At 65.7% G+C, this 56,724-nt stretch carries 52 protein-coding genes and 1 pseudogene (2 of these 53 running past the window's edge); 35 read left to right on the plus strand and 18 right to left on the minus strand.

The genetic code is table 11. The features are described from left to right. Positions 1-2,296 carry the 5' portion of a beta strand repeat-containing protein gene (locus AC07PT_RS14870; protein WP_494657110.1) on the minus strand. 1,781 nt of this gene lie to the left of the window's left edge, so the window shows 2,296 of its 4,077 coding nt (coding positions 1-2,296); its start codon is at positions 2,294-2,296; the stop codon falls past the left edge of the window. 187 nt (positions 2,297-2,483) lie between these two features. Between AC07PT_RS14870 and AC07PT_RS14875 the strand changes: the two genes are divergently transcribed. Further along, positions 2,484-2,816, plus strand: a complete 333-nt coding sequence (locus tag AC07PT_RS14875) for a hypothetical protein (RefSeq protein ID WP_492346053.1) — start codon at positions 2,484-2,486, stop codon at positions 2,814-2,816. Between the two features lie 20 nt (positions 2,817-2,836). On the opposite strand, the gene AC07PT_RS14880 is transcribed toward AC07PT_RS14875, so the two are convergent. Then, positions 2,837-3,487 carry a DsbA family protein gene (locus AC07PT_RS14880; RefSeq protein WP_494657111.1) on the minus strand — a complete coding sequence of 217 codons (651 nt, stop codon included), beginning with the start codon at positions 3,485-3,487 and terminating at the stop codon, positions 2,837-2,839. Positions 3,488-3,533: 46 nt separating this feature from the next. After that, a complete protein-coding gene (locus tag AC07PT_RS14885) occupies positions 3,534-4,397 on the minus strand; it encodes an MBL fold metallo-hydrolase (RefSeq protein WP_494657112.1) in 864 nt (287 codons plus the stop codon). A 106-nt stretch (positions 4,398-4,503) separates the two neighbouring features. Here AC07PT_RS14885 and AC07PT_RS14890 point away from each other — a divergent pair, with 106 nt between their 5' ends. Next, positions 4,504-5,409, plus strand: a complete 906-nt coding sequence (locus tag AC07PT_RS14890) for a LysR family transcriptional regulator (RefSeq protein ID WP_492346056.1) — start codon at positions 4,504-4,506, stop codon at positions 5,407-5,409. Positions 5,410-5,499: 90 nt separating this feature from the next. Here the strand turns inward: AC07PT_RS14890 and AC07PT_RS14895 are convergent, their stop codons facing one another. From AC07PT_RS14895 to AC07PT_RS14915, 5 genes are read right to left on the minus strand one after another with little or no spacing between them, the layout of a single operon-like run. After that, entirely contained in the window at positions 5,500-5,937 is a 438-nt protein-coding gene (locus AC07PT_RS14895) for a PaaI family thioesterase (protein WP_492346057.1), read from the minus strand. Continuing rightward, positions 5,915-6,766, minus strand: a complete 852-nt coding sequence (locus AC07PT_RS14900; RefSeq protein WP_492346058.1) for a fumarylacetoacetate hydrolase family protein — start codon at positions 6,764-6,766, stop codon at positions 5,915-5,917. The genes AC07PT_RS14895 and AC07PT_RS14900 overlap by 23 nt, the downstream gene beginning before the upstream one ends. Before the next feature lie 19 nt (positions 6,767-6,785). Then, complete coding sequence (locus tag AC07PT_RS14905) at positions 6,786-7,538, minus strand: IclR family transcriptional regulator (RefSeq protein WP_494657113.1); 753 nt, start codon at positions 7,536-7,538, stop codon at positions 6,786-6,788. Positions 7,539-7,548: 10 nt separating this feature from the next. Next, complete coding sequence (gene mhpA / locus AC07PT_RS14910) at positions 7,549-9,051, minus strand: bifunctional 3-(3-hydroxy-phenyl)propionate/3-hydroxycinnamic acid hydroxylase MhpA (protein WP_494657114.1); 1,503 nt, start codon at positions 9,049-9,051, stop codon at positions 7,549-7,551. Beyond that, positions 9,048-9,629: a VOC family protein gene (locus AC07PT_RS14915; RefSeq protein WP_492346061.1), complete on the minus strand. Its 582-nt coding sequence runs from the start codon at positions 9,627-9,629 to the stop codon at positions 9,048-9,050. Before AC07PT_RS14915 ends, mhpA begins: the two co-directional genes overlap by 4 nt. 154 nt (positions 9,630-9,783) lie before the next feature. On the opposite strand from AC07PT_RS14915, the gene AC07PT_RS14920 reads away from it, so the two are divergent. The 9 genes and pseudogenes from AC07PT_RS14920 to AC07PT_RS14960 all read left to right on the plus strand — a co-directional run bounded on the left by AC07PT_RS14920 (position 9,784) and on the right by AC07PT_RS14960 (position 18,636). Beyond that, positions 9,784-10,761 carry a Bug family tripartite tricarboxylate transporter substrate binding protein gene (locus AC07PT_RS14920; protein ID WP_492346062.1) on the plus strand — a complete coding sequence of 326 codons (978 nt, stop codon included), beginning with the start codon at positions 9,784-9,786 and terminating at the stop codon, positions 10,759-10,761. 5 nt (positions 10,762-10,766) lie between these two features. After that, entirely contained in the window at positions 10,767-11,165 is a 399-nt protein-coding gene (locus tag AC07PT_RS14925) for a nuclear transport factor 2 family protein (RefSeq protein WP_494657115.1), read from the plus strand. 49 nt (positions 11,166-11,214) lie between these two features. Continuing rightward, complete coding sequence (locus tag AC07PT_RS14930; RefSeq protein WP_494657116.1) at positions 11,215-11,943, plus strand: 3-oxoacid CoA-transferase subunit A; 729 nt, start codon at positions 11,215-11,217, stop codon at positions 11,941-11,943. After that, positions 11,944-12,588 carry a 3-oxoacid CoA-transferase subunit B gene (locus tag AC07PT_RS14935; RefSeq protein ID WP_494657117.1) on the plus strand — a complete coding sequence of 215 codons (645 nt, stop codon included), beginning with the start codon at positions 11,944-11,946 and terminating at the stop codon, positions 12,586-12,588. 34 nt (positions 12,589-12,622) lie between these two features. Next, positions 12,623-13,426, plus strand: coding sequence for an IclR family transcriptional regulator (locus tag AC07PT_RS14940; protein ID WP_494657118.1), 804 nt, complete (start codon positions 12,623-12,625; stop codon positions 13,424-13,426). 209 nt (positions 13,427-13,635) lie between these two features. After that, a pseudogene (locus tag AC07PT_RS14945) lies at positions 13,636-14,808 on the plus strand (porin). A 296-nt stretch (positions 14,809-15,104) separates the two neighbouring features. Continuing rightward, a complete protein-coding gene (garD, locus tag AC07PT_RS14950) occupies positions 15,105-16,682 on the plus strand; it encodes a galactarate dehydratase (RefSeq protein WP_494657119.1) in 1,578 nt (525 codons plus the stop codon). Between the two features lie 44 nt (positions 16,683-16,726). Then, entirely contained in the window at positions 16,727-17,785 is a 1,059-nt protein-coding gene (locus AC07PT_RS14955) for an SMP-30/gluconolactonase/LRE family protein (protein ID WP_494657121.1), read from the plus strand. A 113-nt stretch (positions 17,786-17,898) separates the two neighbouring features. Continuing rightward, entirely contained in the window at positions 17,899-18,636 is a 738-nt protein-coding gene (locus AC07PT_RS14960) for a FadR/GntR family transcriptional regulator (RefSeq protein ID WP_494657122.1), read from the plus strand. A 33-nt stretch (positions 18,637-18,669) separates the two neighbouring features. Here AC07PT_RS14960 and AC07PT_RS14965 read toward each other — a convergent pair whose 3' ends face one another. The 4 genes from AC07PT_RS14965 to arsA all read right to left on the minus strand — a co-directional run bounded on the left by AC07PT_RS14965 (position 18,670) and on the right by arsA (position 22,795). Further along, complete coding sequence (locus AC07PT_RS14965; RefSeq protein WP_494657123.1) at positions 18,670-19,617, minus strand: 2-hydroxyacid dehydrogenase; 948 nt, start codon at positions 19,615-19,617, stop codon at positions 18,670-18,672. Positions 19,618-19,648: 31 nt separating this feature from the next. Further along, positions 19,649-20,647 (minus strand): Bug family tripartite tricarboxylate transporter substrate binding protein, encoded by a 999-nt coding sequence (locus tag AC07PT_RS14970; RefSeq protein WP_492346072.1) that lies wholly within the window; start codon positions 20,645-20,647, stop codon positions 19,649-19,651. A 28-nt stretch (positions 20,648-20,675) separates the two neighbouring features. Next, complete coding sequence (locus AC07PT_RS14975) at positions 20,676-20,813, minus strand: hypothetical protein (protein WP_492346073.1); 138 nt, start codon at positions 20,811-20,813, stop codon at positions 20,676-20,678. Between the two features lie 221 nt (positions 20,814-21,034). After that, positions 21,035-22,795, minus strand: coding sequence for an arsenical pump-driving ATPase (gene arsA, locus AC07PT_RS14980; RefSeq protein ID WP_494657124.1), 1,761 nt, complete (start codon positions 22,793-22,795; stop codon positions 21,035-21,037). 113 nt (positions 22,796-22,908) lie between these two features. Between arsA and AC07PT_RS14985 the strand changes: the two genes are divergently transcribed. Genes AC07PT_RS14985 through arsB form a run of 4 tightly spaced genes read left to right on the plus strand, consistent with a single transcriptional unit; the run spans position 22,909 to position 25,424 of the window. Next, the gene (locus tag AC07PT_RS14985; protein ID WP_494657125.1) at positions 22,909-23,232 is read left to right on the plus strand and encodes an ArsR/SmtB family transcription factor; all 324 of its coding nucleotides are present in this window, start codon (positions 22,909-22,911) and stop codon (positions 23,230-23,232) included. Between the two features lie 21 nt (positions 23,233-23,253). Then, positions 23,254-23,826 carry an ArsI/CadI family heavy metal resistance metalloenzyme gene (locus tag AC07PT_RS14990; RefSeq protein ID WP_494657126.1) on the plus strand — a complete coding sequence of 191 codons (573 nt, stop codon included), beginning with the start codon at positions 23,254-23,256 and terminating at the stop codon, positions 23,824-23,826. 7 nt (positions 23,827-23,833) lie between these two features. Next, positions 23,834-24,340 carry an arsenate reductase ArsC gene (locus AC07PT_RS14995; RefSeq protein ID WP_494657127.1) on the plus strand — a complete coding sequence of 169 codons (507 nt, stop codon included), beginning with the start codon at positions 23,834-23,836 and terminating at the stop codon, positions 24,338-24,340. A 1-nt stretch (position 24,341) separates the two neighbouring features. Beyond that, positions 24,342-25,424: an ACR3 family arsenite efflux transporter gene (arsB, locus tag AC07PT_RS15000; protein WP_494657129.1), complete on the plus strand. Its 1,083-nt coding sequence runs from the start codon at positions 24,342-24,344 to the stop codon at positions 25,422-25,424. A 118-nt stretch (positions 25,425-25,542) separates the two neighbouring features. On the opposite strand, the gene AC07PT_RS15005 is transcribed toward arsB, so the two are convergent. Continuing rightward, the gene (locus AC07PT_RS15005; protein ID WP_494657131.1) at positions 25,543-26,793 is read right to left on the minus strand and encodes a D-alanyl-D-alanine carboxypeptidase family protein; all 1,251 of its coding nucleotides are present in this window, start codon (positions 26,791-26,793) and stop codon (positions 25,543-25,545) included. Between the two features lie 322 nt (positions 26,794-27,115). On the opposite strand from AC07PT_RS15005, the gene AC07PT_RS15010 reads away from it, so the two are divergent. The 4 genes from AC07PT_RS15010 (at position 27,116) to AC07PT_RS15025 (ending at position 30,383) form a co-directional block, all read left to right on the plus strand. Then, positions 27,116-27,247 carry an LPXTG cell wall anchor domain-containing protein gene (locus tag AC07PT_RS15010; protein WP_492346080.1) on the plus strand — a complete coding sequence of 44 codons (132 nt, stop codon included), beginning with the start codon at positions 27,116-27,118 and terminating at the stop codon, positions 27,245-27,247. 160 nt (positions 27,248-27,407) lie between these two features. Next, positions 27,408-28,109, plus strand: coding sequence for an enoyl-CoA hydratase/isomerase family protein (locus AC07PT_RS15015; RefSeq protein ID WP_494657132.1), 702 nt, complete (start codon positions 27,408-27,410; stop codon positions 28,107-28,109). Positions 28,110-28,270: 161 nt separating this feature from the next. Further along, positions 28,271-29,302 (plus strand): biotin synthase BioB, encoded by a 1,032-nt coding sequence (bioB, locus tag AC07PT_RS15020; RefSeq protein ID WP_492346082.1) that lies wholly within the window; start codon positions 28,271-28,273, stop codon positions 29,300-29,302. Between the two features lie 73 nt (positions 29,303-29,375). Then, entirely contained in the window at positions 29,376-30,383 is a 1,008-nt protein-coding gene (locus AC07PT_RS15025) for a LacI family DNA-binding transcriptional regulator (protein ID WP_494657133.1), read from the plus strand. Positions 30,384-30,434: 51 nt separating this feature from the next. Here AC07PT_RS15025 and AC07PT_RS15030 read toward each other — a convergent pair whose 3' ends face one another. After that, a complete protein-coding gene (locus tag AC07PT_RS15030) occupies positions 30,435-31,532 on the minus strand; it encodes an NAD(P)-dependent alcohol dehydrogenase (RefSeq protein ID WP_494657134.1) in 1,098 nt (365 codons plus the stop codon). 290 nt (positions 31,533-31,822) lie between these two features. Between AC07PT_RS15030 and AC07PT_RS15035 the strand changes: the two genes are divergently transcribed. From AC07PT_RS15035 to AC07PT_RS15070, 8 genes are all read left to right on the plus strand, one after another. Then, on the plus strand, positions 31,823-32,038 hold the full coding sequence (locus tag AC07PT_RS15035; protein WP_019572347.1) for a hypothetical protein: 216 nt from the start codon (positions 31,823-31,825) through the stop codon (positions 32,036-32,038). 10 nt (positions 32,039-32,048) lie between these two features. Beyond that, complete coding sequence (locus tag AC07PT_RS15040) at positions 32,049-33,032, plus strand: DUF6976 family protein (protein WP_494657135.1); 984 nt, start codon at positions 32,049-32,051, stop codon at positions 33,030-33,032. A gap of 319 nt (positions 33,033-33,351) precedes the next feature. Continuing rightward, positions 33,352-35,658: an AMP-binding protein gene (locus AC07PT_RS15045; protein WP_494657136.1), complete on the plus strand. Its 2,307-nt coding sequence runs from the start codon at positions 33,352-33,354 to the stop codon at positions 35,656-35,658. Positions 35,659-35,673: 15 nt separating this feature from the next. Beyond that, positions 35,674-36,651 carry an ABC transporter permease gene (locus AC07PT_RS15050; RefSeq protein WP_492346087.1) on the plus strand — a complete coding sequence of 326 codons (978 nt, stop codon included), beginning with the start codon at positions 35,674-35,676 and terminating at the stop codon, positions 36,649-36,651. Between the two features lie 84 nt (positions 36,652-36,735). Next, positions 36,736-37,758: a sugar ABC transporter substrate-binding protein gene (locus tag AC07PT_RS15055; protein ID WP_494657137.1), complete on the plus strand. Its 1,023-nt coding sequence runs from the start codon at positions 36,736-36,738 to the stop codon at positions 37,756-37,758. A 128-nt stretch (positions 37,759-37,886) separates the two neighbouring features. Further along, complete coding sequence (locus tag AC07PT_RS15060) at positions 37,887-40,082, plus strand: ABC transporter permease (protein WP_494657138.1); 2,196 nt, start codon at positions 37,887-37,889, stop codon at positions 40,080-40,082. After that, positions 40,082-41,200 (plus strand): SMP-30/gluconolactonase/LRE family protein, encoded by a 1,119-nt coding sequence (locus AC07PT_RS15065; RefSeq protein WP_494657139.1) that lies wholly within the window; start codon positions 40,082-40,084, stop codon positions 41,198-41,200. Before AC07PT_RS15060 ends, AC07PT_RS15065 begins: the two co-directional genes overlap by 1 nt. Continuing rightward, positions 41,197-42,744: a sugar ABC transporter ATP-binding protein gene (locus AC07PT_RS15070; protein WP_492346091.1), complete on the plus strand. Its 1,548-nt coding sequence runs from the start codon at positions 41,197-41,199 to the stop codon at positions 42,742-42,744. Before AC07PT_RS15065 ends, AC07PT_RS15070 begins: the two co-directional genes overlap by 4 nt. A 96-nt stretch (positions 42,745-42,840) precedes the next feature. Here the strand turns inward: AC07PT_RS15070 and AC07PT_RS15075 are convergent, their stop codons facing one another. Continuing rightward, the gene (locus AC07PT_RS15075) at positions 42,841-43,980 is read right to left on the minus strand and encodes an aminotransferase class V-fold PLP-dependent enzyme (protein ID WP_494657140.1); all 1,140 of its coding nucleotides are present in this window, start codon (positions 43,978-43,980) and stop codon (positions 42,841-42,843) included. 152 nt (positions 43,981-44,132) lie between these two features. On the opposite strand from AC07PT_RS15075, the gene AC07PT_RS15080 reads away from it, so the two are divergent. After that, positions 44,133-44,810 (plus strand): Crp/Fnr family transcriptional regulator, encoded by a 678-nt coding sequence (locus AC07PT_RS15080; RefSeq protein WP_492346093.1) that lies wholly within the window; start codon positions 44,133-44,135, stop codon positions 44,808-44,810. Positions 44,811-44,830: 20 nt separating this feature from the next. Here the strand turns inward: AC07PT_RS15080 and AC07PT_RS15085 are convergent, their stop codons facing one another. Next, entirely contained in the window at positions 44,831-45,745 is a 915-nt protein-coding gene (locus AC07PT_RS15085; RefSeq protein ID WP_492346094.1) for a LysR family transcriptional regulator, read from the minus strand. A 137-nt stretch (positions 45,746-45,882) separates the two neighbouring features. Between AC07PT_RS15085 and AC07PT_RS15090 the strand changes: the two genes are divergently transcribed. The 4 genes from AC07PT_RS15090 to AC07PT_RS15105 all read left to right on the plus strand — a co-directional run bounded on the left by AC07PT_RS15090 (position 45,883) and on the right by AC07PT_RS15105 (position 50,844). Continuing rightward, positions 45,883-47,361 carry a M20 family metallopeptidase gene (locus AC07PT_RS15090; protein WP_492346095.1) on the plus strand — a complete coding sequence of 493 codons (1,479 nt, stop codon included), beginning with the start codon at positions 45,883-45,885 and terminating at the stop codon, positions 47,359-47,361. Positions 47,362-47,443: 82 nt separating this feature from the next. Then, complete coding sequence (locus AC07PT_RS15095) at positions 47,444-48,571, plus strand: porin (RefSeq protein WP_492346096.1); 1,128 nt, start codon at positions 47,444-47,446, stop codon at positions 48,569-48,571. Between the two features lie 47 nt (positions 48,572-48,618). Next, complete coding sequence (locus AC07PT_RS15100; protein ID WP_492346097.1) at positions 48,619-49,614, plus strand: Bug family tripartite tricarboxylate transporter substrate binding protein; 996 nt, start codon at positions 48,619-48,621, stop codon at positions 49,612-49,614. A 42-nt stretch (positions 49,615-49,656) separates the two neighbouring features. Continuing rightward, positions 49,657-50,844, plus strand: a complete 1,188-nt coding sequence (locus AC07PT_RS15105; RefSeq protein ID WP_494657142.1) for a cupin domain-containing protein — start codon at positions 49,657-49,659, stop codon at positions 50,842-50,844. An 82-nt stretch (positions 50,845-50,926) separates the two neighbouring features. Here the strand turns inward: AC07PT_RS15105 and AC07PT_RS15110 are convergent, their stop codons facing one another. Beyond that, positions 50,927-51,283 (minus strand): RidA family protein, encoded by a 357-nt coding sequence (locus AC07PT_RS15110; protein ID WP_492346099.1) that lies wholly within the window; start codon positions 51,281-51,283, stop codon positions 50,927-50,929. A gap of 141 nt (positions 51,284-51,424) precedes the next feature. Continuing rightward, a complete protein-coding gene (locus tag AC07PT_RS15115) occupies positions 51,425-52,423 on the minus strand; it encodes a LacI family DNA-binding transcriptional regulator (protein ID WP_494657143.1) in 999 nt (332 codons plus the stop codon). Between the two features lie 242 nt (positions 52,424-52,665). Between AC07PT_RS15115 and ptsP the strand changes: the two genes are divergently transcribed. The 3 genes in view from ptsP to AC07PT_RS15130 are tightly spaced (at most 42 nt apart) and all read left to right on the plus strand, a layout consistent with a single transcriptional unit that may run on beyond the window. Continuing rightward, positions 52,666-55,212 carry a phosphoenolpyruvate--protein phosphotransferase gene (gene ptsP, locus AC07PT_RS15120; RefSeq protein ID WP_494657144.1) on the plus strand — a complete coding sequence of 849 codons (2,547 nt, stop codon included), beginning with the start codon at positions 52,666-52,668 and terminating at the stop codon, positions 55,210-55,212. After that, entirely contained in the window at positions 55,209-56,192 is a 984-nt protein-coding gene (locus AC07PT_RS15125; protein ID WP_494657145.1) for a 1-phosphofructokinase family hexose kinase, read from the plus strand. Before ptsP ends, AC07PT_RS15125 begins: the two co-directional genes overlap by 4 nt. 42 nt (positions 56,193-56,234) lie before the next feature. Then, positions 56,235-56,724, plus strand: partial view of a fructose-specific PTS transporter subunit EIIC gene (locus tag AC07PT_RS15130; RefSeq protein WP_494657146.1) — the 5' portion only. It continues 1,307 nt past the right edge of the window; only the first 490 of its 1,797 coding nucleotides appear in the window; it begins with the start codon at positions 56,235-56,237; its stop codon lies off the right edge, out of view.

A 56,724-nucleotide genomic window follows, 5' to 3' on the forward strand; every position in this document is an offset into this window, starting at 1 on the left:
AGCCGAAATAATCGCCCCCCAGACCATGCATGTTGCCACGGTCCCAGTTGATCAAATCAGGACGCAGGTACTTGTAGTAGCCCACGAAGGTCAAGCTCGGGTCGGATGGAGTACTGTCGTCCAGGGTATAGGCAAAGTAGCGCCAACGGGCTGGGCGGATCTGGCCGGAGCTGCTGTTGCTGTGGGAGCCAGACCAGTAGGTGACATTGCCAACCCGGGTCGCGGCCTCCATGTCGGACTCCAGGTTGGTGTTGCATTCATTGGCGCCATAGCTGGCGATGGTGGCAGCAAAGGTGCAATCGACACCTGTCTTGCCCGTGTTCACCTGAAGATCGGCAGAGATATCAAATACCTTGATCGGCTGCCCCGACCGCGTTCGGTCCCAGAGGTTGATGACGTTGCCTGGTTCATCGTCGGCCACCAGCACATAGGGGCTGCCAGCACTGCCGCTCACGATGGCATCGGATGAATCTGAGCGCCCGGCCATCCAGCGTGGATTGGTGCCTCCAGCGAGGTCGGCAGCGCTGCGCGCTGACACGGCGAAATGACGAGTTGCCGTCGTGACCGCCTGGTTCTGTCCCTGGGCATCGCCCCCATCGGTGACCGACACGGTCACATCGACATAACCTGCCCCGGTCAACGCCGCCGGGCTGATGGTCAGGGTGCAGGCTCCGGTACTGCAGCCGCTCAAACCCAGCCCCGAATCGGGCAACAAGGCTGTGTTGCTACTGTGCGCTGTGACCGTCAAGTTGGCTGTCGGCGTCTCGGCGTCCGACACGGTGAAGCTCAATCCCGTGCTGGCGACTGGATCGTGGGTGTCGCCTGCCGTGATCGGATAGCCGACGGTGTCAGTGCCGTCGGTGACCGAGGCAAAGGTCAGCAACGGTGCCGTATTGGGAGCCGCAATGGCGGCAGAAACCAGATCCGTGCTGGAACCCAGGCTGTTCACCGCACGAACCCTGAAATAGTGGGTTGCACCACTGAGTCCGGAGACCGTGACCGATGTCTGGGTGCCGGGCACGATCAGGGTCTGGGACGGCGCGGTGGCAAAGTTGTCGCTCGACACTTCTACCACGTAGTAGGCCACATCCCCGCCGGAACTCGGCGCATGCCATTGCGCAACAAAGCTGGTGGCAGTGACAGTGCCTGCATCAGCCTGGCTGGCACTGCCAGGGGCTTCAACAGGCAGACTCGCTTCAGGAGCTAACGCCACACCATAGAAGAAGGTGTTGGTCGAGGTGGTCGTGGCATCGCCCGTTGCCGTGGCAATGATGGCCGGTGTGCTGGCCGCCATGCTTGCCGTCGGACCCGCACCATCCACACTGCGGTACAGATTGCCGGTGTTGGAATCGGTGTAGAACAGCGCCACACGCCCATCGCCAAGATTCAGTGCCGCCAGCCCCTGCAGGTTGCCGACGCCCGTAGCAGTCAGGCTGCCCCGGCTGGTCCAGAGGGTGCCATCGTAGGAGTACTTGTCAATGCTGCCTGCACTGTTGTTGGCCAAATACAGGGTGTCACTGCCCGAGACGCCAGTTTGCAGATCCAGCAAGGCCATACCGCGGTAATTGCCCACGGTCGTGATGCTGCCGATGGCGCTACCGGTTTGGCCTGTGGTGGTCGGCAGGCCGGTGCCAATGATGTTCAGCGTTGAGCTCTTGAGAGAAGCCCACAAACGGCCATCGGCCACCAGCAACCCATGCACGGCATTGGTGCTGTAGACCTGTGTGGCATTGGTGCTGCCTTTGGTGGCATACCAAACCCCCTGCTTGGCCGACGTGCTGCCGTCCCCACTGAGCCAGGCATGGCTGCAGTTGTCACTGACCGCTGCGCGAGGGGATTTGGTATTGAACGCATTGCTGCCCAGCGTGGTGGTGGTGTCCACAGCGCCGGCAGCGCTCACGATCGCCAACGAGCGCTGCACCGTGCCGCTGGCCGAAGCCGCCACACCTGTTGTGCCGGCCGCTGTGGCATACCCCGGCACCAGCAGGCAGGCCCCATCAAAGGAACGGGTCAACAACCCCTCCGAGCCCGTGCTGCTGGCGGTCAGAGCATTGGTCAGAGGTGCAGTGCCGGCAACGGTCGGCATGGTGATGGTCTGCACCAAGGTGCCATCCGCCCGGTATTCATCCAGGTAGACCGCCGTAGCTGCTGTGCTGGCTGAGATCGAGCCATCGCCCACCCTGTACAAGACCAGATTGCCCGGCGTGAATGCAGCTGCATGCACCGTACTTGCAATTGTCGCCACCACACTGAACAGCAAACTTGCCGCCAGCACCCTCTTTGATGCGAGCTTCATGACCGTATGTTCCGAACCCAAAGCGTACGAACATAGTTCGCAACGATGACAGGGTCGTGAAACCCCCGTCCGCCGCGGCGATGCACTGCGTCGTGCCAAAAAAGGGGCTAGAAGCACTCACTCATTAACCGTATAAACTATATATACTGTTTATCTTTGCATCCCACCACGAAAGGAGGTTAACCCAATGACACTTCTGCTTGCTCTCTTATTCGCGATGCTGCTGATGGCATGGCAGCGCCAACTCCACCTGGGGCTTTACCGCGTGGTTCGCACGCGGCGCAAGGGCTGGATGACAGCAGAGCTGCGTTATCGGGACTTCCTCATCGCCCCGCACCGCGAGGCCTTTCCAGAGCCACGCGAAGAACGGCTGGTGGTATGGCGGCTGTTGGGCTGCGTGATTTATGTGCGCCGCCGCAGCGTGGCCCTGCCCAGCCAGTGCGACGCCCGCATCAACCACATCAGCGAGCGCGACTTTGACGCCCGCTTCGAGAACGACTTTCGCCTGACCGCCTGGTGAACTGCGCGCACCTGAGGATCTCAGTGGCCCCGTACCAGGCTGAGCAAGGCCTGGGGTGCACCATACAGCACCTGCCCGGTGACCACCCTTGAGCCGCCCGCGGCCTGCACCTGCAGGGCCGGTACCCCTTGAAGCCCCAGTTGCTGCCAGGCACTGCGGGCTTTTTGCATGCGCTCGCGGGCATGGGCCAACAGGCCGGCATCGCCGATCTGCAAGGCCTGGGCCGCGGCCTGCAGGCCCAGGCCATTGAGCAGGGCGACCACCACGGCAGCATCGCTGGTGGCCAGGCCATCCACATACCGCGCATGCTGCAGCGCGTGCAGGGTCTCAAGCTCACGCCCGGGGGCCGTGATCTGCACCGCACTCAAAGCCCGGGTGGCAGGCCCCGAATCGAAGGGCCTTGAAGCGTCTCCAAGCACCTGGTCTCGGTAAGCCGGGCTGAACACCTGACCGGTCAAGGCCTGGATGCGTTGGTCATTGGCCCAGGCATAGGCCGCCATGCCACTGTCCATGGGCCGGGCCGCCTCATCGGCAAACAGGCCCACTGGCGCCAAGGTCAGCGCAATGTCGGCTTGCCCCTGCAACACATTGAGGGCTGGCGTTGCGCCATAGCACCAGCCGCACAAGGGGTCAAAGAAATAGCGAACCTGGATGGGATCGGTCTGGCTCATGTGGCACTCCGGTTGGGTTGACGGGATGGCGTGATCGTTCAGCGGCTCACCACTTCATCTCGCCCTTGTTGACCTTGGCCCCCAGGTCCAACGACATCGCGCCGGGCAAGCCCGGGTAGGCCTGGTTCATGCCCTGCACCACCGCCGCGCTGTTGGCGCCCTTGGCCAGTTGCTGCTCAAAGGTCTTGAGGTAAGTGCTGGTGAAGCTCAGATTGGCCGGCGTCAGCGGGGTGGCTGCCGCCATGTGGCCCGGCACCACCACCTCCGGCTTCAGGGCCGCCATCTCGTCCAGCTGGGCCACCCAGGCGGCCCGCTCGGCCACCGTCTGCGTATCGGCCGTCCACACATGCATCTGGCCGAATACCCCCAGAGCGCCGGTGACGGTCTTGATCGAAGGGATCCAGACATAAGGGCGGTGCGCCAGCAGGCCTTGCGTGCCGCGCAGTTCAATGACTTCGCCGTCCACGCTCAGGCTGTTGCCTTGCAGGGCCTTGGGCAGCACCGGGGTGACCGGCGCATTGGCGCCCATCTTGGGGCCCCAATAGGCCAGCTTGCCGGCCAGCTTGGCCTGGATCTTCTCCAGCACCGCAGGGGTGGCCACCACCTCGGCGGCCGGGAACAGGGATTTCAGCGTTTCCACGCCAAAGTAGTAGTCGGGATCAGCCTGGCTGACCAGGATGGTCTTGAGCTGCCGGCCGGAGTCGAGCACGTTGGCTGCGATGCGCAGGGCATCGGAGCGCGTGAAGCCCGCGTCGATGACCACCGCCTCCTTGGCGCCATAGACCAGGGTGGAGTTGACGTTGAAGCTGTTGGGCCCAGCGGTATAGACCTGCAGGTGAAGGGGCTCGGCCTGGGCGGCGGCGGCAAAGGCCAGGGACAGGGTGGCGGCGATGACGGTGGTGCGGAACATGAGCAAGGTCCTGGTGGTTGATTGGGATGACCGGCAGTTTAGTTTCCTGAATCGCGCAGATAAACCCGATAATCTGCGCATATCTGTTGCACAAATCGATCAAATCATGGACCGTCTCACTGCCATGCGGGTGTTTGCCGAGGTGGCCACGGCCGGCAGCTTCAGCGCCGCCGCCGACACGCTGGAGATGTCACGCTCGATGGTCACGCGCCATGTGGGCGAGCTGGAGCAATGGCTGGGCACCCGCCTGCTGCAACGCACCACCCGCCAGGTGACCCTCACTGACGCTGGCGAAAACTGCCTACGCCGATGTCAGCAAATGCTGGCCTTGGCCGACAGCCTGCAAGAGGAGACCGACACCCATGGCGACACCTTGCGCGGCTTGCTGCGGGTGACCTGCAGCGTATCGCTGGCCTACGCGCAACTGGCGGCGATGCTGACCGATTTTCTGAGCCGGCACCCGCAGCTCAAGATCGACCTCAATGCCAGCGAGGCGGCCCTCAACCTCGTTGAGGCGCGGGTGGATCTGGCCATCCGCATCAGCAGCGACCCCGACCCGATGTTGATCGCCCGCCCCCTGGCGCCCTGCGAATCGCACCTGGTGGCGGCGCCAGGCTACCTGGCCCGCCAGGGCCGGCCCGAACAACCCGAAGACCTGGGCCGGCACCGCTGCCTGAGCTACGCCAACTTTGGCAAGCATGTGTGGCGACTGACGCGTGGCGATGAGACCCGTGAGGTGGCCGTGGCGGCGTATTTCAGCGCCAACGAAGCCACCGCCCTGATGCAGGCCACCCTGGCCGGCGCGGGCATCGCCCTGCTGCCCAGCTACCTGGTGCACGCCGAACTGGCGGCGGGCCGGCTGCAGGCCGTGCTGCCCGAATGGCAACTGCCCACCCTCACCATCCAGGCGCTGTACCCCTCGCGCCGGCAGCTGTCACCCGCTGTGCGCGCCCTGCTCGATGAGTTGGTGCTGCGCTTCGCCAACCCGCCCTGGCAGACGCACTCGCCCTGACGCGGCGCAGAACCTCCGAATCCAAGCCCCGTGGAATCCCTGGGGGTGGCAGCGGCGCGGCCACCGCGACCCGATCCTCCAACTGAAGTCTCAGGCCACAGGCCCCGCACCGCGCACGCCGATCTGGCACACCGCCGTCGCCGAGGCCACCGCCCGACCGCCTTGGGACAAGGTGGCGCTGAGGTTGGCCACGCGGCGACCGCGGTGGACGAAGCAGGCCTCGGCCTGCAGCGGCCCCGGGCGGGCGGGCCGGTGGAAGGCCACATTGAGGTTCAGGGTCAGGACGACGCCCTCGCCGGCCAGACTGGCATCGAGCAGGCAGGCCGTCACATCGTCGAGCATGGCGCAGAGCATGCCGCCCTGCACCGTGCCAGCAGGGTTGAGAAAGGCGGCCGTGGCCTCGTAGGCCACGCTCAGCCGCCCCTGCGCCAGGTCCAGGGCCAGGGGCTGCGCCCCCAGCAGGCGTGCCACCGGCGGTGTGGGCGGCAAGGCGGCCAGCCCGGGCTCAGGCCTCGTCGCGGATGCCATTGCGCAGCACGCCGATGGCGTCGATGTCGATCTCGACCACGTCACCAGGCTTCATGAACACCGGTGGGGTGCGCTTGTTGCCCACCCCACCCGGCGTGCCGGTCACGATCACGTCGCCGGCCTCCAGCGGAATGAAGGCCGAGATGTAGGCGATCTGGCGTGGGATGCTGTGAATCATCATGTCGGTGGTGGCCCGCTGCATTTCCTGGCCATTGAGGCGGGTGACCAGCGTCATCTGCTGATCGGGGGCGATCTCGTCGGCACTGACCATCCAGGGGCCGAAAGCACCGGTGCGGTAAAAGTTCTTGCCGGGTGTCCATTGCGAGGTGGCCACCTGCCAGTCCCGGATGCTGCCGTCGTTGTAGCAGCTGTAGCCGGCAATGTGGCTCCAAGAGTCCGCTTCGCTGATGCGGCGCCCGCCACGACCGATGATGATGGCGATCTCGCCTTCATAGTCCAGGCGGTGCGACTCGGGCGGACGGATGATGTCCTGGCCGTGGGCCACCTGCGATTCGGTGGTGCGCAGAAACAGCACCGGGCACTCGGTGACCTGCTTGCCCGTCTCACGCACGTGCTCACCGTAGTTCAGGCCCACGCAGACGATCTTGTTCGGATTGGGGATCACAGGCAACAGGGTGAGTTGCGAGAAGCGCAGCGTGGCCGCGTGCTGACCGGCCGCCTCGGCGGCAGCGCCCAGCAGGTCGAGGGCAATCAGCGTCTTGAGGTCGGGGGCACGGTCGCCAAACAAGGGCTTGAGGTCAAGCACGTGTTCGCCTTGGACCAGGCCGTAACTGGGAACACCTTGGTTCAGGAAGCTGACGAATTTCATGGGAACTCCGGTAGGGGTGCTAGGGGATGCGGACCGTGATCTCCTGCGCGGCGCGGGTGAGCAGACGCGCCAGCTTGGGCAGGTCCACCAGCGCCATGCGCTGCACGGTCGTGACAAGGGAAATGGCGCCAAGGACAGAGCCGTCGGCGCGGTACAGCGGCGCAGCCAGTGCCGCCAGCTCGGGCTCCAGTTCTCCGTTGGAGAAGTAGTAGCCCGTCTTGCGGATAGCGCTGTAGTACTTTCTGAAGTCGGACCAGTTGGAGGGCAGTCCGACCGAGCCCACCTCATCGAGGTGCTCGTCGAACAGGCGGTGCAACTGGGCCGGGCTGAGACCGGCCAGAATGACTTTCGGGGCCGCGCCCTGAAACAGGGGACGGGGCCGGCCCCGGCCATAACTCAGGCTGGCGGGTGCGGTGCCAAGTTCGCGGTGGGTGTCCAGCAACTGCTGGCCATACAAGGCCGAGATGACGCAATCAAATCCGGTCTGGGTGACCAGTTCCTGCATGAAGGGCACACCGTGCTGCAGCACCGGATCGGCGCGCCGGATGTAGTAATCCAGCATGATGATGCGCGGTCCCAGCGTGTACTGGGAGTCGGCCGAACGCTGCAGCAGGCCCGCGTCCGTCAGCATCTTCACATAGCGGTAGCCCGTCGGCAGGGAGACCTGGAGCGCGGCCGTGATGGCCTCGGCGCTCCAGCTCAGCTGGCGGTCAGAGAACAGATCCAGCACGCTGAGCATGCGCACGAGGCTGGAATCGGATTTGTCGGTCATGAGGCTCGGGTCAGTGGGGTTGGAGGGGCGCCACGGGCATCAAAGCCGTGATGGCATCCAACTCCCCGGGCGACTTGGCCAAGCCCATGATATAGCGGTCGGGCCGCAACACCACGGCCTGTGCCGCCTGGGCCTGCAGCCAATCCTGCAGGCCGGCGTCGGCCTCCAGCACGGCCGCGCCGGACGCCTGCCAATGCGCCTGGGTGGCCGCCGAGGCCGCCGCCAGCGCCAGGGCGAGGCCGATCACGGCGAAGCGTTGGCCCAGGGCCTCGTCCAGCAGGCGGCCGTCGGCCAAACGGGGCTGAGGGAAGATCTGCGCCACCGGCGCGGCCTCGCCCCGCCACAGGCCTGGGCCGATGCAGGGAGCCGGGAACTCGAAGATCTCGGGCTGATCCTGGCGAAAGCGCGCATCGCGGACGCGCGCCTGCTCGGGATCGGTGGTCTGGATAATGTTGCCCAGGCGCACCGCCAGTTCGATGAACGCGTGCACATGGGGCGAACGCTCGGCCTCGTAGCTGTCCAGCAGCGTGTCCGGGGCTTGCCGAGCCAACACGGCCTGCAGCTTCCAGGCCAGATTGGCCACATCGCGGATCGCCGCGCACATGCCCTGCCCCAGGAAGGGCGGGGTCTGGTGGGCCGCATCGCCGGCCAGCAGCAGGCGGCCCTGACGCCAGCCCTGGGCAATCACGGACTGGAAGGTGTAGATGACGGCCCGCTCGATCTCAGCATGCTCGGGGCTCATCCAGCGGCTGACCAGGCGCCACAGCGACTCGGGCTTGACCAGCTCAACCGGGTCGTCACCGGGCAACACCATGATCTCCCAGCGGCGGCGCCGACCCGTGACGTTGCACCAGGTCATGGGGCGCGCCGGGTCACAGTACTGCACCGTGTGCTCAGGCAGTTCGGGCGCGTTGTCACGCAGCAGTACATCGAACACCAGCCAGGGCTGACGCAAGCCCAGGTCATGCATGGGCGAGCCCATGGCGCAACGCAACATCGAGCGGGCCCCGTCGCAGCCCACCACATAGCGCGCGTGCAGGTTCAAGGGCTCGACATGGTCAGGCGACCGCACGGTGAGCCGCACCTGCTCACCCTCGTCCTGCACGGCCAGCACCTCATGGCGCAACAGCACCTGCACCCGCTCGAAGCGGCGCAAGCCCTCGCGCAACACCTGCTCCAACTCGGGCTGATTGAAGTAGTAGTTGCTGGCGCAGCCGTGCGGGCCATTCAACTGGGTGCCCCCCCGGATCATCAGGGTCTCCCCGTCAGCATTCACGAAGCGCATGCCGTTCAGGCCCGGACGCGAGATCGCTTCCACCTGCTGACGCAGGCCGATGCCCTGGAAGGCCCGCATCACCTCGCCATCGAAATGGATGGCCCGCGGCAGCGGGTAGATGCCGGCCTCGCGGTCCAGCACCAGCACCAACAGCCCGGCCTGGCCCAGCAGGTTGGCCAGCATCGCCCCGGCGGGCCCCAGACCGACGATGGCCACGTCGTGAAGTGTGCTGCTCATGCTGCGCCTCCTTCGGCCCGCCCCATGCGCCGCGCCATTCCGGCCTGCCACTCTGCGCGGCTCTGGAATCGCGGCCGGCTGCTGGCCAGTTGGCGCGCCTGCTCGAACACCTGCTCGTCCGGCTGATCCAGGTCGATGGGCTCACGCAGTGGCTGTTCGCAGTACCAGGGCATGTCCATGAACACCTCCAGGCGGTTGCCTTCGGGGTCGCGGAAGTAGATCGAGATGGCATTGCCATGGGTGGCACTGATCAGTTCACTGCTGCCACTGTCGGCCGCCACGCGCGCTCGCACCGCGCGCAGGGTGGCCAGATCGGGCACCCGCAGCGAAATCTGGTTGATCACGCTGAACGCCAGATCGGCCGGGCGGCCGCTGGCCAAGACGATCTGGTGGTGCTCGGCCGGATCGCGGCTCATGAAGACCAGTTGCACCGGCCCCAGGTCGCCCCGGTCGGTCTCTGTGAAACAAAGCACTTCTTGGTAGTAGCGCGCCATGCGCTCCAGGTCGCACACATAAAAGCCCATGTGGCTGAACACCAGGGAGCCGGGCCGGCTCAAGGGCGGAACAGGAATGCTCATCTTGTCTCCTTTTGATAAGTAGGCATCTGTTTTTTATTCTGCACCAGTTTTTTATCTTTGTTTTCTTATATTTTGACATTCAATTGTTTTTTACTGCAAAATTCAGCCGTCGAACGACAAAGAGACTCACACCATGAAAAACAGGAGACTTGCCTTGAACCTATTCACCCGCTGCCTGGGCGCCTTGCTGCCCACTCTGGCTTTGCTGAGCAGCCCCGCGGCCAGCGCCCAGGACTACCCCAGCAAACCGATCCGGATCATTGCGCCCTTCGCCGCGGGCACCGGCCCCGATGCCAACACCCGCGAAATCGCGGCCGAGTTGACACGCGTGCTAGGCCAGCCCGTGGTGGTTGAGAACCGCCCCGGGGCCTCGTCGACCATCGGCATGGATGCTGCTGCCCGCTCGGCCCCCGATGGCTACACCCTGGTGATGGGCTCGACCACTTCACACTCGGTGGTGCCAGCCCTGTACCGCAAGGTGCCTTACAACGCAGAGCGCGATTTCGCCCCGATCAGCATCCTGGGCCTGCTCAATACCGCCTTGCTGGCCAATGCCAACCTGCCCGAGACCAACGCCCGTGAGGTGCTGGCCCGGCTGAAGTTGCAGCCCGAAGGTCTGGTGGCCGGCACCTCCGGCGTGGGCAGCTACTCACACCTGGCCGGCGAGTGGTTTGCCCACAGCGCAGGGGTGCGCTTGAACTTTGTGCCGTACAACACCACCAGCCCCTATGCCGACCTGGTCTCGGGCCAGGTTCAGCTGATGTTCGATGCCCTGCCCACCGCCCTGGGCAACGTGAAGGCCGGCAAACTCAAGGTGCTGGCCTTGACCGGCACCAGCCGGCACCCCAGCTTTCCGGATGTGCCCACCTTTGCCGAACTGGGCCTGAAGGACTACAGCCCCACAGCCTGGACCGGCCTGTTTGCCCCGGCCGGAACGCCCAAGCCCATCGTGGACAAACTGAGCGCAGCCATGCAAAAGGCCAGCACCCAGAACCCGGCCTTGATCGAACGGTGGCGCTCCTATGGCGGCGAGCTCAAGGCCAACACGCCTGAAGCCTTTGCCGCCTTTCTGAAGCAGGACGCCGTGCTGTGGGGCCAAGCCATCCGCCACACCGGCCTCAAGCTGGACTGAGCGCCATGAGCCCCACCCTTGAGCCGCTGGCCCAGGCCCAGGCGCTGGAGGCCGGGCGCGCCGCCGCCCTGCTGGCGGGCGACCGCGCCGGTTTGCAGGCCCTGCTTTCGCCCGGCCTGGTGTATGTGCATTCCAGCGGACTGCGCGACAGCTGCGCCAGCCTGATGGCCCGGCTGACCAACGGACAGCTGCGCTACCAGGACCTGTCGCTGGACGACCTGCAATGCCAGGCGCACGAAGGCACGCTGATCGTGACTGGGCGCATGCGTGCCAGCGTGCTCAAGGCCGGGCAGGCCCTGCGCGTGGACAGCCTGTTCATGACCGTCTGGCTGGCGCAGCCGTGCGCACCGAGTGGTGCCCGCTGGCAACTGGTGGCCCACCACGGCCTGCCCACGCCGCGTTGAGCCAAATGGCCGCGCTCTTTTCACCTTCTTCCATTTGCAGGAGCAAGCCTTGATCGACAAAGAACGGCCTTCCGTGGCCGCGGCCCTGGAGGGCTTGCAGGATGGCGCCACGGTGCTGATCGGCGGGTTCGGCACCGCTGGCATTCCCAATGAACTGATTGAGGGCCTGATCGAACGCGGCACGCGCGATCTCACCGTGGTCAACAACAACGCCGGCAATGGCCACGCAGGCCTGGCCGCCCTGCTCAAGACCGGGCGGGTGCGCAAGATCGTCTGCAGCTTTCCGCGCAGCGCCGACAGCTTTGTGTTCGACGAGCTTTACCGCAGCGGCCGCATTGAACTGGAGCTGGTGCCCCAGGGCAACCTGGCCGAGCGCCTGCGCGCGGCGGGCGCAGGCATCGGGGCCTTCTACACCCCGACAGGCTACGGCACTGCACTGGCCATGAACCCAGATGGCCGACCCAAGGAAACCCGCGTGATCGATGGCCGCGGCCATGTGCTGGAGTACCCGCTGCGAGGCGACCTGGCCCTGATCAAGGCCGAGGCGGGGGATCGATGGGGCAATCTGACCTTCCGAAAGGCCGCCCGCAACTTCGGCCCGGTGATGGCCACCGCGGCCAAGCGCACTGTCGCCACCGTGCATGAGATCGTCGAACTGGGCCAACTGGATCCCGAGACCATCGTCACGCCCGGCATCTTTGTCTCCCACCTCGTGAAGGTCGGACGCACCACCACCCAAGCCGGCGGGTTCCGATCCGCGCAGCCTCAGGAGTCCTGAATGAGCCCCCCCCAAGCCCGCAGCAAGACCGCACTGGCCCAGCGCGTCGCGCAGGACATCTTCGACGGCGCCTATGTCAACCTGGGCATCGGCATGCCCACCCAGGTGGCCAATCACCTGCCCGCAGGTGTCGAGGTGGTGCTGCACAGCGAGAACGGCATCCTGGGCATGGGCCCGGCACCGGCCCCTGGCCAGGAGGACTACGACCTCATCAACGCCGGCAAGCAGCCGGTCACCCTGCTGCCGGGCGGCGCCTTCTTTCACCATGCCGACAGCTTTGCCATGATGCGTGGCGGCCACCTCGACATCTGTGTGCTGGGCGCCTTCCAGGTGTCGGCCACGGGCGACCTGGCCAACTGGAGCACCGGCGAGCCGGGCGCCATCCCCGCTGTGGGCGGCGCCATGGACCTGGCGATTGGCGCCAAGCAGACCTGGGTGATGATGGACCTGCTGAGCAAGTCGGGCCAGAGCAAGGTGGTGGCGCAGTGCACCTACCCCTTGACCGGGGTGGCCTGCGTGAAGCGCATCTACACCGACCTGGCCACACTCGAGTGCACCCCTTGGGGTCTGCAATTGATCGACCGGGCCGATGGCCTGAGCCACGCCGAACTTGAGGCCCGGGTCGGCCTGCCGATCCGTGGCTGAGGCACCGCAAAGTCAAACCCCTTGAGCCAACCCCATGGCCCAGCCTCATCCCCCCACCACCGAGGCCTCGGCCACCCTGGCCAAGGGCCTGCGCATCCTCAGCGAATTTGCGGCTTGCGAGAGCCTGGGCAACGGCGATCTGGCCGGGCGCACCCAGTTGCCCAAGGCCACCATCTCGCGCATGACCTCGACCCTGCATGCCCTGGGCTACCTGCGCTGGGACGACGGCACACGCAAGTTCAGCATGGGCGAGCGCCTGCTGTGCATGGGTGCCAGCATCCAGCAGCGGCTGGGACTGGGCCCCGAGACCGACTGGCGGCTGCAGCAATGGGCCCAGGCCCAACACTGCGAGGTGCTGGTAAGCCGGCTTGAGCACGAACGCGTGCTGTGCCTCAAGGCCTATGGCCCCCGGCCAGTCACGGCAGCGGGGCCGTCCCAGGTTCGGGCCGGCGACGCGCTGCCGCTGTGGCACAGCTCGGCCGGCCTGCTGCACTGCATCACGGGTCCTCTGGCCACCCGCACCCGGCTGCTGGCCCAATTACACCAACAGCCCGAGGCCCAGCAGACGTTGGCGCGCGAGCACATTGCAGCCGCCTACCGGAGCTTTCAACAGCAGGGATTCATCCGGCTTGAGGAAGACTGGCGTCCCGGCACGGTGGGCTTGAGTTTTCCGGCTCGATTATGTGAGCAGTCCACCTTCCTCAGTATTACCTTGCTATTTGACAGACCAGAAAATATCAATCCGATTTGGATTGATGATTTCATTAATACCTTTCAAACGACAAGCCAGCACCGACCACCCGGGCCATCCGACAAGCCCGGATTCATTGGGCCTTGAAGACTTTCAAGCCCATCTCGGTGCGCCATTCGAGCGATCGAATGGCATTTTCAGTCCTGTTCCAACTGATGGAACGAAAACCGATCAAGGCTCCACATACAGCGCCAAAGATAATCCGCCATCCATAATCAAATGGCTTCGGCAATTCATTATCTTTACCAATAATCAGGAGACCTGTTTTGAAACGCTTCCACCCCACCCCCTGGTTGATGCTGGCCGGCCTCGGCTTCAGCGGCTTGGCTCAGGCCCAGTCCTCGGTCACCTTGTTCGGCATCGTCGACGCCGGTTATGAAAGTGTGCGCACCGCCTCCGGCCGGGTCTCGGGCCTGGCCCCCTCGGGCAACAGTGCCAGCCGCCTGGGCTTCAGGGGCACTGAAGACCTGGGCGGCGGCCTGAGCGCCAGTTTCTGGCTGGAGGCCGCGCTGGCCATCAACAGTGGCATCAGCAATTCAGGCACCTCGCCCAACAACCAGAACGGGGTGGCCTCGAACGTGGCCGGCGGGGGCCTGACCTTCGGCCGGCGTGCCACGCTGAGCCTGAACAGCGCGGCCGGCGAGCTGCGCCTGGGCCGCGACTACGTGCCTACCTTCTGGAACCTGGCCGTGTTCGACCCCTTCGGCGTGGCCGGCGTGGGCACCCTGATCGCCACCTACGCGGCCCTGGGCGCCTCGGGCGGAGGCAGCGGCGCCACTTCGGTGCGCTCGTCCAATTCGATCAGCTACTTTCTGCCGGCCAGCCTGGGTGGGCTGTATGGCCAGGCCAGCTACGCCTTCGGCAACAACGCCGACACGGCGTCCGCCACGGCCTACGGCAGCAGCAACGTGAACATCAAAGACAACGGCAACTACGCTGGCGCCCGCGTGGGCTATGCGGCGGGGCCTGTGAACGTGGCGGCGGCCTACGGCCGACGCAGCTACTAGGCGGGCACCAACAGCACGGCCAACCTGCTGGGCATGCCCGTCACCGGAGGCAACTACACCGACACCAACCTGGGCGGCTCCTACGATTTCGGGGCACTCAAGCTGATGGGTACCATGACCCGCCAGCAGGTCGCCGACGTGGGCAGCCTGGGCAACACCGCCTCGATCAAGGGCTGGTCGCTGGCCTTCAACGCCCCCGTAGGTGCCGGCAACTGGATCGCCCAGTACGGTGCCTTGAAAGTGGGCGGCGCCCGCGCAGACAAATGGGCTGTGGGCTACGTGCACAACCTGTCCAAGCGCACCGCGCTGTACACCACCTGGGCGCATGTGGGCAACCAGGGCGGTGCATCGATGACAGCCGGCTCGTTCAGCGGCGGCTCGCTGGTGCCGGCAGGTACGGCCAACAGCAATGCCAACGGCAGCTCGACCGGGTTCGACCTGGGCATCCGCACCACCTTCTGAGCCCACCGGGCATGCCGCCAGACCGAAGGCCGGCACCGCGACTTTCTCCAAGCCCCCTGCCGGCCCCGAGCTGGCCTGGGCTTTTCCCGGCCTTGCGGCCGGATTTTTTCACACGCAGCCGCCTTATCCAATGTCAGTCGGGCACCGGCCGGACAGGGCTTGCCCCCGCTTTTCTTGACAGCCAAACTGTTAACGTTACCATTCTGCTTGTGAAATCTGAATACGCTTAAGCAATTGGCTTTCTTCTGCTTGGCGTGTCAACCCAGAATGACAACGTTTTCTAGTGAATCCCCAAGATGACCTCAAGCCCCGCCACCCCTCTGTACATCACCATGCACGCGCTCGACAACGTGGCCATTGTGGTCAACGATGGGGGCCTGCCCGCGGGCACCCGCTTTGCCTCGGGCCTGGTGCTGCGCGAGAAAGTGCCGCAGGCCCACAAGGTGGCCCTGGTGGACATTGGCCAGGGTGAGGCGGTACGCCGCTACAACGTGCCGATCGGCTATGCCTTGCAGGCCATCCCGGCCGGCAGTTGGGTGCACGAAGGGCTGTTGAAGATGCCAGCGGCCCGTGAACTGCAAGGCCTGCCCATGGCCACGGTGAAACCCGCCCCGTTGCCGCCGCTGACGGGCTACACCTTCGAGGGCTACCGCAATGCCGATGGCTCGGTGGGCACGCGCAACATTCTGGCCGTGACCCAGACCGTGCAGTGCGTGGCCGGCGTCACCGACTTTGCCGTGCAGCGCATCAAGGCCGAGCTGCTGCCGCGCTACCCCCATGTCGACGACGTGGTGGCCCTGGAGCACACCTATGGCTGCGGCGTGGCCATCGACGCCCCCGATGCCGTCATCCCCATCCGCACCGTGCGCAACATCAGCCTCAACCCCAACTTTGGTGGCGAGGTCATGGTCATCAGCCTGGGCTGCGAAAAACTCCAGCCCGAGCGCCTGCTGCCCCCGGGCAGCATCCCCATCCGCGACGAACGCGGCCAACCCACCGGCGCCGACGCCCCGCTGGACACCGTGTGCCTGCAAGACGAGGCCCACGTGGGCTTCATGTCCATGGTCGAGCACATCCTGCGCCAGGCCGAGGTGCACCTGCAGCGCCTGAACGCACGCCGACGCGAGACCGTGCCCGCCAGCGAGCTGGTGGTGGGCGTGCAGTGTGGTGGCAGCGACGCGTTCTCGGGCGTGACCGCCAACCCCGCGGTGGGCTTTTGCACCGATTTGCTGGTGCGCGCCGGCGCCACCGTGATGTTCTCGGAGGTGACCGAGGTGCGCGACGGCATCGACCAGCTCACCGCCCGTGCCGCCAGCCCCGAGGTGGCCCAGGCCATGATCCGCGAGATGGCCTGGTACGACGCCTACCTGAACCAGGGCCGCGTGGACCGCAGCGCCAACACCACACCGGGCAACAAGAAGGGCGGGCTGTCGAACATCGTCGAAAAGGCCATGGGCTCGATCGTGAAGAGCGGCAGCGCCCCCATCAGTGGCGTGATCTCGCCCGGCGAAAAGCTCACGCAAAAAGGCCTGATCTACGCCGCCACCCCGGCCAGCGACTTCATCTGCGGCACGCTGCAGCTGGCTGCCGGCATGAACCTGCATGTGTTCACCACCGGCCGCGGCACCCCCTACGGGCTGGCCGAGGTCCCGGTGATCAAGGTGGCCACGCGCAACGACCTGGCCCAACGCTGGCATGACCTGATGGATGTGAATGCGGGCCGCATCGCCAGCGGCGAGAAAACCATCGAGCAGGTGGGCTGGGAACTGTTCGAGCTGATGCTCGGTGTGGCCAGCGGCCGCCAAAAGACCTGGGCCGAGCAGTGGAAGCTGCACAACGCCCTGGTGCTGTTCAACCCGGCACCCGTGACCTGAGGCGCCAGCCCGACAGCGATTTTTCAACGAAGACGGAGACAAGCATGAACGAACCCCAAGCAACCCCGGCACGCCGCCAATTCATGAAGACCGCCACCGGCGCCGGCCTGGCCGCCTTGAGCGGGCTGGCGGCAGCCCAGAAGATCGACTTCAAGCCCAACGCACGCTACCCCGACATGGCCGTCGAGGTGCTGGACCCGAGCTTTCTCAAGTACCGCCTCTACAGCAGCTCGGTCGAGCAGTTGGCCAGCGGCATGCGCTGGGCCGAGGGACCGGTGTACTTTCCAGCCGGGCGCTACCTGCTGCTGAGCGATATCCCGAACAACCGCATCATGAAGTACGACGAAACCAACGGCGCCTTCAGCGTGTTCCGTGAGCAAGCCAACTATGCCAACGGCAACACCCGCGATCGCCAGGGCCGGCTGCTGACCTGCGAACACTCACTCACCCGCCGCGTGACGCGCACCGAGTACAACGGCAAGATCACCGTGCTGGCCGACCAGTACGAAGGCAAGCGCCTGAACGCACCCAACGACATCGTGGTCAAGTCAGACGACAGCGTGTGGTTCACCGACCCGCTGTTCGGCATCAATGGCGAATGGGAGGGCTTCAAGGCCAAGCCCGAACAGGCCACCACCAACGTGTACCGCATCGACCCCAACGGACAGATCCGCGCCATCATCACCGACTTGGTGAACCCCAACGGCCTGGCCTTTTCGCCGGACGAGAAAAAGCTGTATGTGGTGGAGTGGAAAGGCACGCCCAGCCGCAGCATCTGGGCCTATGACATCGCGGCCGACGGCAGCGCCTCGAACAAGACCAAGTTGATTGATGCCAACGGCCCGGGTGCTCTCGACGGCTTCAAGGTGGACCGCGACGGCAACCTGTGGTGCGGCTGGGGCTCGGATGGACGCCTGGGCGTGAACCCGGCCGACCACGACGGCGTGCGGGTGTTCAACTCCCAGGGCAAGGCCATTGCCCACATCCACCTGCCTGAGCGCTGCCCCAACCTGACGTTTGGCGGCCCCAAGGGCAACCGCCTCTACATGGCCAGCTGCCACTCGCTCTACGCGTTGTACGTGGAGGCCGAGGGCGCAGCCTGAGCCGCCGTTGCTTTTAATCAGGCCCGGGGCGGGTGGCGAGGTCGCCGCGTCATGCAAAATCGAGGCTGAGCTGGCACCAGCCCGCTTGACCTCAACCCGGCCCGACCTTGACCGTGACTTCACCTCGCCCCCAGCCTCCCCGCAAAGCCCCAGCCCGTGCGCTGGAGTTGGTTGAACAGTTGGCGGCCCGCATCCAGGCGGGCCAGCTGCGCGCTGGCGACAAACTGCCCGCCGAGGCCGATCTGATGGTGCAGTTCGGCGTCAGCCGCACGGTGGTGCGCGACGCACTGACCAGCCTCAAGGCCCGGGGCTTGATCTATGCGCACCAGGGTCTGGGGACCTTTGTGTCTGCGCTACAAGACGCCCGCCCTTTTTCGATCGACCCGGCCAGCATGCACTCCCTGCCCGACCTGCTGGCCGTGCTGGAGCTGCGCATGGGCCTGGAGCCCGAGGCCGCCGCCATGGCGGCCCAGCGGCGTACCGAGGCCCATCTGCAGCAACTGCGCCAGTCGCTGGATGCGGTGACCCAGGCCTGGCTGGCCAATACCGACCCGGTGGGGGCCGATTTTCGCTTTCACTGCGAGATTGCCCGTGCCTCACAAAGCCCGCATTACATCGCGATGATGGGCACACTGAGCCCCGGCAGCCTGCCGCGCTGCTGGCAAACCACGCAAGACCCGGTTGAGGAAGGCCGGCGCAACTACCTCGACCACGTGGCCGACGAGCATGAAGAGATCTACTCGGCCATCCTGCATCAACAGCCCGAGGCGGCGCGCGCCGCCATGCGCCTGCACATCGCCAAAAGCCGCGAACGCCACCGGGCGCTGGAGGCCCGCAACACGGCGGGTTGAGGCAGCCACCCGAGGGGCCCACCTCACGGCGGATCAGTGCGCCTGCGACACCAGTGGCCGGCCGGCAAAAAACGCCTCCAGGTTCTCGATCACCCGGTCAGCCATGGCCTGCCGGGTTTCGTGGGTACCACTGGCCACATGGGGCAGCAGCACCACCTGATCCATCTGGCGCAAGGCCTCGGGCACCTGGGGCTCGGCCTCAAACACATCCAGCCCTGCGCCGGCAATGGTGCCGTCGGCCAGGGCCTGCACCAGCGCGGCCTCATCGATCACGCTGCCCCGGGCCACGTTGATGATGAAGCCCTTGGGGCCCAAGGCCTGCAGCACAGCCTGGTTGACCAGGTGGTGGGTGGCGGCGCCACCGGCAGCGGCGATCACGAGAAAGTCACTCCAGCGCGCCAGTTCGATCAGGCTGGGCTCGAAGGTATGGGGCGAGCCCGCCACCGGATGCCGATTGGTGTAGCGCACGCTCATGTCAAAGCCGCTGGAGCGGCGGGCGATGGTGCTGCCAATGCGCCCCATGCCGAAGATGCCCAGCTTCTTGCCACTGACACGGGTGGTCATGGGGTACTTGGCCGACGTCCAGGCGCCACGGCGCACAAAGCGGTCGCCGGCTGCAATCTGCCGGGCCACATCGATCAACAGGCCGAAGGCCAGGTCGGCCACGCAGTCGGTCAGCACTTCGGGGGTGTAGCCCACCTGCACCCCCCGTGCGCTGGCGTAGGCCACATCGATCTTGTCCAGGCCGACGCCGAAGCTCGAAATCACCTTGAGCTGAGGCAACGCTGCGATGACGGCGTTGTCCACCCCGATGGCGGCCGAGGTGACCAGGCCGGCGAAAGTGTGGCCCTGGGCCTTCAGGAAAGCGGCCGGGTCGGCCTCGTCGGCCAGGCGGTGCACGGTGTAGCGGGCCGCCAGCGCGGCTTCAAGCTGGGGCATCTGACGGCCGATCTGGATCAGGCGGGGTGAGGTGGTGGTCATGGGAGAAGCTCGGGTCGTTCAGGGAAAAAAGTCAGTCGACGTGGATGTTCTTATCGGCAATGATTTGCGCGTAACGCTTGCGGTCGCTGGCAATGAGCTTGGCAAACGCGTCGGGGGTGCTGCCCACGGGCAGTGCGCCCAGTTCGGCCAGCCGGGCCTTGACCTCATCCAGCGCCAGCACCTGCCGGATGTCGGCTGAAATCTTATCGGTGATCTCCCGCGGGGTGCCGGCCGGCGCCAACAGCCCCACCCAGGAGATGGAATCAAAGCCCGGGATGGCACCTTCGGCCAGCGTCGGCACCTGTGGCAAGGCGGGCACCCGGGTCTTGCCGGTGACGGCCAGCGCACGTACCTTGCCACTCTTGAGGTGCCCACTCGATTCAAGCACCGTGGCAAAACAAAGTTGCACATGGCCGGCCAACAGGTCGCCCACGGCCGGGCCACCCCCCCGGTAGGGCACGTGTTGCACAGCGGTTCCGGAGCCACTCTTGAACATCTCTGCCGCCAGGTGCATCGAACTGCCCGCACCCGAGGTGCTGTAGCTCATGGCATCAGGCTTGGATTTGGCCAGTGCGATGAACTCTTCCACCGTCTTGGCGGGCACCTGGGCATTCACCATCATCACCAGGGGCAGTTCCGCCACCAGGGACACGGGCACGAAGGCCGTGTCGGGCGAATACGGCATCGACTTGTACAACGAGGGGTTGATGGCCTGGGTGCCGATGTTGCCAAACAGCAAGGTGTAGCCGTCGCTTTTGGCCTTGGCCACGAAGTCAGCGCCGATCATGCCGGCAGCGCCGCCCTTGTTGTCGACGATGACCGACCTGCCCCACTTCTGACTCAGGCGCGTGGCGATCAGGCGGGCACTGGTGTCGGTGCCGCCGCCGGGTGGAAACGGCACCACCAGGGTCACCGGTCGGTTCGGGAAATCATGGGCCTGGGCATGCACGGCCGTGCCCAGAACACAGGCACTGAGCGCGGCCAGGCCCAGGATCCAACGACGGCCTGAAAGGTGGGAGGGTGTTTTCATGCGGGTCTCCTGAGGTTGTTGTGGTGCTTCATCCGGGCTCGATGCCGGCTGGCTGGATCAACATCGATGCGGCGCCGGCGTGCACCCGCGTGATCGACCACTGCAGCTCACTGGCCAGCACTGGCAGGCTGGGCAGGGCCGGTCTGGCCAACAGCAGGGATGTCATGTCGTCTCCATGTGCGTTCGCTCATGGCGAGCGCTTCATCAATGATTGTCGTTGTCATTACCGTCACATTTTTTTGAAAACCCACCCTGCAAATAAGATGTTGCAAGGGGATTTTTCTATTTGAACAGCAATGACAACGATACCATTTTTAAAAACGACTGAACAGAAGCCGCCAGGCGGCCCTGCCCCCCCCATGCCCACTCAAACCCGCCGGACGGGTATCAGGGCCTGACAAGCTCCTGCAAGGCCGCCACGCCCACCGGCGGCTTCGCGGTCCAGGGAACGCTGTAGACCGAATGCCCGGCCAGCCCCAGGACACGCTCGATTTGCCGGTGCTCACTGAGCAGTCGCGCCTGGAGCAAGGGATCCTGGGTGGCCGTGGCCAGCAAGGATTTGTTGATCACCCACGCAAAGGGCTCGATCTGGGCGCGCCGCAGGTCATCCTGAAGAGCCGCCGCCTGCGAGACCGGTGTTGCCTCAGGCAGGGTCACCAGGATGATCTTCGTGTAGTCGGCATCTTGCAGGCGCATCAGCGGGGTCACGATGCGCCCTGCCCCTTTGCCTTCAAACTCTCTGAGCATCTGACGGTGGTAGGCGCCGGTGGCGTCCATGAGCAACAAAGAATGCCCGGTTGGAGCGGTGTCCAGCACAACAAAAGCACTTCTGGCCTGCGAAACCACATGCGAGAAGGCATGAAATACCGCCACCTCTTCTGTACAGGGTGAGCGCAGGTCTTCGATCAACAGGTCTTTTTCGGCAGCCGTCATGCCGGGCGACCTGGCCGCCACGATTTTGTCCACGTATTTTTGGGTCTCGGCCTTGGGGTCGATCCGGCCGACGCTCAAGCCAGGCACCTCGCCCTCGAGGGTGACCGCCAGGTGAGCGGCAGGGTCGGTGGTGCTGAGGTGAACCGATTTGCCATGTCGGACCAGGCCCAGGGCCAGCGCAGCTGCCACGGTGGTTTTACCGACGCCGCCCTTGCCCATCACCATGATCAAGCCGTGCTCGCCCTGGGCCAGTTCGGCCACCAGATCCCCCATACCGGGATGCGCCCGGGCCAGATCAAGCGCCAGGGGTGGAGGGGCATCGACCGGATTGCCCGACAGCAGCGCCCTGAGCGCCGCCAAGCCCACGGAATCGACAGGACGCAAGGCCACCAGATCGCAAGGCAAGTGGCGAAGTGCATCGGGCATCGCCCGCAGCGCCTGCTGCCCCAAGTCCTCCAGTGCCATGGCGATGGCGTCTTGCCGGTCGCTGGCCTTGAACACGGCATTGACCACCAGGCGCTGCCGAGTCAGCCCCAGCGCCAGCAGTTCGACCGAGGACCTGGCGGCCTCCTGCAGGGCGCTGGCCTCGGGGCGGGCCACCAGAACCAGGCTGGTCAACGCCGGATCGTTCAGCGACTTCAAGGCCCGGTTGAAGAGTTGCTCCTGCATCTTCAAGCCCGAATGCGGGCCCAGGCACGAAGCCCCCCGGTCATTGCCGCCCAGAAACCCGCTCCAGGCCTTGGGCAGGCTGAGCAGCCTCAGCGTGTGGCCCGTGGGCGCCGTGTCAAACACCACGTGGTCAAAGGCCTCGCCCCCATCCGAGAGAAGGCTGGCAAATTCGTCGAACGTGGCGATCTCGGTGGTGCAGGCACCCGAGAGCTGTTCGCGCACCGTGGACACGTCCTCCGAGCTGGCCTGAGGCCCCATCTGCTCGATGACGCGCACGCGGTAACTCCGGGCAGCGGCCTCGGGGTCGATGTTCAAAACCGAGAGGCCGGCCACACCCGGCACGGTGACCGGTTGATTGCGCAACTCGACCCCCAGCATCTCGTCCAGGTTGGAGGCTGAATCGGTGCTGACCAGCAAGACCTTTTTACCTGAATCTGCCAGGGCAATGGACACCGCTGTGGACACTGAGGTCTTGCCCACGCCGCCCTTTCCGGTGAAGAAAAGGTACTTGGTCGGGGCATCCAGAAGACGGATGGATGACGGCATGAATTTCCTGTTTCAGAAGGCCAGCGAGGTGTCTGCGCGCAGCGCGACAAGTTGGAAATCACCTCGACAGGCTTAAATTTACAACATTTCCAATATCGTTGTATAGTTGACGCATGAAAGAACAAGATGTCGTCCGCTCCCTGGCAGCACTGGCCCAAGAAGTGCGCCTGCGGGTTTTTCGCGCCCTGGTGGTCGCCGGCCAGGCGGGCATGACCCCGGGGGTTCTGGCAGAGCAACTGGCCGTTCCGCCCAACACGCTGTCGTTTCACCTCAAAGAGCTGGCCCACGCGGGGCTCATCAGCCAGGAGCGCCAGGGACGCAATCTGATCTATCGAGCATCGTTCGAAACCATGAACGAGTTGTTGAGCTACCTCACCGAAAACTGCTGCCAAGGCACGGACTGCACGCTGTCAAAAGCGCGCCCGTGCGATTGTTGAACGTCCATTCAGGAGAGCCCCATGAAACGATTCCATGTTCACGTGCATGTTGAAGACCTGGCCAAGAGCATCGGCTTCTACACCCAGCTGTTCGCTGCCGAGCCGACCAGGGTAGAGGCTGACTACGCCAAATGGATGCTGGAGGACCCTCGGGTGAACTTCGCCATCTCCACCCGCGGCAGCAAGCCGGGGCTGGACCACCTGGGCTTTCAGGTGGATGAGGCGGACGAACTGGCCGAGCTCAAGGCCCGGGCCCGATCGGCTGACCTGGCGTTGCTCGACGAAGGCAGCACCACCTGCTGCTACGCCCGCAGTGAAAAACACTGGGTCACAGACCCCCAAGGCATCGCCTGGGAGCACTTTCACACGCTGGGTGACATCCCCGTGTTCAACGAGAACCCGCCAGCCACCGCAGCCGGCGCCTGTTGCAGCCCATCGACACCGACAGCCGCGCTGCAATCCGGGCAGGCGGCCGTCCAGGAGGCCGGCAGCGACCGGGCCGCATCGGCTTGCTGTGCCCCCGTTGCAGTAGCGCACGCCCCTGAACAAGCGGCCTGCTGCACCCCCAACACCACCCGATCCACCTGCTGCTGAGCCTGTCATGACCACCGAAACCACCCCCCTGAATGTCTTGTTTCTCTGCACCCACAACTCTGCCCGCAGCGTGTTGGCAGAGGCCTTGCTGAACGCCATGGGCCAAGGCCGCTTCAAGGCCTTCTCCGCCGGCAGCAGCCCACGCGAGAACCAGAAGCCCAATCCGCTGGGCTTGCAAGTGTTGCAAAAGGCCGGCATCTCCACCGAAGGCCTGCGCAGCAAGAGCTGGGATGAATTCGCCACGGCAGACGCCCCCAAGATGGACCTGATCATCACCGTGTGCGACAACGCCGCGGGCGAGGTCTGCCCGATCTGGCCGGGGCACCCGGCCACCGCCCACTGGGGCTATGCCGACCCTTCCGAAGGCGAGTCCTCGGACGAGGAAAAGCTGGAGGCCTTCCGCCAGACCCTGCACCTGATCAAGCGTCGCCTGGAGCTGCTGATCAACCTGCCAGCCGACAAGCTGGCCAAGGCCATGCTGCAGACGACGGCCCGTGAACTCTCCAAGGACTGACATGAGCGCCCCCTGCGAAACCACTGCCCAACGAGCGGCCAGCGCCCCCATGAGTGTGTTTGAGCGCTACCTGACGGTCTGGGTCTTTCTTTGCATCGTCGCCGGCATCGCCCTGGGCCAACTCATGCCGGGCGTGTTCCAGGCCATCGGCCGCCTGGAAGTGGCCCAGGTCAACCTGCCCGTGGGCCTGCTGATCTGGGTGATGATCATCCCGATGCTGGTGAAGGTCGATTTTTCTGCGCTCGGCGAGGTCCGCCAACACGTCAAGGGCATCGGCGTCACCCTGTTTGTGAACTGGTTGGTGAAGCCCTTTTCAATGGCCTTTCTGGGGTGGCTGTTCATCCGCCACTGGTTCGCGCCACTGCTGCCGGCCGATCAACTCGACAGCTACATTGCGGGGCTGATCCTGTTGGCAGCCGCACCTTGTACCGCCATGGTGTTTGTCTGGAGCCGCCTGACCGGCGGCGACCCCTTGTTCACGCTGTCCCAGGTCGCCCTCAACGACAGCATCATGGTGATTGCCTTTGCGCCGCTGGTGGGCTTTCTGCTGGGGCTTTCCGCCATCACCGTGCCCTGGGACACCCTGCTGACATCCGTGGCGCTCTACATCGTGATTCCGGTGATCCTGGCCCAGTGGTTGCGCAGGTCGCTGCTGGCCAGAGGCCAGGCCGCTTTCGATGCGGCCATGGCCCAAATCGGGCCCTGGTCGATCGCGGCCTTGCTGGCCACGCTGGTGCTGCTGTTTGCGTTCCAGGGCGAAGCCATTCTGAAGCAGCCATTGGTGATTGCACTGCTGGCCGTGCCGATCCTGATCCAGGTGTTTTTCAACTCGGCGCTGGCCTACTGGCTGAACCGCGCCGTGGGAGAAAAACACAACATCGCCTGCCCATCGGCCTTGATCGGTGCCTCGAACTTTTTCGAACTGGCGGTGGCAGCGGCCATCAGCCTGTTCGGCTTCAACTCAGGTGCGGCACTGGCCACCGTGGTGGGCGTGCTGATCGAAGTGCCGGTGATGCTGCTGGTGGTGAGCATCGTCAACAACAGCAAGCGCTGGTATGAACGCTCGCCCGTGAAGGCGGCATGAGCCCGACCGCGGTATCGCACTCCGGTGCGACACCGCACCGCCGGCCACGGCTCTCTGCACGCGTGGCCCTCGGCGCCGCCGAAGCGGCACGCTGAGCGCCCTGCAGACCCGCCTGGCTTTACTTGCCAAACAGCTTGGCCAGGCCCTGCCAGGCGCGCAGCATCAGGCCGGCACGCTCCACTTCAGCCTGCGCCACGAGCGGGGCTTCACCCACTGGCTTGCCATTCGAGGTGGCGACCACCTTGCCGATCACAGCCCCTTTGGCGACCGGAGCCTCCAGATCAGCCTTCAACTCGACCGCCGTCTGCACCTGCTGGCCCCGCGGCACGGTCAGGGTCCAGGGGGCCCCCAGGCCGGCGGCCACGGTATCGGCCTTGCCGTAGCCGACCTTGGCCGTGGCCACCACCGCGTCCGGCTGGATCGGGGTGGCCTTCTCGAAGGTGCTGAAGCCCCAGCCCAGCATGGCTCGCGTCTGGTCAGCACGGGCCTGGGCACTGTTGGTGTTGAGGATGACGGTGATCAAACGCATCCCGTTGCGCTTGGACGAAGTGACCAGGCAGTAGCCAGCCTCTTCGGTGTGGCCCGTCTTCAGGCCGTCCACGGTGGGGTCGGTGTACAGCAGGGCGTTGCGGTTGCCTTGCTTGATGCCGTGGTACTTGAACTCGCGCTCCGCGTAGATGGGGTAGTAGTCGGCACTGTCTCGGATGATGGCGCGCGCCAGGATCGCCAGGTCACGCGCAGACGACTTGTGATCCGGATCGGGCAGGCCCGTCGGGTTCATGAAATGGGTGTGCGTCATGCCCAGGCGCTGGGCTTCGGCATTCATCAGCTTGGCAAAGCCCTCCTCGGAGCCGGCCATGTGTTCGGCAATCGCCTTGGAGGCGTCATTGCCCGACTGGATGATGATGCCGCGCAGGATATCGATCACCGTGGCCTGGCTGTTCAGCGGCAGGTACATGCACGACTCGGTGCTGGAGCCACGGCACCAGGCGTTCTGGCTGACCGAGACCAGATCGTCCTGCTTGAGCTTGCCTGAGCGCAGCGCCTGCTCGACCAGGTAACTGGTCATCATCTTCGTGAGCGACGCGGGCGGCAGGGGCTCGTCGGCGTTGGCCGAGGCCAGCACCTCACCGGAGTCAAAGTCCATCAGCAGCCAGGCCTTGGCTGGCAGCGCGGGTGGGCTGCCGGCCAGGGTGGTCTGGGCAGCCAGGGGCGGCAGGGCGTTCGCAGCAGCGGCGGCGGCCTTCTTGGGAGAGGCAGCCTTGGCGGCATGGTGTCCACCCGCAGCAAATGACGCCGAACTTGGCACCAGAGCGCCCGCAGCGATGGCGAAGATGACAGGAAGGATGGAGAGAGTCTTGGTTTGCATGGCGTTTTCAATCGGTTCGCCGATTGTCGCGAATCGGCAGGGTGGATTGTCCACCCGGCGAGCAGCCCCCCACGCTGAAAGCGGGCCGCCCCGCGAAGAATTTGCCTCGTGCGCCACCGCATCAGTGGGGTTTTGTGAGTCGATGTGTTGATGGGAACAGGGGCAGAAAATTGTGACAAATCATGACAAGCGGTGCCAAGTCAGGTTTTGGTCAGTCGACGCCCTCTAAGTTACGACACAAGTCCACTCCAAAAGGTGCCTGATGAAACTACCTGCCGCGCCCTACTTCAGTGACTCCCTGATTGCACAGGAAACACGCCCCATGGAGCCCTTGCCCCGAGGCCTGAACCCAAACCCGAACACTGGATCGCACTGGAACAAGGCATTGCTTGCGGGCGTGTTGCTGGGTGCCGCGATCGCCATGATCGGGTTCTGGCTCGACACCATCGGTTGAAGGCCTCCCTGGCCGTCGGCCCGCGTGCTGCCCAGACTGTCGAAAATCCGCCTCCCCCAGCTCAGACGCCGAGGGGGCCGCCGGCGCAAGGAACGGCGCAGGCCCGGGTGATGCCCTGGTTCTGGCACCATGGGCAACCCGTCTCAAATTGCGCCACGCCATGCCCCCATCGCCCAAACTGCTGCAGCAACTCGACGAGGGTGTACTGACCCTGACGCTGAACCACCCCGACAAACTCAATGCCATCGACAATGAGCTGGCCAGTGCGCTGCTTCAGGCGCTGGAGAACGCGGCGGAGGCCCCTGACGTGCGGGCCATCCGGCTGCGCGGCGAGGGTCGCGCCTTCTGCGCCGGGCGGGACGTCTCGGCGCCCCCCACGGAACAAGACCTGGTGCTGGTTCAGGCCGTGGCCCGCGCCATCGTGCACAGCCCCCGGCCGGTACTGGCCGAGGTGCATGGCTGGACTGTCGGTGCCGGTCTGGAATGGATGCTGGATGCCGATGTCGTCGTGGCGGCAGAAGACACGCGTTTCAAGCTGCCGGAAGCCTCACTGGGCGTGTTCGTCACCGGCGGGCTGACCGCCACGCTGCCTGCCCTCGCCGGGCTGGCTCGGGCCAAAGCCCTGATGCTGCTCGGCGATGAATTCAATGCCGTGCAAGCCCAAGCCTGGGGACTGATCTGGCAGGTGGCCCCTGCCCCAACGCTGCCGGCCCAGGGGTTGCAGATCGCCAGGCGTCTGGCCGATCTGAAACCCGAGGTGGCCGCCAGCTTCAAGCGCGTGCTCAACCAGATCGGCCTGCCGGACTTTGATCGCGCTGTGACCGAAGAAAGCCGCGCGCAACGCCTGCTGCAAGGGGGCTGAGAGTCGACGCAGGGGTCCATCCCGGACTCGGAGGTTGCGATTTGAGCCGGGCACCGAGCGCCGGGCTGATCCGGTCGGGTTGACCCAGCACAGCTTCTAGAATGCCCGACCAAGAAGCATTACCCCCAGATCGACGGCCTTCAGACGGCGACACGCAAACCATGAACCCGAACCAGATCCAAACTCGCACGCCCACCACCGACGCCGACCGCATCAACCACCAGCCCTGGAGCGTGGCCCAGGTGCTGGAACTGCTGGAACTGCCTTTCAACGACCTGATGTACCGGGCCCAGCAAGTGCATCGCCAGCACTTCGACCCGAACGCGATCCAGCTCTCCACGTTGCTGTCGATCAAGACCGGCGGCTGCGAAGAGGATTGCAAGTACTGCCCCCAATCGGCCCACTTCGACACCGGTCTGAAGGCCGACAAACTGCTGCCGCTGGCCGAGGTGCTGGAGGCCGCCCGTGCCGCCAAGGCCAACGGCGCCACGCGTTTTTGCATGGGTGCGGCCTGGCGCTCGCCCAAGGCGCGCCATGTCGAGGTCATTGGCGAGATGATCAGCGAGGTCAAAGCCCTGGGCCTGGAGACCTGCCTGACCGCCGGCATGCTGGCCGACGGTCAGGCCGAGCAACTGCGCGAAGCGGGGCTGGACTACTACAACCACAACCTGGACACCTCGCCAGAGTTCTATGGCCAGATCATCACCACCCGCACCTACCAGGACCGCCTCGACACCCTGGAGCGGGTGCGTGATGTGGGCCTGAAAGTGTGCTCAGGGGGGATCGTGGGCATGGGCGAATCACGCCGTGAGCGCGCGGGCCTGATCGTGCAACTGGCCAATCTGCAGCCCTACCCCGAGTCGGTGCCCATCAACAACCTGGTGCAGGTGGAGGGCACCCCCCTGGCCGGCACCCAGACACTCGACCCGCTGGAGTTCGTGCGCATGATCGCCGTGGCCCGCATCTGCATGCCGCGGGCCATGGTGCGCCTGTCGGCCGGGCGCGAAGACATGCCCGAAGCCTTGCAGACACTGTGCTTTCTGGCGGGTGCCAACAGCATGTTCTATGGCGACAAATTGCTCACCACCAGCAACCCGCAGGCCGAAAAAGACCGGCAGTTGCTGCAGCGCCTGGGCATGCACTGCGCCACTGAAGAGCAGAGCAAGGTCCCGTTGGGCGCTGCCGTCAACTGATGGCCGAGAGGCTCAGGCCCTTGGGGCGACCTCAGGTCTGATACCCTGACCGGTATTCCGCAGCAAGCATCCGATGAAGACCACAGCACCCAAGAAAGCGGCCACCCTGCACGACGTTGCCCGTGAGGCCGGCGTCTCTCTGATCACCGCCTCGCGCGCCCTGAGCAAACCTGAACTGGTGTCCGACAAGACACTCGAACGGGTGAAACAGGCCGTGGCCGCCACCGGTTACCTGCCCAACCTGCTGGCCGGGGGCCTCAAGTCGCGCAAGAGCCAGATGATCGCGGGCATTCTGCCGGCGGTGTCGGTGGCTCAGTTTCTGCCCACGCTGCAGGCCCTGACCGATACCCTGGCCCAGGCGGGCTACCAGCTCATCCTGGGACAGAGTGGCTACAACCAGGACCGCGAAGACGCCCTGATCAACACCATGATCAGCCGCCGCCCCGATGGCCTGTTCATGGCCGGGCTGGTGGGCTCGGCCTCAGCCCGCGAACGGCTGGTGCAGGCCGGCATTCCGGTGGTCGAATCCTGGGATTACAGCGACCGCCCGATCGACATGCTGGTGGGGTTTTCGCACCTCAAGGTGGGCGGTGCGATTGCCGGCTACTTTCTCAGCAAGGGCTGGAAACGGGTGGGCATCGCCAGTGCCGACGACCACCGGGCCCGCCAGCGCTGCGAAGGCTTCGTGGCCACCTGGGGCCGCGAGGTGCCCACCGCCTTCGTGCCCGCCCCCAGCGGGCTGGCCTTGGGGCGCCAGGCCCTGAGCCAGCTGCTGGCGCAGGCCCCCGATCTGCAGGCGATCTATTGCAGCTCCGACCAGATGGCCCAGGGTGTGATGATCGAAGCCCAGGCGCGCGGCCTGCGTGTGCCGCAAGACCTGGCCCTCTGCGGCTTTGGCAATGCCGAGTTCTCGGCCCATGTCGAGCCCGCGCTGACCACGGTGAGCGTCGATGGGCGTCTGATCGGCGAGCTGTCGGCCCGCCTGATCCTGGAGCGCTGCGCGGGCCACACACCGCAGCACCCGATCGTGGACATCGGCTTCCAAATCCTGGAGCGTGCCTCGACCACCCAAGCCGCCTGAGCGCGGCGCGGGGTCGCTGAACCGGCACCTGACCGCCTCAGGGCTTGGTGTTCAGGGCTTGATGGCGACCTTCAACACCCCGTCGCGTTGGTGCGAAAACAGGTCGTAGGCCGCCACGATCTGATCAAGCGGGTAGTGGTGGGTGACCAGCACGCCCAAATCCAGCCGGCCTGAGGCCAGCACGTTCATCAGACGGCGCATCCGCTCCTTGCCGCCCGGGCACAGCGCGGTGTTGATGCGGTGGTCACCCAGTCCAGCGGCAAACGCCGACAGCGGGATCGTCAGGTCACCGGAGTAAACGCCCAGGCTCGACAGGGTGCCCCCGGGTTTGATCACGCGCAGGCCCGCTTCGAAGGTGGCCTGGGTGCCCAGCGCCTCGATCGCCGAATCTGCTCCGCGTCCGCCCGTGAGCTTCAGCACCTCGGCCACCACATCGCACTCATGGATGTTGAGGGTCACGTCCGCCCCCAATTGCCTGGAGATGCCCAGCCGGTGGGCATTGCCGTCCACCGCGATGATGGTGGTGGCACCCAGCAGACGGGCCCCGGCCGTGGCGCACAGGCCGATCGGGCCCTGGGCAAACACCACCACGGTGTCCCCAATGCGGATATTGGCGTTCTCAGCGCCCTTGAACCCGGTGGACATGATGTCGGGGCACATCAGCACCTGCTCATCGGTCAGGCCATCGGGGATCGGGGCCAGGTTCGCCTGGGCGTCGGGCACCAGCACGTACTCGGCCTGAGTGCCATCGATCAGGTTGCCAAAGCGCCAGCCTGCTGTGGCCTTGAAGCCATGGCAGCCGCACAAGCCCTGAGGCACCAGGTAACTACCGTCCTGCGAAGGGGCACCGTCCTGGGCTGCATACGAATTGAAATTGGGACAGATGGCCCCCGCAATCACCCGCTGCCCTTCCTGGTAGCCCTGCACGGCGCTGCCCAGCTTCTCGATCACCCCCACCGGTTCATGGCCCACGGTGAGACCGCGGGCCACCGGGTACTCCCCTTTGAGGATGTGCACATCGGTGCCGCAAATGGTGGTGGTGGTGACGCGCAGCAAGGCATCGTTGGGCCCGACATCGGGAATGCGCTTGTCGACCAGTTCAATGCGGCCGGGTTCGACAAAGACGGCGGCTTTCATCAAGGTACTCATGGGCTGACTCCTGGAGATGAGGTGCACGCAAGGGCGCGCCTTCCCACTCTAGAGCCGCTCTGCGGCGACACCATGACTCAGCGCAACAAGCACCGCCGATGCCCCCGGCCAGCCACACAGGGAGTGTTCTGGATTTGCGTTTGATCAACACCTTAAAAATCAAATCAATCATTATTTTCAGTCGGCTATTGTTCATTTTGGACTTTTAAATGATCATAGCGATACAATTGACATCGTCCATGGCGAGACAATTGATATTCACGGCAGCCACAAACACTCTGGAGCACAACATGGCCATTCCGGCTCTCAACCATCCCTGCTGGCAAAAGCTGGCCGCAGGCGGGCTCAGCAAAATCCGCACACAGCACCTGGGCACCCAACTGCTGGCCAAGCGCATCGAACGAAGTACCGATCCGCTGCCCGCACGCGCCGCCGAGCTGCATGCCTTCTTCACCAAGTGGGAACGCATTCTCCCGACCGAAGTCGCCCAACTGACCACACTCTGAGGACCGAACCATGAACAATTTGATCTCCGTGCAGGCTGCGGCCGAACTGATCCGCCAAGGCACGCCGCTGAGCTTGGCCGGCCCCGAATCCGCACTGGACCAATTGCCTGCCGGCAACTGGATTGGCGGCACAATCCCTTATTTCATGGTGCCCAGCGGTGGCGTGGTGGTGCAGGACGGTCAGGTTTTTGCCACCGATCTGTCGCCCGTCGGCGAGGTGAGCTTTGCCAGCTACGGCCCTGAGGCCCTGGGCGACATCAGCCGCAACGGCCCCGACAACGGCTTTGCCGTGACCATCATCCCGGCCGGCAGCAGCTCGCACCAGAAGTTCGCCGCAGGTGCCGCCAACTTCGAAGACGCCTTCATCAAGCCCACGGTGGGCTGGATCGCCGGTGTGCACCTGTCGCAGCTGGGCAGCGCCACCCCCAAGGTCTATGACGGCCGCACCGCCACCAAGTACGAAGACCGCGCCGTGGTGGCCTATGTCAAGCTGCCCGAAGACAAACTGGCTTCGATCGAAATCGTCAACCTGTTTGAGCCCGGCACCGGCGACCTGCTGCAGTTCGAGCAGACCACCTTCGAAGTGGGCCAATGCCTGGTCAATGGCCAGCCGACCAACTTCGCCGCGTATGTGCGCGAACACGGCCTGGAAAACGGCCAGTTGCCCCTGGTGGGTGACTTTGCCGGCGCCCACGTGAATGCGTCGCTGCAAAGCGTGGGCGAGGCGGGCGGCAAGGTGGTGCTGTATGCACCCGTGTTCCCCGGGGTGGACTACCGCTTTGCCAAACCCGTGGGTGACTACGCCGCCGCCTTCCGCGCCCGCCTGGCCGACCAGAGTGCAGACGGCCTGGCCCTGTCGTGCAACTGCATTCTGAACTTCGTGTTCGGAGAGCTCGAAGGCAAGGCCATCGGCGGCATGGCCGGCCCCATCACCTTTGGTGAAATCGCCTACCAACTGCTGAACCAGACCATGGTGAGCGTGCGCGTGCATTGATTGCCGCGCATCCAGCCCCCGTGCCGGTGCTTTTCCGCATCGGCACGGGGGCTTTTTTTTGTCTGTCTGCCGCTGCCGACCCGGCCGCCCAAGGCTGATTCGGAGCCCACCGCCTCACCTGGCCTGCGTCGTCACCAGTGACTTCCCGGTCCACATCCAGCCGCGCCGCAAGCGGAGGCCAGATGTCGCGCACCAGACAGATGGTGCTTTGCGTCAAAGGGTTTTCCTTAGCTGAAATGTCTTTCAGGAGGTCTATCTTTCCGCCAGTCGACAGGCTTACCCGCCGGTAACCTGATCTCGATCAAGCCAGGAAAGGTCGGTGTCCGTGCCTAAAACTGCTGCTGCAAGCGTCCAAGGGAGCAAGCCGCCCGAGCCCAAGGGCTCGCCCTGGGCGACCCGCCATGAGCGGGAACCTGCGCGCCAGGCCAAGAAGGACGCCGTGTTGCTGGCAGCGGCGCGCCTGTTCACCAAGAACGGTTTCCAGCACACCTCGCTCGACGACATCGCGCGCAGCCTGGGGGTGTCCAAGCCAACGCTTTACTACTACGTCGACAACAAGGAGCAGATCCTTTTTGACTGCGTGGAGCGCGGACTGGCCGAGTTTCACACTGGCCTGGCCCAGCTGCAGGGCCAGGGGCTGAGCGGGCGTGAGCGCCTGCGCGCCGCCATGGCCTTGTACGCCAGCGTGGTGACAGGTGATTTCGGCCAATGCGTGATCCGCCTGGGCGAGGACACCCTGCCCGAAGAGCGGCGGCGCGAGTTGCGCCGCCTCAAGCGTCAGGTCGACGCCGATTTCCGGGTGCTGATCGACGAAGGCATGCTGGCCGGCTGGATCGTCACCGGCGATGCCGCCGTCGCCTCATTCACCGTGGTCGGCGCCCTGAGCGGCATCGGTCGCTGGTACCGACCGGGCCAGCACAGCGCCGAAGCCTTGCGCCACGCCGTGGACCATTGCCTGGAGATGTTGCTGCGCGGCGTCTTGAGCGAGCCCGCGGCCCACCCGGCCCGCCCCGACCAGACTGGAGACAGCATGCCCCTGACGCGTCGCGAAACCCATTTCCAGAACCGTGTGATGCGCTGCTACAGCGAACGCCCGATCAGCCTGGGCCACATGCTGCAGCGGGCCGCCCAGGCGCACCCTGATGCGCCAGCCCTGGTTTCAGGCGGGCTGCGGCTGAGCTGGCGTGAGCTGCAACACACCGCCGCCCGATATGCCGCCGGCCTGGCACGCCTGGGCGTGCAGCCCGGTGACCGTGTGGCCCTGCACATGGCCAACCGGCCTGAATTCGTCTTGCTGGGGTTGGCCTGCGCCTGGATGGGCGCCGTGCTGGTGCCCATCAGCGACCGGGCCCGGGGGCTTGAGCTGGCCCATGCCCTGGCCGATTCAGGGGCGGTGGTCGTGGTGTGCGCACCCGAGCTGGTCGAGTGGTTCCCACACGACCAACCACTCGAGGCGCTGCGCTGGCGGCTGGTGTGCGGAAGCCAGGCCGTGACCGGCTTCAGCGCCCTGTCCGGCCTGTTGCAAGGCGAGGCCATGACCCAACCCCACGCCGCCCACGAAGACGATCTGGCCGTGCTGCTCTACACCTCGGGCACCACCGGCAAACCCAAGGGGGCCATGATCTGCCAGCTCAACATCATCCACTCGGTGATGCACTTTGCGCAGGTGATGGCCTTGGGCGCCCAGGAGCGCACGCTGGTGGCCGTGCCCCTGAGCCACGTCACCGGGCTGGTGGCGCAGCTCTACACGATGCTCCACTGCGCCGGCTGCCTGGTGCTGATGCCCCCCTTCAAGGCGGGCGAGTTTCTTCGACTGGCCGAGGCCGAGCGCATCACCCACACCATCATGGTGCCGGCCATGTACAACCTGTGCCTGCTGCTGCCCGATCTGCAGAACCACGATCTGCGGCACTGGCGCATCGGGGCTTTTGGGGGCGCCTCGATGTCGACCGCCACCATCGATGCGCTGGCGCAGCGCCTGCCCGGCCTGACACTGATGAACGCCTACGGCGCCACCGAGACCTGCTCGCCCGCCACGATCATGCCGCCCGGTCAGACCGACCACCACCGCGACAGCGTGGGCCAGGCCGTGCCCTGTGGCGAGGTGTGCATCGTCGACGACGAGGGCCGCGAGCTGCCGCGCGGCAGCGTGGGCGAGATCTGGATCGCCGGTCCGATGGTGGTACCGGGTTACTGGCGCAACGAGGCGGCCACCGCCAGCGAGTTCAGGGGCGGCTTCTGGCGCTCGGGCGACATCGGCAGCCTGGACGCCGAAGGCTATCTGCGCATCCTGGATCGCAAGAAAGACATCATCAACCGAGGCGGCTACAAGGTGTATTGCGCCGCGGTGGAGAACGTACTGGCCGAGCACCCTCAAGTCATCGAAGTGGCCCTGGTCGGTGTGCCCTGCGCGGTGCTGGGTGAAAGAGTGCACGCCTTCGTCACCGTGCGTGCACTGGGTGACGACACCCAGGCCCCGGTGTTGCAGGCCTTCTGTGCAGAGCGCATGGCCGACTACGCCGTGCCCGAGACCTGGACCATCGATACCGAACCTTTGCCGCGCAACCTGAACGGCAAGATCGTCAAGCGCGAGCTGCGTCGCTCGCTCAACGCCGCCCTGACCTGACCCAAGGAGCCCGCCATGACCATCCCCAAACTGCGTGCCACCCAGCAAACCATTGTGTTTGCCCTGTTCATCGTGATGTTCCTGGGCTTCACGGTCCTGCTGCCCGGCTTTTCCAACCTGGACAACCTGCTCACGCTGCTGCAGAACGTGGCCATCCTGGGCATCCTGGGCCTGGGCATGGCGGTGGTGGTCATCGGGCGCGGCATCGACATCTCGATGATTGCCGCGCTGGCCGTACCGGCCGGCCTGATGCTGCAGATGGTCGCCAATGGGCAGTCGATCGCCTCGGCAGGGCTGATGGCGCTGGGCCTGTCGCTGGCTTTTGGCCTGATCAATGGCTGGCTGATCGCCTATGCCGAGGTGCCTTCGCTGTTCACCACCCTGGCCTCGGGCCTGTTTCTGGCCGGCCTGGGGCAGGCGGCCATCTTTCAACTGGAGGTGGTGCAATGGCCCGCGGCGCTGGACGCCGTGGCCGGCATGGGGCGCGGCTCGCTGGGGGGCATCCCCATGCCCGTGGTCATGTTCGCGCTGGCCTCGGCCCTCATGGCCTTGCTGCTGCGCAAGGTGCGTGCCGGCGCCTTCATCTATGCGATTGGCGACAACCCCTTCAGTGCCCGCGCCACCGGCCTGCCCACTCGGCCGGTGATCGTCTTTGAATACGTGCTGGCCGCCTTGATCGGCCTGTTTGCAGGCCTGGTGATGGCCGCCTCGGTCAACAGCATGCCCACGCGCATCTACAACTCGACCATGGTCTATGACGTGGTGCTGGTGGTGGTGTTGGGCGGCATCGGCCTGTCGGGTGGCCGCGGCGGCGTGGCCAACGTGGTGATCGGTACCTTGCTGATCGGCACCATGCTCAACGGCATGACCATCATGGACATTTCTTACTCGGTGCAGAACATCATCAAGGGCCTGGTGCTGCTGGCCGCCATCCTGATCGACTCGGTGCTCAACCCGCGCAACGAAGAGACAGCCCAACAGGGCGACATCTAGAGCCGCCCGCTCCCATTCTGGTTTCGGTATGCCGCACGCCCGGCCTCAGGCGCTTTTGATCCTCAAACAAGCAAGGAGACAAGCATGCACAACGCAGGAAACGCAGGAAAGTGGACGACAACCTTCGCCGGTCTGGCCCTGAGCCTGGGGCTGGTGGGCAGCGCACTGGCCCAGAGCAAGGGCCTGGATGAGCCCTTCCGTGAGGGCTACAAGAAGGCGCTAGCCGGCAAGACCGTGGGCTACATTCCGGTGGCCATGGGCTTTGACCTGGCTCAGGGCTGGTACCAAGGCCTGAAAAAGGAGCTGGAGCCCTCGGGCATGAAAGTGGTGGCCCGTGACCCGAACTGGAACACCAATGCTGGCGCCCAGGCCTTCACCTCGCTGATCGCCGAAAAGCCCGCCGCCATCGTGATCCACAACCCCGATGTGCAAACCTACGCCAAGCTGATCAAGAAGGCCGAGGACGAAGGCATCTACGTGGTGCAGATCAACATGCGCTCGGCCCAGCCCTCCACCGTGTTTGTCGGCGCCGACTGGGTGGACATCGGTGAACGCACCACCACCGCGGTGGTCGAGTCCTGCAAGGGCAAGTCCAACAAGATCGCCATTGTGCAGGGCGCCCCCACGGCAGCCGCCAGTGCCTACACCCTCAAGGGCGTGGAGAACGTGCTGGCCAAGAACCCCACCGTGAAAGTGGTGTCCAACCAGGCCGCCGACTGGGACGCCGCCAAGGCCAAGGCCCTGACCCAGACCGTGCTCAAGCAGCACCCTGATCTGTGCGGCATCGTGGGCTTCTGGGACGGCATGGACATCGGCACGGCAGCGGCCATCAAGGAGGCCGGCCTGACGGGCAAGGTGTACCTCGCCACCTCGGGCGGCGGCGAGCAAAAGGGTGCATGCGACATGGTCAAGAGCGGCGGCTTCGACTACGACATCAGCTACGACGTGCCCACGCAGGCCAGCAACATGGCCGCCATGATCAAGTGGCTGGTGCAGAACGGCCTCAAGGCAGGCCAGGCGCGCCAGAACATCTACACCACGCTGATCCCGATCACCAAAGAGAACGCCGGGGCCGACGGCACCTGCTGGAAGCTGGCTGCCAAGTAAGCCGCTGCGCCTGTGCGCACATCAACCGAGCCTTGGCGCCCTCTGGGGCCGCCGGGCCGGCCCCCCCAACGCCGGCGCCAGGCCCGCCCTTGCGCCAAGGGCGCCTCACCAATGGATGGAAACCTGCCATGAGTGACCCTTCAAGCACCACCTTGCCCCCCTTGCTGCAGGCCGGCGCGCCGTCGCGCCAGCACGCGGACGCCCCCTCGTGGACCGAGACGCTGACGCGCCTGCGCTATCGCTACTGGCCCGACCACTGGGTGGGCGAAATCCTGTCCAAGCGCTGGACCGAGACGGCCATCCCGGTGATCCTGTTGCTGGCGGTGCTGATCGCCTCGGGGCAGTTGCTGCCCAACTTCTACAGCATGGCCGTGATGGCCGACACCTTGCGGCAGGCCGGCGAGGTGGGCTTTGTGGTGCTGGGCCTGGCCCTGGTGATGATCGTGGGCGGCATCGACCTGTCGGTGGGTTCGATCTTTGCACTGACCAACTTCAGCGCGCTGATGATGATGCATGTGCTCAAGTGGCCGGTGCCGGCCGCCGTGTTGGGCACCCTGCTCACGGGCGCGGTCTTGGGGGGCATCAATGGTGTGCTGATCGGCTACCTGCGCCTGCGGGCCTTCCTCACCACCTTGATCACGCTGATCATCTTCCGCTCGCTGTACGAGATCCTGAGCCTGCGCTATTCGACCGAGATCGCCGGCAACCTGCCCGACTCGGCCTGGTGGGATTTCTTGGGCGGCGGCACGTTTCTGGAGATCCCCTCGGTGGCCTGGGTCTATGCCGTGGTGGCCATTGCGGGCCACCTGATGCTGACCCGGCTGCGCTGGGGCTGGCATGTGATGGCCATTGGCGGCTCACGCCGCTCGGCCTACAACTGTGGCATCGCTGTGCGCCGCACCGTGGCCTTGAGCTATGTGGGCAGTGGCGTGCTGACGGCCGTGGGCGGCTGCTTCTTCGCATCGCGGCTGGCCACGGCAGGCGCCGACATCGGCGTGGGCATGGAGGTACTGGTGCTGACCGCGGCCGTGCTGGGCGGCATCAGCCTGGGTGGTGGGCGCGGCTCGGTGACCAAGGCCCTGGTCGGCACCCTGGTGGTGCTGCTGATCACCAACGGCCTGACCTCCCTGTCGGCCCCCGGCGGCGTGACACGCATGGTGTTGGCGGCCATCCTGATCGCGGCCGCCGCGATCGACGTGCGCTGGCTGAAAAACCGCCACCGCATCATCAGCAAGGTGTACGTGAGCCCCACCTACCTGCGCCTGCCAGCCGCCCCCGACTGCAGTGCCCAGGCGCCCACCGCCTGGGCCGTCAACAACAAGCTGCGCGATGTGGACCTGATCGGACTGGGCCGCATCGAAGCCCCCGAAGACGTGATCCTGGACCGCGACAACCACCTGTATGCGGGCTCGCGCCATGGCGACATCATCCGCTTCAAGGCGCCCGACTACCAGGAGATGGAGGTCTTTGCCCACATCGGCGGCCAGCCGCTGGGCATGGCGTTCGACCGCGACTGGAACCTGCTGGTCTGCGTGGGTGGCATGGGCCTGTACAAGGTGACGCCAGAGCGCGAGGTGCACTGCGTGACCGACGAGACCAACCGCAGTTGGGCTTCGATCAACGACGACAGCCGCCTGCGCCTGGCCGACGACCTGGACATCGCGCCCGATGGCCGGATCTTCTTCAGCGAGGCCACCACCCGCTATGAAATGCACGAATGGCCGGTGGACGGCTTGGAGGCCCGCGGCAACGGCCGCATCGTGTGCCACGACCCGCGTGACGGCAGCACCCGCACCCTGCTGCGCGGGCTGAAGTTTCCCAACGGCATCTGCGTGGGCAGCGACGGCCAGTCCATCCTGTTTGCCGAGACCTGGGGTTGCTGCGTCAAGCGCTATTGGTTTGACGGGCCACGCCAGGGCCAGGTCGAGGTGGTGCTGGACAACCTGCCGGGCTACCCCGACAACATCAACCTGGCCTCTGACGGGCACTACTGGATGGCCCTGGTGGGCATGCGCGCGCCGGCCTACGACCTGGCCATGCGCATGCCGGGCTTCAGGCGCCGCATGGCCAAGCGGGTGCCGGTGGACGAATGGCTGTTCCCCAACATCAACACCGGCTGCGTGCTCAAGTTCAGCGAGCGCGGCGAAGTGCTTGAAACCCTGTGGGACCTGGGCGGCGAGAACCACCCCATGATCACCTCGATGCGCGAGCACCGGGGCTACCTGTACCTGGGCGGCATTTCCAACAACCGCATCGGCCGCTACAAGCTGCCCGACGCCAAGGCGGATTTCGCCCACTACGAACAACGCTGGGAGCAACGCTGATGCTGGCCACCTTCAGACAACTGAGCGACCGATTTCTGGGCCGGGGCGATGCCGCCATCACCGTGCCGGTGATGGATGGCGCCCTGAAGCCCAACCGGGCCCTGGACGAGGCCCAGGTGGTGGCCCATCTGCCGGGTCTGAACGACCTGGCCAGCGACGGGCGCCAGCTTTGGATGAGCGCCGGCAATGCGCTGTATCGCCTGGACCAGGACGCCGGGCCCGTGGAGCAAATGCGCTTTGACCGCCCCATCACCGCGCTGGCCCTGCAAGGGCCTGAACGCCTGGCCGTGGCCCTGGGCGGCAGCGAGTTGCGCATCCTGTACCGCCCCAACCAAGACCCGGTGTGGCACACCGAAGCCAGCCTGCAGACACTGGCGGGCACGCCGCTGCTCAGCGTCAACGCGTTGAGTTTTGACACCCAGGGGCGGCTGTTGTTCAGTGAAGGCTCCTCACATCACGGCACCGAGGCCTGGTGCCATGACCTGATGGCCCTGGGCCACACGGGTCGGGTCGGCTGCTGGACACCGGGCACACCGCAGGCCGACCTGCTGGCCCAGGGGCTGCGTCATGCCTTTGGCGTGCTGGCGTTGGGCTCGCGGGTGCTGGCCAGCGAAAGCTGGCATCACCGGGTGCTGGACCTGAGCGGCGCCGGCCCGCGCCAGGGCCATTCGCTGAGCGCTGAACTGGTGGGCTACCCCTCGCGCATGGCGGTGGATGACCGTGGCGGCTTCTGGCTCAGCTGCTTTGTGTGCCGCTCGCAACTGGTCGAGTTCGTGCTGCGTGAGCCGGCCTACCGCCAACGCATGATGGCCGAGATCGATCCACGCCACTGGATCGCACCTGCGCTGTCATCGGGCCAAAGTTTTCTGGAGCCGCTGCAGGGTGCAGGCGTCAAACAGATGGGCGTGCTCAAACCCTGGGCCCCTCCGCGCTCCTATGGGCTGGTGCTCAGGGTGGCGGCCGATGGCCGGGTGCTGTCGTCCCTGCACAGCCAGGTGGACGGACAGCACCACGGCATCACGGCGGTGGCCCAGGTGGGCATGGTCTTGTACGTGGCCTCGCGCGGTGCGGGGCGCTTGTTGCGGCTGGACGCCCAGCCGACAGGGAGTCAGACATGACGGTTTCTCAGCTGGATTCCACCCACACCCCCTCACCCGCCCCCCTGGCCGACGAGGTGGTGCTGGAACTGCGCCAGGCCACCAAGAAGTACGGCGGTGTGCCAGCCGTCGACGGCGTCAATTTCGATCTGCGGCGCGGTGAGATCCACGCCCTGCTGGGCGAGAACGGCGCCGGCAAATCCACCCTGACCAAGATCATGGCCGGTGTGGTGGCGCTGAGCGAAGGGCAGATGCTGGTAGAGGGGCGCGAGGTCCAGCTCAAGACCCCGCTGGAGGCCCGCGACGCGGGCATTGCCATGGTGTTCCAGGAGACCAGCCTGGTCCCCACCATGACCGTGGCACAGAACCTGTTCCTGGGGCAAGAGCACTTCTTCAACCGCTTGCGCGGGGTGTACATCTCGGCGCAGCAGTTTCTGCAATCGCTCAACTTCGATGTCGACCCCACGGCCACGGTGAGCCTGCTGGGCGCCGCCAAGAAACAGATGGTGGAGATTGCCCGCGCCGTGCTGCATCAGGCCCGAATCATCATCTTTGACGAGCCCACGGCCAGCCTGACCCCCGAAGAGAAGAAATACTTCTTCGACCTGATGCTCAACCTCAAGGCACGCGGCGTGTCGGTGATCTTCATCTCGCATGCGCTGGAAGAGGCGCTGCTGCTGGCCGACCGCATCACCGTGTTGCGCGATGGCCAGCACGTGGTGACTGACCTCAAACAGAACTTCGACCGCGCCCGCATCATCCAGGCCATGGTGGGCCGCGACCTGTCGCAAACCCTGTACGGGCAAAAGAAGACCCAGGTCCGGGCCCAGGGGGACTGCGTGCTGTCGGTGCGCAACCTGCGCATGGCCTCGATGGTGAAAAACAACTCGCTGTCGGTGTTTGCAGGCCAGGTGACGGGTGTGTTCGGACTGGTGGGGGCAGGCCGCACCGAGACCTTCAAGGTGGTGGCCGGCCTGATCAAGCGCGACTTCTTTCACGGCGGCGAGGTGCTGCTGCGCGGGCGCCCGGTGCGCTACCGCGTGGCACGCCAGGCCGTGGCCGATGGCATCGCCTACATCACCGAAGACCGCAAGGTGGAGGGCTTTTTCGAGACCATGTCCATCACCCAGAACATCTACATGGGCTGGCTGGGCAAGCTCGGCTCGATGGTAGGCCTGCTCGACCCGGGCCGCGCTGCCCGCATGGGCGAGCACTGGAGCCAGCTGCTCAATGTGCGCGCCATCAGCCGCGACGTGAAGGTGATCGAACTGTCGGGCGGCAACCAGCAAAAGGTGGTGATCGCCAAATCACTGGTGCAAGACCCCGATGTGATCATCTTTGACGAGCCCACCCGCGGCGTGGACGTGGGGGCCATCACCGAGATCCATGCCGAAATCAACCGACTGGCCGATGCCGGCAAAGCCGTGGTGGTGATCTCGTCCTATCTGCCCGAGGTGATGGCCCTGTCCGACCGCATCCTGGTGGCCAAACAAGGCAAAGTGGTGGTCGAGTTCTCTGCCGAGCAGGCCAGCCAGGAAGCGATCATGTACGCGGCCATCCACTGATTTCACAGGCCGCCACCGACGGCAGCTGGGCACCCCAATTGGCATTCAAGGCGGCCGAATCCCAGACACCTGCTTCAGACGCCGGGTCGGAACGGTCTACCGCTTGCCACACCACTCGGCAAGCGCCCGCACGGCACGGATGACTTCGTCCTCTGTGTTGTAGAAGTGAGGCGCGATGCGCAACACGTCATTGCGGGCCGAAGTGATGAAGCCAGATTGCCGCAGATGCTGTTCGCTGGATGCGGCATCCTGTACCAGGATGGCCGTGTTCAGGGTGCCCACCCTGAGGTCGCTCACCACGGGCTTCAGACCCAGGCGCCGGGCCTCCCGACGACCTATTTGCGACAGTTCCAACAGGTAGCCCTGCACTTCAACGCAGTCCATGGCGTTCAACAGTTGCAACCCAGCCCGCGCTGCGTAGGCGTTGACCATGGGGGGCGTGCCAGTGTTGAAGCGATTGGCATTGTCGGAAAAATCCAGTTTCCGGATATCGAACGCGAACGGCTCTCGGCGGCCAAACCAACCGGTGTGGGTGGGCTGCAGTGTCGTGGCCAGACCGGGCCGCACGTAAAGAAAGGCGATGCCGGGACAGCCCAACATGAACTTCTGTGCACCAGCCACCAGGATGTCCACCTGGTCGCGTTCGACATCGATGTCGAGCGCGCCCGCCGACTGGTAAGCATCCACGAAGACGATGGCGCCATGGTGGCGCGCGAGCTGCCGGATCGCCGCCAGGTCCTGGATGTAACCCGTGTCATAGGCCACATGAGAGACATGGATGAGCAGGGTGCGGTCGTCGATCACAGCCTCCAGACACGCGGGGGTGACGCATCTGTCAGCCTGGGCGGTGGCGAATCGGACACGCGCTCCGCGAGGCTCCTGGGCCAGCCAAACGTGGCCCTGTGACGGGAAATCGCTCTCACCGACCACCACGCACTCCTTGCCGGGCTCGAACCTCAGTGCGCTGCCCACGGCGCTGGTCGCGTCGGCCACCGAGCCAGCCACAGCAATGTCCTGGGGCTTTGCGCCGATCAGGCGTGCAAATTCGGCCTTGGCCCCGTCGACGGCCAGCATCCAGCCGGCCCAGTCCATACCCTGGGTCTGCCAGCTCTCGAGGTAGGCCTGAACCGCCTCGATCACCGGCACGGACAACGCGCTCTGGGAGCAACTGGAGAGCTGGGCCTGGTGATCCAGGATGGGGAATTGACTGCGGAAGGCGGCAAACGGGTGGTGCATGGCGTCACATGAGCAAAGTGATTGAGGTAGGCGCAGCGTAGGACGGCGTCATGGTGGGGTCTGCCAAGCGCTTTACACAACAGGGCGAGGGCACAATCGGTGGAATCAGCCGCCTGAGTCGATCACCCGAAACCAAGCCCATGAGCCCCCCAGTGAGTGAACCCCAAAGCGCCTGCACCTTTTGGCTCGGAGAGCCCCGGCACGACTGGGCTTCGCTGATTGCCGATCGACCCGCCAGGCCGCTGCGTCGGGGAGCCGTCCTCTACACGCAGGGCGACCTGTTTCGGGCGCTTCACATCGTGCTGCGCGGGCGGATCCGGCTGGTGCGCTACACCCCCGATGGCCACGAGCGGCATCTGATGGTCATCGGGCCCGGTGGCTTGCTGGGTGACGAAGGAGCATCTCAATCTGGGTTCCATGCCTGCACGGCGGTGGCCTCGTCCGAGGCCCTGGTGGTCGAGTTGCCCTGGCCGCAGGCGATGGCAGACCTGCAGGCCGAGCCCACGCTGCTGGGTCAGTACCTGGCGTTCTCGAACCAGCGCTTGCAGGCGCTGCTGATGCACCATGACCTGCTCAGCCATGGCGGCGCAGGCCGACGGGTTGCCACCGCCCTGCTGGGCTTGCTCCACTCACACGGGCAGGCCCACCCCGCGGGGCGCCTGATCCGGATCAACTTCACACAGGAGGAAATGGCCTGCCTGTGCAGCCTCTCACGCATGAGTGTGTCCAGCGTGATGACAGAGTTGCTCAGGCGACGGGTCCTGTCCCGCGAAGGCCGCCTTTATGTGGCCATGGACCCCGCCGCATTGCAGGCGCTGGCTCAGGCCTGACCGAGCCACGCCCCAAGGGCTCAAGACTCTGACTGCGCCAGGCAGTTCTTCAGGTAGTCGAGAAACGTCAGCACCACCCCTGGCAGGGTTCGACCCACCAGCGTCTGCAATTCGATGCTGCGACTCTCCAGGCCCGCATCGCGGATGGGCAGGCCGACCATGCGTCCTTCCCTGAGAAAGTGCCGCACCGAGACCTCGCCGGCAATCGACGCGATACCGCTGGAGAGCACCAGCCTGTGCAGCGTCGCAGCACAGTTGCTCGCCACCGTCGGCTCGATCAGCAGCCCGCGTCGACTGCAGGTGATGTCAAAGATCTGCCTCAGGCTGGTCTCCTGGGTCGGCAATGCCAAGGGGTGGGCGGCCAGCTGCGAAAGGCTGAGGCTCTTCTTGCTGGCCAAAGGGTGGTCGGGGCGCATGATCACCAGGATCGGCGCGGCAAGCCGATGCTCCACCTTGATCTCGCGCTGCGCCAGGCGATTGAAGGCGAGGCCAATGTCGGCCTCTCCGTTGCGAACCCGCTCGGTCACCTCGTCAGGGCCGGACACGTTCATGTTGAAGGTGATGCCGGGGTATTTCTTCTGGAACTCAATGATGACGGAAGGCAGGAAATCAATGGCGAAGCCTTCCGTGCAGGCCAGGCTGACCTTGCCCCGCTTCAGCCCCTGCAGGGCCACGATGTCGGCCACCACACGGTCGGCCTCCAGGGCGGCACGGCGGGCGTGAGCCGCCAGCATCTCACCCGCAGCACTCAACACCATGCCCCGGGGTCGGCGCTCGAACAGCGTCACTTCAAGCACGTCTTCCAGCGCACTGATCTGTCGGCTGATGGCCGAAGCAGCGACGAACAGCCGCTCTGAGGCCTGGGTGATCGAACCACAGCGCGCCACCTCCAGAAAGTACCGCAACGAGGTTTCCTTGAGGTGATCGGACTTCATGGGTTTCGATATGGTTTGCCAAAACGGCAATTAAAGCATGTTAATTATCTAATGGTGGCAAATGTCTCATCGCCCTATTCTTCGCGTCACACAAGCCGAACACCCCATACGGAGACCCGATTCAAGGGCAGACAAAGATGAAGCAGGCAGCGATCAGCACCTTTAACGACCAAGGCCGCCAACGGGCCATCGACGCGGCGACGCGCCTGTTTGACACGGGCCGCTTTCAGGCGCTGCTGGCCCAGCGGGTGGCCATGCGAACAGAAAGCCAGAAGGCCGAGAGCCTGCCCATCCTGCACGCCTACCTGGAGGAACTGATCGGCCCGGAACTGCAGGCCATCGGTTTTGAAGTGCGCATCGAACCGAACCCGGAAGCTGGCAAAAGCCCTTTTCTGATCGCCTCCCGCATCGAAGATGTGGCGGCCTGCACGGTGCTGATGTATGGCCATGGCGACGTCGTCAACGGTTACGACACGCAATGGCGTACGGGCCTGTCGCCCTGGCAACTGACGGTGGAAGGGCCTCGGTGGTACGGCCGCGGCATTGCGGACAACAAGGTGCAACACAGCATCAACGTGTCGGCCTTGGGCGAGGTCATCCGTGCGCGCGGTGGCCGCTTGGGCTTCAACGTGAAGATCCTGCTGGAGATGGGCGAGGAAGCCGGCTCACCCGGCCTGCACGAGTTCTGCGCCAGGCACCGGCACACCTTGAGCGCCGATGTCTTCGTGGCCTCGGATGGGCCTCGTCTCAATGCCGCCTCACCCACCGTGTTCCTCGGTGCCCGAGGGGGCCTCAACTTCAACCTGCACGTGCGGGCGCGGGAAGGGGGTCACCATTCGGGCAACTGGGGTGGGTTGTTGCGCAACCCGGGCATCCGCCTGGCACACGCCATCGCCAGCATGGTCGATGCCAAGGGGCGCATCCTGGTCCCCGGCCTGCTGCCGGACAGCCTGCCGGACAACGTGCGGGAGGCTTTACAGACCATCGAGGTGGGGACAGACCCCGGAGCACCCGAGATCGACCCCGACTGGGGCGAGCCCGGCCTCAGCCCGACCGAACGGGTGTTCGGGTGGAACAGCTTCGAGGTCATCGCGTTCAAGACCGGCAACCCCGAAGCGCCCGTCAATGCCATTCCACCGCATGCATTTGCCCAATGCCAGATCCGCTATGTGGTCGGCAGCGACAACACCCGGTTTCTGGAACACCTGCGTCGCCACCTGGACGCACACGGCTTTCAGGATGTCGAACTCAGTCAGGCCGGCTCTGAGGCCATGGCCACACGCCTGGACCCGAGCGATCCGTGGGTTCGGTGGTGCCTTGCTTCGCTCAGGCAGACCACCGGCAGGGCCCCCAGCCTGCTGCCCAACCTGGGAGGCTCCTTGCCCAACGATGCCTTTGCCGACGTTCTGGGATTGCCCACCCTGTGGGTGCCGCACTCCTATCCCGGCTGCGCCCAGCATGCACCGAACGAGCATGTGCTCGCCAGCGTCACCAGAGAGGGCCTTCAGATCATGGCCGGCCTCTTCTGGGACCTGGGTGAACAAGGCCATCAGGTGATGCAAGCGCGGCGTGCCGCCATTGCCAACAGCACCAGCAGCGTCGGCGCCGCCGACTGAGGCTGGAACCGACTGCCCCATCCAACCGGTGGCCGCTCCACGGGCCGCTGACAGGTTTCCCCACGACCCTCAGAAAGCACACATGAAAAAACACAAGCTTCTTTGCGCCACGTTCAGTTTGGCGGGCCTCGCATGTCACGCCCAGAGCACCGGTGCCTCATCGGTGTCCATCTACGGCATCCTGGACACCGGGGTCAGCTACACCAATCGGATCCAATCAGGGAGCGCCACCACACCAGGCTCGATGTGGTCGGTGCTGCCGGGCGCCATGCAGGCATCGCGCCTGGGTTACCGGGGGCGTGAGGACCTTGGCGGCGGCATCAGCGCCGTGTTCGCCCTCGAATCGGGCCTCAACATGAACAGCGGCAGCTTCGCACAAGGCGGTATCGCTTTTGGCCGCAAGTCCATTGTGGGCCTGAACACCCCCTGGGGTGCCTTGCTGGTCGGACGCCAGACCGACCCCCTGGATGACATGGGCACCCTGTCGTCCACGATCGATTTCGGCTCTCAGGCGGCCCCAATCCACGGCCTGGACCGCACCTACGCCGATCGGACCAACAACTCGATCCGTTACAACTCGGTGCGTCAAGGCGGGCTGCAAGGAACCGCCATGGTCGGCCTGGGTGGCAATGCGGGCGACAGCCAGGCGGGCCAGACCGTGGCACTCGGCCTCGACTACCAGCAACAGGCGCTGCGCCTGGCTGGCGCCTTCTATCAGACCCGACTCGGTGCCACCTCTGCCGATGCCAGTGCCGCCAACATCGGTGCCAACAAGGGGGGCGCGGGCGACGTGGCGCTGCGCACCTGGACATTGGGTGCAGCCTACCAGTGGGGTGTCGTCCGCCTGCATGGCACCTACTCGGACACGCGCCAGCCCCTGGCCATCGCCAGCACCTCGCGTGACTTGAAGGGTGCCTCCGCTCGCCAGTCCACGATCCTGGACCTCGGTGCCAGCTGGGCCGTCACGCCCAATCTCAACCTCAATGCCAGCATCATCCGCAACCAGGTCGACTTCGTGGCCGCGGCCGGAGGCCGACTGAACCAGCTGAACCTGGGCCTGGATTACTACCTGTCGAAGAGAACCGATCTGTATTTCAACACCGGATACCTGGGTGCCAAGTCCATGAATTCGCCGGGACTGAGCGATGGGGTCCCTGGTGCTGATCGTTCACAACGCATGATCCGCGCCGGCATCCGGCACAAGTTTTGACCCGCCTCCGGTGTCAACGCCTCACAACAACAACACCCTCACCTCCCATGCCCACCCCCTCCTCATCCCTGCGTCGCCGATCATTGATCGCGGCCGCCGCTGCACCCTGGATGGCCAGTTCGTGGCACAGTGCGCAAGCCCAGTCCTGGCCCAGCAAGCCGATCCGCCTGGTGGTGCCCTTTGCCCCCGGCGGCGCATCGGACACCATCGCCCGCCTGATTTCCGATCAGTTGCCCCGTCGTCTCGGGCAGCCCGTGGTGATCGACAACAAACCCGGTGGCTCCACCATCATCGGCGTCGACGCCGTCGCCAAAGCAGCCCCCGACGGCTACACCCTCCTGCTCGCAGGGGTTGGCAGCTACAGCGTGCTGCCCGCCCTGCGCAAGAACCTGCCGTTTCAGATCGACCGGGATCTGGCCATGTTGGCCTTGGTCAGCTACACCCCGAACGTGCTGGTCACCGCGTCGAACAAGCCCTATGCCTCGCTGGCCGACTTCATCCGCCAGGCCAAGGCCAAACCAGGCGACCTGCGCTATGTCACCTATGGTGAAGGCGGGGCCAACCATCTGTGCGGTGTGATGCTGGAGAACGCGGCCGGCATCAAGATGGATGCCATTCCCTACAAGGGAGCGGCAGATGCCAAGCTGGCCCTGCTTCGAGGCGATGTGGATCTGAGCTTCGAAACACTGGCCAGCGTGGGCGGCGAACTGCGCTCGGGCCGCCTGCGGGCCCTGGCCATCGGCAGCCCCGAACGCAGCAAGCTGCTCCCCAGCGTGGCAAGCCTGGCCGAGTTGGGGCTGGGCCAGGCCGCCGTTCAACCCTTCTTCGGATTCTCGATGCCCAGCGGCACGCCGCAGGCCATCCGTGACCGCCTCAGCCGCGAGCTGATCGACATCATGTCCCAACCCGAGGCGCGCGATCGCTCCACCGCAGCCTTCCTGGAGCCCGTCGCACTCGGCCCGGACGAGATGCGCACGCTGGTGAACCGCGAAACCGAAAGCTTCCGCCGCGTGGCTCAGCAACTGAAGCTGAATCTCGATTGACACGCGTGCATGCATCCACCCCATTTTTCATCGGAGACCTTCATGCCCCCTGCCAGCCTGACCCCAGCCCAGTCGTCGCCCAGTGCGCCGCTGCCCTCTTTGAACCTCGATGGCATCAGCGCCGCCATGGTGCAGCTTGGCTGTGAAACCCTTGAGCCCACGCTCAGCTTTTTCACCCATCAGCTGGGCATGCGGGTGCTGGCCATCTTTCCGGCCGATAACCCCAAGACCGCCCTGGTGGTGGGGCACGGCATCACCCTGCAGCTCTCGGTGGGGGTGCCCAACGCTGCGCCACGCCTGACCCTGCTGTGTCGTGATCCGGCGGCCGTGGCCGGCGGGCGCCTCGTGCTGTCGGCGCCCAATGGCACGGCGGTTCATCTGGCCCCGGTAGACCCCGAGATGAAGCTGCCCGCCACCGTTCAGTCCCTGGTCATCAGCCAACACGGCGCTGCCACTCACTGGAGCGTGGGTCGCGCCGGCCTGCGCTACCGCGACCTGCTGCCAGACCGCCACGGCGGTGCCTTCATTGCCTCCCACATCCGGATCCTGGACGGCGGTGTCGTGCCTGATTACGAGCACTATCACAAGGTCCGGTTCCAAATGATCTTCTGCCGCAAGGGCTGGGTCAAAGTGGCGTACGAAGGCCAGGGCGAACCGCTGGTGATGCAAGCTGGCGACTGCGTACTTCAACCCCCGTTGATCCGTCACCGGGTGATGGAAAGCTCGGCGGGTGCCGAGGTGATCGAGATCGGTACGCCGGCCGAACACATCACCATCGCAGACCATGCGATGTCCTTGCCGTCGGATCACCTGTTGCCGCCCGCGCATGAATTCGGCGGCCAGCGCTTTGTCTTTCATCAGGCGCGTAGCGCCCCTTGGAAGCCATGGCGTCTGGCAGGCCTGTCCTGCCAGGACACCGGCATCGGCGAGGCCACCAAAGGCCTGGCCGGTGTGCGCGTGATCCGGCCTGAAGGCCTGGGCGCTGCCATGATCCCCGATCAGCAGCATGAAACTGAATTCTGTTTCTATTTTGTGCTGTCGGGTCAATTGGATTTCTGCCATGGTCAAGAGCGCCTGACCTTGAAGAGCGACGACAGCGTCACCGTACCAGGGGCCCTGCGATACGGATTCGCCAAGGCGAGCGAAGACCTTCAGTTGCTCGAAGTCACGCTGCCGGACGCCGTCCACCTCTCGCCCCTGATCGAAGAATCAGAGGTTTGCCAAGCCTGAACCCGCAACGCCAGTCACGGCACAACACTTTCTCCAGGCAAGCCTGTTGCCCCGCCAGACTTCATGTCCCGCGGGGCTTTTTTCATGCTGCGGCCACCACCGTGACCTCGATCAGCGCACCGGGATACAAGGGCTCCGCCGCGACGGTGGTCCGCACAGGGAAAGGCGGGGCAAAGCACTCACCGTACACCTGATTGAACGCGGCAAAGTCCTCAGGGTGGCGCAGATGAACCGTGGCCTGGAGAACCTTGTCCAGGCTCGAGCCTTCATTGGCCAGCGTGGCGGCCAGGTGATGCAGAACCAGGCGGGTCTGCGCTTCAACCCCTTCGGGCGCCCTGCCCGAGCTCTGGTGGGCCACTTCGCCAGACACAAAGAGGAGGCCGGCATGTTTGCGGACCTTGCTGAAATGTTGGGATGGTTGCGGTGATGGGAGGCTCATTTTTGATTCGAGATGCCGTGGTCTGAAATCAAAATTATCCCGAGACCCTGCCGATCATGGGTTGGCATATTCGCAATGTGGTCATGCAATTTCGGCAAACGCCCGAGCACCCGACACCCGAGCACTCCATTGAGCCTGAAGTCAGACCCGGCGGCCCTCCGGCCCGCGGCTCGACCCACGGATCACCAGTTGCCCCTCCAGCACCACCTTGCGGGCCGGGCGGCTCGGGTCGTCGATGCGCTGAAGCATCAGTTCGGCCGCGCTGCGGCCGATGTCGTAGGTGGGCTGGGCGATCACGGTCACGTCGACCGAGGGCAGCGCTGTCCAGTCGTTGTTGTCGAAACCGGCCAAGCCGATCTGGCCGGGCGAACGCCTGCCTGCGGCCTGCAAGGCCTGCACCGCGCCCATCAACAGCAGGCCGTTGGATGCCAGCAGGGCGTCCGGTCCGTCGGCCTGGGCCAGCAAAGCGGCGGCCGCCTCAATGCCGGCCTCGCGGGTGGGCGCCACCCGGTGCACCTCGGGGCGGAGGCCCTGAGCCTGCAAGGCGGCTTCGTAGCCGGCCTGGCGCTCCTGACCGGTGGTGCTGTGGTGGCCCACCAGCAAGGCAATGCGCCGGTAGCCCGCCGCCAGCAGGTGCTCGGTCAGCTGACGTGCTGCCGCCACGTTGTCTAGCAGCACCCGGTCCACCGGGGTGTCGGGCAGGGCACGGTCCACCATCACCACCGGAAACGGCCAGTCCGTGGGCCTGAAGCGCCGCAGGCCTTCCAGTGTGGGTGAGTAGATCACCCCGCTGGCCTGTTCGTCGGCCATCAGTTGCAGGTAGGAGTGCTCTTTTTCAGGGTTCTCGTCGGTATTGCACAAGATCAGACGCAGGCCGTGGCGGTAGGCCATGTCCTCAACCGCCCGCCCCACGTCCGTGAAAAAGGGGCTGCGGATATCGGACACGATCAGGCCCAACAACGAGGCTCGTTGTTGTCGCAACCGGCGGGCTGCCAGATTGGGCCGATACCCCAGGGCGGCAATCGCCTGTTCCACCTGGGCGCGCAACGCCGGTCGCACCGCCTGGGGCTGACTGAGCACCCGCGAGACTGTGGTGGTGGACACGCCGGCCTTGGCGGCCACGTCCTTGATGCTGCTCACCTGGAATCCTTTCTTTTACCGGCCTCCATGGTAACGCCCGTGAACCAATTTGGTATCGATTCCAAAAACAAACAGAATTCTGATCTGCACAATCAAATCCAGTAACCCGTTGCTTTTAATTTCTTCGCCAAAAATTCAGGGTTTACCCTTGTTTTAGGCCGCTCAATGGCGCAATCATGTCCATTCCAGAGAAACGAGATCGATAATGCCGACCTGAAATCGATACCAATTTGGAGACAGAGATGCCGATCCAGGTCGAAGTCCGTCTGGGGGCTGCCCCCCACAACCGCGAAGATGCCGTGCGTGCCGCCGGTGCCCTGCTGGCCCAGGCCGGCCATGTGCTGCCGGCCTATGTGGACAGCCTGTTGCAACGCGAAAAGCTGGCCAACACCTTTCTGGGCCAGGGGGTGGCGATCCCGCACGGTTTGATCGAAGACCGCCACCTGGTGCAGAGCACGGGCCTGGCGGTGCTGCAGGTCCCGGCCGGGGTGCGCTGGGGGGACGACGCCAAGCAGGCCCACCTGGTGGTGGCCATTGCGGCCGCCTCGGACGAGCACATTGACGTGCTGCGCCGCCTGACCCGCCTGATGCGCAACGAGGCCTTGATGCAGCGCCTGGTCACCACCCACGATGCGCAAGACATCGTGCGCGCCCTGACCACCGATGGCGAAGCCGATGCCACCGCCACCGCCACCGCCGTCCTGGAAGACTTTGCCCTGGGCCGCGAGGTGGCGCTGAGCTACCCCAACGGCTTGCATGCGCGCCCTGCCGGCCAATGGGCCCAAACCGCACAGCGCTTCGCCGCCCAGGTGCACGTGCGTTACGACCAGGTGGTGGTCGACGCCAAGAACGTGGCGGCCCTGCTGAGCCTGGGCGCCGGCCGCGGGGCCACCCTGCGCCTGTCGGCCCAGGGCCCGGATGCCGAAGCGGCCTTGCGCGCCCTGCGGGCCATCGTCGTACGGCTGGGCGAGGAGGAGGCGCGCCAGGCCCAGTTGGCCAGCTTTCGCCAGAGCCAGGCCCAAGGCCTGGGCCAGGTGCTGGGCGACTGGCAGCCCACGGCGCGCCAGACCTTCACCGGCATCGCGGCCAGCCCCGGCCTGGTGATCGGCACCCTGGTGCAGGCCGCCGGGGCGGTGCTGCAGGTCGAAGACCATTTCCGCAGCGCGCCGCAAGAGGCCGAAGCGCTTGAGCGCGCCCTGCAGGCGGCTTTGGCCGAGCTGGAAGCCGGGGCCAGCCAGGCCCGGGGGCAGGGCCAGGCTGAACAAGCCGGCATCTTCAGTGCCCACGCCGGCTTGCTGCGCGACCCCCGCCTGCTGCAGGTGGTGAGCCGCGGCATCGTGCAGGGCCACGGCGCGGCCTGGGCCTGGCGCCAGGCCCTGAACGAGCGGGTAGCAGCCCAGCGGGCGCTGCCCGACGCCACCCTGGCCGCGCGTGCGGCGGATCTGCAGGATGCCGGCGACCGCGTGCTGCGTCACCTGCTGGGCCTGCCCACGCAGGCGCTGGGCGACACCTGGCCGGGCGACGCCATCCTGCTGGCCGACGACCTGTCGCCCTCTTTCACCGCCCAGCTCGACCCGACCCGCGTGCGTGGCTTCTGCACCGCCAGCGGGGGCCCTACGGCCCACACCGCCATCCTGGCCCGCGCCCTGGGCCTGCCGGCCCTGGTGGCCGGCGGCCCCGATCTGCTGCAGGCCGAGAGCGGCACCCTCGCCATCCTCGACGGCTACCGGGGCCGTTTGTATGTGGGGCCCAGCGCCACCGCCCTGATCGAGGCGCAGGAACAAATCGAGGGGCTGACCCGCCGGCAGGCCGAAGAGGCGCGCAACCGCCTGATGCCCGCCACCACCACCGATGGGCACACCGTGGAAATCGCAGCCAACGTCAACCGCGCCGACCAGGTGGCACGGGCACTTGAGGCCGGGGCCGAGGGCGTGGGCCTGATGCGCACCGAGTTCCTGTTTCTGGAGCGCGACACCGTGCCCGACGAAGAGGCTCAGTACCTGGCCCTGCGGGCCATGGTCGAGGCCCTGGGTGGACGGCCGCTGGTCGTGCGCACGCTGGACATCGGCGGCGACAAGCAGGTACCCCACCTGCAGTTGCCGGTCGAGGACAACCCCTTCCTGGGTGTGCGCGGTGCCCGCCTGGCGCTGCGCCGCGACGACCTGCTGCTGCCCCAGCTGCGCGCCCTGTGCCGCGCCGCCCGGCACGGCCCGCTGCAGATCATGTTCCCGATGATCAGCACTGTGGAGGAGGTGCAGGAACTGCGCCGGCGCATGGCCCAGGTGCGCGAAGAACTGGACGCCCCCGAGGTGCCGATCGGCATCATGATCGAGGTGCCTTCGGCCGCCTTGCTGGCCGACCGGCTGGCCGCCCAGGTCGACTTCTTCTCGATCGGCACCAATGACCTGACCCAGTACGCCCTGGCCGTGGACCGCCAGCACCCCGAACTGGCCGCCATGGCCGACAGCCTTCACCCCGCCGTGCTGCGCCTGGTAGAGCGCACCGTGGCTGGCGCGCGCCGCCATGAACGCTGGGTGGGCGTTTGCGGCGGCCTGGCCGGCGAGCCTCTGGGCGCGGCCCTGCTGGTGGGCCTGGGCGTGGACGAACTCTCCATGAGCGTGGGCGATGTGGGGCCGATCAAGGCCTTGCTGCGACGCCACAGCCTGAGCGAGCTTCAGGCCCTGGCCCGCCGGGCCCTGGACATGGACAGTGCCGACGAAGTGCGCGCCCTGGGCGGTGCGCTGCACGGTACCCCAAGCGGGGCTGACAGCCCGGAGGCCCAGGCATGAGCGCCCGCCTGATCACCATCACCCTCAACCCCGCCATCGACCAGACCGTGCGGCTGAGCCGTCTGGAGCCCGGCGCGGTGCACCGCGCGCTGGGCGAGCAGACCGAGGCGGGTGGCAAGGGCATCGGTGTGGCGGCGGTGCTGGCCGCCCTGGGCCGGCCGGTGACTGCCAGCGGCTGGCTGGGGGCCGACAACGACGCGGTGTTCCGCGCCGCGTTTGCCCACCACGGCATCACCGACGCCATGGTGCGCCTGCCTGGCGCCACCCGCACCAACATCAAATTGGCCGTGGCCGAACGCGGCGACAGCACCGACATCAACCTGCCCGGCCTGAGCCTGCCCGCCGAGGCCTTGCAGGCCGCAGAACAGCGCCTGCAAGAGGCCCTGGGCACCGCCGTGGCGCCGGGCGATTGGTGCGAACTGGCCGGCAGCCTTCCGCCGGGCACCGATGTGGCGCTGTGGGAGCGCCTGGCACGCTGGCTGGCCGGACGAGGCGCCCACCTGGTGATCGACACCGGCGGCGCCGTGCTGGGGCAGTTGCTGCGACGCCTGTCCGACCCGGCCCAGGGGCCAACGGTGGCGCCCGCCTTCATCAAGCCCAACCGGGCCGAACTCGAAGAACTGGTGGGCCGGGCCCTGCCGGATGCCCAGGCCGTGGCCGAGGCGGCCCAGGCCCTGGCCGGCCGGCACGGCGTGCAGCAGATGGTGGTGTCGCTGGGCGCCGAGGGCGCGGTGATGGTCAGCCCCCAGGGCTGCTGGCTGGCCGCGGCACCGCCCGTGCCGGTGGCCACCACGGTGGGTGCCGGCGACGCCTTGGTGGCAGGCACCCTGGCGGCCCTGATGGGCGGGCAGACCATGCCGGTCGCGGGTGTGTTCGGCATGGCCTGCGCCGCCGCCCGCATCCAGCGCATTGCGCCTGGCCTGCCCCCGCTGCACCAGGTGCACGAACTGGCCAACCACATCCACACCACCCTGATCTGACCCCCGATCTGCCCCCTTTTCACTGAGCACACGGAGACACGCATGGCGCAACTCATTGCCCTCGCGGCCAGCCAGGCTGGCCCTGCCCACAGCTTTGTCACTGGCGAGGCCCTGCGGGCCGCTGCCGAACGCCAGGGCCACCACCTGGCCCTGTGGGTCAAAAGCCCGCTGGGTGACCAAGGTGTCTGGAGCGAGACCGAACGCGCAGGCGCCCTGGCCTGCATCCTGGCCTCGGACCTGGACAGCCCCCTGCCCCCGCACCTTCAGCCCCAGGTGCCCACCCTGCGGGTGACCCCGGCCGAGGTGCTGGCCGATGCCGAGGGCGTGCTGCGGCGCGCCCTGATGCCGGCGACAGACGCTGGCGCGGCCCCAGCCATTGCCGCGACCAAGCCAGCGTCAAACAAGCCCCCAGCCCCGCAAGCCACGGCCCCCACGGCGCCGCTGCGCATCGTGGCCGTCACCTCATGCCCCACCGGGGTGGCCCACACCTTCATGGCGGCCGAGGCGCTGGAACAGGCCGCCAAGGCCCTGG

Source organism: Curvibacter sp. GW821-FHT09D12 (assembly GCF_059416245.1).

Bases quoted from the DNA above. Each gene is read 5' to 3' on its own strand.
- AC07PT_RS14875 (WP_492346053.1), top strand. From the start codon at position 2,484: ATGACACTTCTGCTTGCTCTCTTATTCGCGATGCTGCTGATGGCATGG.
- AC07PT_RS14880 (WP_494657111.1), bottom strand. From the start codon at position 3,487: ATGAGCCAGACCGATCCCATCCAGGTTCGCTATTTCTTTGACCCCTTG.
- AC07PT_RS14885 (WP_494657112.1), bottom strand. From the start codon at position 4,397: ATGTTCCGCACCACCGTCATCGCCGCCACCCTGTCCCTGGCCTTTGCC.
- AC07PT_RS14890 (WP_492346056.1), top strand. From the start codon at position 4,504: ATGGACCGTCTCACTGCCATGCGGGTGTTTGCCGAGGTGGCCACGGCC.
- AC07PT_RS14895 (WP_492346057.1), bottom strand. From the start codon at position 5,937: ATGGCATCCGCGACGAGGCCTGAGCCCGGGCTGGCCGCCTTGCCGCCC.
- AC07PT_RS14900 (WP_492346058.1), bottom strand. From the start codon at position 6,766: ATGAAATTCGTCAGCTTCCTGAACCAAGGTGTTCCCAGTTACGGCCTG.
- AC07PT_RS14905 (WP_494657113.1), bottom strand. From the start codon at position 7,538: ATGACCGACAAATCCGATTCCAGCCTCGTGCGCATGCTCAGCGTGCTG.
- mhpA (WP_494657114.1), bottom strand. From the start codon at position 9,051: ATGAGCAGCACACTTCACGACGTGGCCATCGTCGGTCTGGGGCCCGCC.
- AC07PT_RS14915 (WP_492346061.1), bottom strand. From the start codon at position 9,629: ATGAGCATTCCTGTTCCGCCCTTGAGCCGGCCCGGCTCCCTGGTGTTC.
- AC07PT_RS14925 (WP_494657115.1), top strand. From the start codon at position 10,767: ATGAGCCCCACCCTTGAGCCGCTGGCCCAGGCCCAGGCGCTGGAGGCC.
- AC07PT_RS14935 (WP_494657117.1), top strand. From the start codon at position 11,944: ATGAGCCCCCCCCAAGCCCGCAGCAAGACCGCACTGGCCCAGCGCGTC.
- AC07PT_RS14940 (WP_494657118.1), top strand. From the start codon at position 12,623: ATGGCCCAGCCTCATCCCCCCACCACCGAGGCCTCGGCCACCCTGGCC.
- garD (WP_494657119.1), top strand. From the start codon at position 15,105: ATGACCTCAAGCCCCGCCACCCCTCTGTACATCACCATGCACGCGCTC.
- AC07PT_RS14955 (WP_494657121.1), top strand. From the start codon at position 16,727: ATGAACGAACCCCAAGCAACCCCGGCACGCCGCCAATTCATGAAGACC.
- AC07PT_RS14965 (WP_494657123.1), bottom strand. From the start codon at position 19,617: ATGACCACCACCTCACCCCGCCTGATCCAGATCGGCCGTCAGATGCCC.
- AC07PT_RS14970 (WP_492346072.1), bottom strand. From the start codon at position 20,647: ATGAAAACACCCTCCCACCTTTCAGGCCGTCGTTGGATCCTGGGCCTG.
- AC07PT_RS14975 (WP_492346073.1), bottom strand. From the start codon at position 20,813: ATGACATCCCTGCTGTTGGCCAGACCGGCCCTGCCCAGCCTGCCAGTG.
- arsA (WP_494657124.1), bottom strand. From the start codon at position 22,795: ATGCCGTCATCCATCCGTCTTCTGGATGCCCCGACCAAGTACCTTTTC.
- AC07PT_RS14985 (WP_494657125.1), top strand. From the start codon at position 22,909: ATGAAAGAACAAGATGTCGTCCGCTCCCTGGCAGCACTGGCCCAAGAA.
- AC07PT_RS14990 (WP_494657126.1), top strand. From the start codon at position 23,254: ATGAAACGATTCCATGTTCACGTGCATGTTGAAGACCTGGCCAAGAGC.
- AC07PT_RS14995 (WP_494657127.1), top strand. From the start codon at position 23,834: ATGACCACCGAAACCACCCCCCTGAATGTCTTGTTTCTCTGCACCCAC.
- arsB (WP_494657129.1), top strand. From the start codon at position 24,342: ATGAGCGCCCCCTGCGAAACCACTGCCCAACGAGCGGCCAGCGCCCCC.
- AC07PT_RS15005 (WP_494657131.1), bottom strand. From the start codon at position 26,793: ATGCAAACCAAGACTCTCTCCATCCTTCCTGTCATCTTCGCCATCGCT.
- AC07PT_RS15010 (WP_492346080.1), top strand. From the start codon at position 27,116: ATGGAGCCCTTGCCCCGAGGCCTGAACCCAAACCCGAACACTGGATCG.
- AC07PT_RS15015 (WP_494657132.1), top strand. From the start codon at position 27,408: ATGCCCCCATCGCCCAAACTGCTGCAGCAACTCGACGAGGGTGTACTG.
- bioB (WP_492346082.1), top strand. From the start codon at position 28,271: ATGAACCCGAACCAGATCCAAACTCGCACGCCCACCACCGACGCCGAC.
- AC07PT_RS15025 (WP_494657133.1), top strand. From the start codon at position 29,376: ATGAAGACCACAGCACCCAAGAAAGCGGCCACCCTGCACGACGTTGCC.
- AC07PT_RS15030 (WP_494657134.1), bottom strand. From the start codon at position 31,532: ATGAGTACCTTGATGAAAGCCGCCGTCTTTGTCGAACCCGGCCGCATT.
- AC07PT_RS15035 (WP_019572347.1), top strand. From the start codon at position 31,823: ATGGCCATTCCGGCTCTCAACCATCCCTGCTGGCAAAAGCTGGCCGCA.
- AC07PT_RS15040 (WP_494657135.1), top strand. From the start codon at position 32,049: ATGAACAATTTGATCTCCGTGCAGGCTGCGGCCGAACTGATCCGCCAA.
- AC07PT_RS15050 (WP_492346087.1), top strand. From the start codon at position 35,674: ATGACCATCCCCAAACTGCGTGCCACCCAGCAAACCATTGTGTTTGCC.
- AC07PT_RS15055 (WP_494657137.1), top strand. From the start codon at position 36,736: ATGCACAACGCAGGAAACGCAGGAAAGTGGACGACAACCTTCGCCGGT.
- AC07PT_RS15060 (WP_494657138.1), top strand. From the start codon at position 37,887: ATGAGTGACCCTTCAAGCACCACCTTGCCCCCCTTGCTGCAGGCCGGC.
- AC07PT_RS15065 (WP_494657139.1), top strand. From the start codon at position 40,082: ATGCTGGCCACCTTCAGACAACTGAGCGACCGATTTCTGGGCCGGGGC.
- AC07PT_RS15070 (WP_492346091.1), top strand. From the start codon at position 41,197: ATGACGGTTTCTCAGCTGGATTCCACCCACACCCCCTCACCCGCCCCC.
- AC07PT_RS15075 (WP_494657140.1), bottom strand. From the start codon at position 43,980: ATGCACCACCCGTTTGCCGCCTTCCGCAGTCAATTCCCCATCCTGGAT.
- AC07PT_RS15085 (WP_492346094.1), bottom strand. From the start codon at position 45,745: ATGAAGTCCGATCACCTCAAGGAAACCTCGTTGCGGTACTTTCTGGAG.
- AC07PT_RS15090 (WP_492346095.1), top strand. From the start codon at position 45,883: ATGAAGCAGGCAGCGATCAGCACCTTTAACGACCAAGGCCGCCAACGG.
- AC07PT_RS15095 (WP_492346096.1), top strand. From the start codon at position 47,444: ATGAAAAAACACAAGCTTCTTTGCGCCACGTTCAGTTTGGCGGGCCTC.
- AC07PT_RS15100 (WP_492346097.1), top strand. From the start codon at position 48,619: ATGCCCACCCCCTCCTCATCCCTGCGTCGCCGATCATTGATCGCGGCC.
- AC07PT_RS15105 (WP_494657142.1), top strand. From the start codon at position 49,657: ATGCCCCCTGCCAGCCTGACCCCAGCCCAGTCGTCGCCCAGTGCGCCG.
- AC07PT_RS15110 (WP_492346099.1), bottom strand. From the start codon at position 51,283: ATGAGCCTCCCATCACCGCAACCATCCCAACATTTCAGCAAGGTCCGC.
- ptsP (WP_494657144.1), top strand. From the start codon at position 52,666: ATGCCGATCCAGGTCGAAGTCCGTCTGGGGGCTGCCCCCCACAACCGC.
- AC07PT_RS15125 (WP_494657145.1), top strand. From the start codon at position 55,209: ATGAGCGCCCGCCTGATCACCATCACCCTCAACCCCGCCATCGACCAG.